Source organism: Gracilibacillus dipsosauri (genome assembly GCF_003176895.1).
Lineage (GTDB): Bacteria > Bacillota > Bacilli > Bacillales > Amphibacillaceae > Gracilibacillus > Gracilibacillus dipsosauri.
The window spans coordinates 1-57671 of record NZ_QGTD01000003.1 but is presented as its reverse complement, the minus strand read 5'-3'; the positions used below and the strand labels follow the sequence as shown (position 1 = coordinate 57671).

General features: G+C 37.9%; 55 protein-coding genes and 2 riboswitches (1 of these 57 running past the window's edge). Of the genes, 32 read left to right on the top strand and 23 right to left on the bottom strand.

Annotation, left to right across the window (positions count from 1 at the left end; translation table 11 throughout):
* The 6 genes from DLJ74_RS01590 to DLJ74_RS01565 all read right to left on the bottom strand — a co-directional run.
* Positions 1 to 54, bottom strand: the 5' end (the start) of a protein-coding gene (locus DLJ74_RS01590; protein WP_109983062.1) for a DUF4064 domain-containing protein. 300 nt of this gene lie to the left of the window's left edge; the window shows 54 of its 354 coding nt (coding positions 1-54); the start codon lies at positions 52 to 54; its stop codon lies beyond the left edge, outside the window.
* 328 nt (positions 55 to 382) lie between these two features.
* The gene (locus tag DLJ74_RS01585) at positions 383 to 1822 is read right to left on the bottom strand and encodes a serine hydrolase domain-containing protein (RefSeq protein WP_109983089.1); all 1440 of its coding nucleotides are present in this window, start codon (positions 1820 to 1822) and stop codon (positions 383 to 385) included.
* Positions 1823 to 1839: 17 nt separating this feature from the next.
* Complete coding sequence (locus tag DLJ74_RS01580; RefSeq protein WP_054861060.1) at positions 1840 to 2748, bottom strand: sensor histidine kinase; 909 nt, start codon at positions 2746 to 2748, stop codon at positions 1840 to 1842.
* Positions 2749 to 2770: 22 nt separating this feature from the next.
* Positions 2771 to 3538: an ABC transporter permease gene (locus tag DLJ74_RS01575; RefSeq protein WP_109983061.1), complete on the bottom strand. Its 768-nt coding sequence runs from the start codon at positions 3536 to 3538 to the stop codon at positions 2771 to 2773.
* Positions 3531 to 4454: an ATP-binding cassette domain-containing protein gene (locus DLJ74_RS01570; protein WP_109983088.1), complete on the bottom strand. Its 924-nt coding sequence runs from the start codon at positions 4452 to 4454 to the stop codon at positions 3531 to 3533. Before DLJ74_RS01570 ends, DLJ74_RS01575 begins: the two co-directional genes overlap by 8 nt.
* An 82-nt stretch (positions 4455 to 4536) precedes the next feature.
* Positions 4537 to 5226 (bottom strand): response regulator transcription factor, encoded by a 690-nt coding sequence (locus DLJ74_RS01565; RefSeq protein WP_109983060.1) that lies wholly within the window; start codon positions 5224 to 5226, stop codon positions 4537 to 4539.
* Positions 5227 to 5478: 252 nt separating this feature from the next.
* Here DLJ74_RS01565 and DLJ74_RS01560 point away from each other — a divergent pair, with 252 nt between their 5' ends.
* Positions 5479 to 5679 carry a hypothetical protein gene (locus DLJ74_RS01560; protein ID WP_054788537.1) on the top strand — a complete coding sequence of 67 codons (201 nt, stop codon included), beginning with the start codon at positions 5479 to 5481 and terminating at the stop codon, positions 5677 to 5679.
* Between the two features lie 954 nt (positions 5680 to 6633).
* Positions 6634 to 6912, top strand: a complete 279-nt coding sequence (locus DLJ74_RS20275; RefSeq protein ID WP_146202418.1) for a hypothetical protein — start codon at positions 6634 to 6636, stop codon at positions 6910 to 6912.
* Positions 6913 to 6931: 19 nt separating this feature from the next.
* On the opposite strand, the gene DLJ74_RS01550 is transcribed toward DLJ74_RS20275, so the two are convergent.
* Positions 6932 to 7360, bottom strand: coding sequence for a DUF2512 family protein (locus tag DLJ74_RS01550; protein WP_054861059.1), 429 nt, complete (start codon positions 7358 to 7360; stop codon positions 6932 to 6934).
* A gap of 285 nt (positions 7361 to 7645) precedes the next feature.
* Between DLJ74_RS01550 and DLJ74_RS01545 the strand changes: the two genes are divergently transcribed.
* From DLJ74_RS01545 to DLJ74_RS01530, 4 genes are all read left to right on the top strand, one after another.
* The gene (locus tag DLJ74_RS01545) at positions 7646 to 10345 is read left to right on the top strand and encodes a choice-of-anchor I family protein (RefSeq protein ID WP_109983059.1); all 2700 of its coding nucleotides are present in this window, start codon (positions 7646 to 7648) and stop codon (positions 10343 to 10345) included.
* 140 nt (positions 10346 to 10485) lie between these two features.
* The gene (locus tag DLJ74_RS01540; protein WP_109983058.1) at positions 10486 to 12036 is read left to right on the top strand and encodes a Na+/H+ antiporter NhaC family protein; all 1551 of its coding nucleotides are present in this window, start codon (positions 10486 to 10488) and stop codon (positions 12034 to 12036) included.
* Positions 12036 to 12136: riboswitch (guanidine-I (ykkC/yxkD leader) on the top strand. Its footprint overlaps the gene before it by 1 nt.
* Before the next feature lie 47 nt (positions 12137 to 12183).
* Positions 12184 to 12525: a DMT family transporter gene (locus tag DLJ74_RS01535; RefSeq protein ID WP_054788542.1), complete on the top strand. Its 342-nt coding sequence runs from the start codon at positions 12184 to 12186 to the stop codon at positions 12523 to 12525.
* On the top strand, positions 12525 to 12839 hold the full coding sequence (locus DLJ74_RS01530; protein WP_054861056.1) for a DMT family transporter: 315 nt from the start codon (positions 12525 to 12527) through the stop codon (positions 12837 to 12839). Before DLJ74_RS01535 ends, DLJ74_RS01530 begins: the two co-directional genes overlap by 1 nt.
* Before the next feature lie 171 nt (positions 12840 to 13010).
* On the opposite strand, the gene trhA is transcribed toward DLJ74_RS01530, so the two are convergent.
* The 3 genes from trhA to DLJ74_RS01515 form a co-directional block, all read right to left on the bottom strand.
* Positions 13011 to 13658 (bottom strand): PAQR family membrane homeostasis protein TrhA, encoded by a 648-nt coding sequence (gene trhA / locus DLJ74_RS01525; RefSeq protein ID WP_109983057.1) that lies wholly within the window; start codon positions 13656 to 13658, stop codon positions 13011 to 13013.
* A 74-nt stretch (positions 13659 to 13732) separates the two neighbouring features.
* On the bottom strand, positions 13733 to 14281 hold the full coding sequence (locus tag DLJ74_RS01520; RefSeq protein ID WP_109983056.1) for a PepSY domain-containing protein: 549 nt from the start codon (positions 14279 to 14281) through the stop codon (positions 13733 to 13735).
* 105 nt (positions 14282 to 14386) lie between these two features.
* On the bottom strand, positions 14387 to 15076 hold the full coding sequence (locus tag DLJ74_RS01515) for a polysaccharide deacetylase family protein (RefSeq protein WP_054861054.1): 690 nt from the start codon (positions 15074 to 15076) through the stop codon (positions 14387 to 14389).
* 205 nt (positions 15077 to 15281) lie between these two features.
* On the opposite strand from DLJ74_RS01515, the gene DLJ74_RS01510 reads away from it, so the two are divergent.
* The 7 genes from DLJ74_RS01510 to DLJ74_RS01480 all read left to right on the top strand — a co-directional run bounded on the left by DLJ74_RS01510 (position 15282) and on the right by DLJ74_RS01480 (position 22977).
* Positions 15282 to 16856 carry a glycoside hydrolase family 43 protein gene (locus DLJ74_RS01510; protein WP_109983055.1) on the top strand — a complete coding sequence of 525 codons (1575 nt, stop codon included), beginning with the start codon at positions 15282 to 15284 and terminating at the stop codon, positions 16854 to 16856.
* A 12-nt stretch (positions 16857 to 16868) separates the two neighbouring features.
* Positions 16869 to 17519, top strand: coding sequence for a ThuA domain-containing protein (locus DLJ74_RS01505; protein WP_109983054.1), 651 nt, complete (start codon positions 16869 to 16871; stop codon positions 17517 to 17519).
* A 10-nt stretch (positions 17520 to 17529) separates the two neighbouring features.
* Positions 17530 to 18630 carry a Gfo/Idh/MocA family protein gene (locus DLJ74_RS01500; protein WP_109983053.1) on the top strand — a complete coding sequence of 367 codons (1101 nt, stop codon included), beginning with the start codon at positions 17530 to 17532 and terminating at the stop codon, positions 18628 to 18630.
* 53 nt (positions 18631 to 18683) lie between these two features.
* Positions 18684 to 19652: a sugar phosphate isomerase/epimerase family protein gene (locus DLJ74_RS01495; protein ID WP_109983052.1), complete on the top strand. Its 969-nt coding sequence runs from the start codon at positions 18684 to 18686 to the stop codon at positions 19650 to 19652.
* Positions 19649 to 20803, top strand: coding sequence for a Gfo/Idh/MocA family protein (locus DLJ74_RS01490; protein ID WP_109983087.1), 1155 nt, complete (start codon positions 19649 to 19651; stop codon positions 20801 to 20803). The genes DLJ74_RS01495 and DLJ74_RS01490 overlap by 4 nt, the downstream gene beginning before the upstream one ends.
* A gap of 52 nt (positions 20804 to 20855) precedes the next feature.
* Positions 20856 to 21908, top strand: a complete 1053-nt coding sequence (locus DLJ74_RS01485; RefSeq protein ID WP_109983086.1) for an NAD(P)-dependent alcohol dehydrogenase — start codon at positions 20856 to 20858, stop codon at positions 21906 to 21908.
* 148 nt (positions 21909 to 22056) lie between these two features.
* On the top strand, positions 22057 to 22977 hold the full coding sequence (locus DLJ74_RS01480; protein WP_109983051.1) for an LCP family glycopolymer transferase: 921 nt from the start codon (positions 22057 to 22059) through the stop codon (positions 22975 to 22977).
* 39 nt (positions 22978 to 23016) lie between these two features.
* Here DLJ74_RS01480 and DLJ74_RS01475 read toward each other — a convergent pair whose 3' ends face one another.
* The 6 genes from DLJ74_RS01475 to DLJ74_RS01450 all read right to left on the bottom strand — a co-directional run bounded on the left by DLJ74_RS01475 (position 23017) and on the right by DLJ74_RS01450 (position 26763).
* Positions 23017 to 23568 carry an NUDIX hydrolase gene (locus tag DLJ74_RS01475; RefSeq protein WP_109983050.1) on the bottom strand — a complete coding sequence of 184 codons (552 nt, stop codon included), beginning with the start codon at positions 23566 to 23568 and terminating at the stop codon, positions 23017 to 23019.
* A 13-nt stretch (positions 23569 to 23581) separates the two neighbouring features.
* The gene (locus DLJ74_RS01470; protein ID WP_109983049.1) at positions 23582 to 24061 is read right to left on the bottom strand and encodes a hypothetical protein; all 480 of its coding nucleotides are present in this window, start codon (positions 24059 to 24061) and stop codon (positions 23582 to 23584) included.
* A gap of 23 nt (positions 24062 to 24084) precedes the next feature.
* Complete coding sequence (locus tag DLJ74_RS01465) at positions 24085 to 24546, bottom strand: flavin reductase family protein (protein WP_054788548.1); 462 nt, start codon at positions 24544 to 24546, stop codon at positions 24085 to 24087.
* A gap of 150 nt (positions 24547 to 24696) precedes the next feature.
* Positions 24697 to 24996: a HesB/YadR/YfhF family protein gene (locus DLJ74_RS01460; protein WP_054788549.1), complete on the bottom strand. Its 300-nt coding sequence runs from the start codon at positions 24994 to 24996 to the stop codon at positions 24697 to 24699.
* Between the two features lie 215 nt (positions 24997 to 25211).
* Positions 25212 to 25571, bottom strand: a complete 360-nt coding sequence (locus tag DLJ74_RS01455; protein ID WP_054861048.1) for a response regulator — start codon at positions 25569 to 25571, stop codon at positions 25212 to 25214.
* Between the two features lie 289 nt (positions 25572 to 25860).
* Positions 25861 to 26763, bottom strand: a complete 903-nt coding sequence (locus tag DLJ74_RS01450) for an ArsR/SmtB family transcription factor (RefSeq protein WP_109983048.1) — start codon at positions 26761 to 26763, stop codon at positions 25861 to 25863.
* Between the two features lie 168 nt (positions 26764 to 26931).
* Here DLJ74_RS01450 and DLJ74_RS01445 point away from each other — a divergent pair, with 168 nt between their 5' ends.
* The 3 genes from DLJ74_RS01445 to DLJ74_RS01435 all read left to right on the top strand — a co-directional run bounded on the left by DLJ74_RS01445 (position 26932) and on the right by DLJ74_RS01435 (position 32048).
* Positions 26932 to 28248 (top strand): hemolysin family protein, encoded by a 1317-nt coding sequence (locus DLJ74_RS01445; protein ID WP_109983047.1) that lies wholly within the window; start codon positions 26932 to 26934, stop codon positions 28246 to 28248.
* A gap of 3 nt (positions 28249 to 28251) precedes the next feature.
* Positions 28252 to 30882 carry a cation-translocating P-type ATPase gene (locus DLJ74_RS01440; protein WP_109983046.1) on the top strand — a complete coding sequence of 877 codons (2631 nt, stop codon included), beginning with the start codon at positions 28252 to 28254 and terminating at the stop codon, positions 30880 to 30882.
* 410 nt (positions 30883 to 31292) lie between these two features.
* On the top strand, positions 31293 to 32048 hold the full coding sequence (locus tag DLJ74_RS01435) for an NAD-dependent epimerase/dehydratase family protein (protein ID WP_109983045.1): 756 nt from the start codon (positions 31293 to 31295) through the stop codon (positions 32046 to 32048).
* 53 nt (positions 32049 to 32101) lie between these two features.
* Here the strand turns inward: DLJ74_RS01435 and DLJ74_RS01430 are convergent, their stop codons facing one another.
* Positions 32102 to 33853: a sensor histidine kinase gene (locus DLJ74_RS01430; protein ID WP_109983044.1), complete on the bottom strand. Its 1752-nt coding sequence runs from the start codon at positions 33851 to 33853 to the stop codon at positions 32102 to 32104.
* Positions 33850 to 34593 carry a response regulator transcription factor gene (locus DLJ74_RS01425; protein WP_054861043.1) on the bottom strand — a complete coding sequence of 248 codons (744 nt, stop codon included), beginning with the start codon at positions 34591 to 34593 and terminating at the stop codon, positions 33850 to 33852. Before DLJ74_RS01425 ends, DLJ74_RS01430 begins: the two co-directional genes overlap by 4 nt.
* 223 nt (positions 34594 to 34816) lie before the next feature.
* Between DLJ74_RS01425 and DLJ74_RS01420 the strand changes: the two genes are divergently transcribed.
* From DLJ74_RS01420 to DLJ74_RS01385, 8 genes are all read left to right on the top strand, one after another.
* On the top strand, positions 34817 to 35434 hold the full coding sequence (locus DLJ74_RS01420; RefSeq protein WP_109983043.1) for a YesL family protein: 618 nt from the start codon (positions 34817 to 34819) through the stop codon (positions 35432 to 35434).
* 27 nt (positions 35435 to 35461) lie between these two features.
* Entirely contained in the window at positions 35462 to 36781 is a 1320-nt protein-coding gene (locus DLJ74_RS01415; RefSeq protein WP_109983042.1) for an ABC transporter substrate-binding protein, read from the top strand.
* A 61-nt stretch (positions 36782 to 36842) separates the two neighbouring features.
* Positions 36843 to 37790 carry a carbohydrate ABC transporter permease gene (locus tag DLJ74_RS01410; protein ID WP_109983041.1) on the top strand — a complete coding sequence of 316 codons (948 nt, stop codon included), beginning with the start codon at positions 36843 to 36845 and terminating at the stop codon, positions 37788 to 37790.
* Complete coding sequence (locus tag DLJ74_RS01405; protein WP_109983040.1) at positions 37777 to 38625, top strand: carbohydrate ABC transporter permease; 849 nt, start codon at positions 37777 to 37779, stop codon at positions 38623 to 38625. The genes DLJ74_RS01410 and DLJ74_RS01405 overlap by 14 nt, the downstream gene beginning before the upstream one ends.
* Positions 38626 to 38761: 136 nt before the next feature.
* Positions 38762 to 39607, top strand: coding sequence for an SAM hydrolase/SAM-dependent halogenase family protein (locus tag DLJ74_RS01400; RefSeq protein WP_109983085.1), 846 nt, complete (start codon positions 38762 to 38764; stop codon positions 39605 to 39607).
* Positions 39608 to 39647: 40 nt separating this feature from the next.
* Entirely contained in the window at positions 39648 to 40514 is an 867-nt protein-coding gene (gene cyoE, locus DLJ74_RS01395) for a heme o synthase (RefSeq protein ID WP_245902238.1), read from the top strand.
* 405 nt (positions 40515 to 40919) lie between these two features.
* Positions 40920 to 41252 carry an ArsR/SmtB family transcription factor gene (locus DLJ74_RS01390; RefSeq protein ID WP_054861039.1) on the top strand — a complete coding sequence of 111 codons (333 nt, stop codon included), beginning with the start codon at positions 40920 to 40922 and terminating at the stop codon, positions 41250 to 41252.
* Positions 41252 to 43783 carry a heavy metal translocating P-type ATPase gene (locus tag DLJ74_RS01385; protein ID WP_245902237.1) on the top strand — a complete coding sequence of 844 codons (2532 nt, stop codon included), beginning with the start codon at positions 41252 to 41254 and terminating at the stop codon, positions 43781 to 43783. The genes DLJ74_RS01390 and DLJ74_RS01385 overlap by 1 nt, the downstream gene beginning before the upstream one ends.
* Positions 43784 to 43837: 54 nt before the next feature.
* Here DLJ74_RS01385 and DLJ74_RS01380 read toward each other — a convergent pair whose 3' ends face one another.
* The 3 genes from DLJ74_RS01380 to DLJ74_RS01370 all read right to left on the bottom strand — a co-directional run bounded on the left by DLJ74_RS01380 (position 43838) and on the right by DLJ74_RS01370 (position 46556).
* Entirely contained in the window at positions 43838 to 44422 is a 585-nt protein-coding gene (locus DLJ74_RS01380; RefSeq protein ID WP_054788558.1) for a PepSY domain-containing protein, read from the bottom strand.
* Positions 44423 to 44523: 101 nt separating this feature from the next.
* Positions 44524 to 45879 (bottom strand): HAMP domain-containing sensor histidine kinase, encoded by a 1356-nt coding sequence (locus DLJ74_RS01375; protein ID WP_054788559.1) that lies wholly within the window; start codon positions 45877 to 45879, stop codon positions 44524 to 44526.
* The gene (locus DLJ74_RS01370; protein ID WP_109983039.1) at positions 45876 to 46556 is read right to left on the bottom strand and encodes a response regulator transcription factor; all 681 of its coding nucleotides are present in this window, start codon (positions 46554 to 46556) and stop codon (positions 45876 to 45878) included. The genes DLJ74_RS01375 and DLJ74_RS01370 overlap by 4 nt, the downstream gene beginning before the upstream one ends.
* Positions 46557 to 46722: 166 nt before the next feature.
* Positions 46723 to 46823, top strand: a riboswitch (SAM riboswitch).
* Positions 46824 to 46932: 109 nt separating this feature from the next.
* On the opposite strand from DLJ74_RS01370, the gene DLJ74_RS01365 reads away from it, so the two are divergent.
* Positions 46933 to 48036 carry a 5-methyltetrahydropteroyltriglutamate--homocysteine S-methyltransferase gene (locus tag DLJ74_RS01365; RefSeq protein ID WP_054788560.1) on the top strand — a complete coding sequence of 368 codons (1104 nt, stop codon included), beginning with the start codon at positions 46933 to 46935 and terminating at the stop codon, positions 48034 to 48036.
* A gap of 187 nt (positions 48037 to 48223) precedes the next feature.
* On the opposite strand, the gene DLJ74_RS01360 is transcribed toward DLJ74_RS01365, so the two are convergent.
* Positions 48224 to 49708, bottom strand: a complete 1485-nt coding sequence (locus tag DLJ74_RS01360) for a methyl-accepting chemotaxis protein (protein WP_109983038.1) — start codon at positions 49706 to 49708, stop codon at positions 48224 to 48226.
* 117 nt (positions 49709 to 49825) lie between these two features.
* Positions 49826 to 50656 carry a MurR/RpiR family transcriptional regulator gene (locus DLJ74_RS01355; RefSeq protein ID WP_109983037.1) on the bottom strand — a complete coding sequence of 277 codons (831 nt, stop codon included), beginning with the start codon at positions 50654 to 50656 and terminating at the stop codon, positions 49826 to 49828.
* 189 nt (positions 50657 to 50845) lie between these two features.
* On the opposite strand from DLJ74_RS01355, the gene DLJ74_RS01350 reads away from it, so the two are divergent.
* From DLJ74_RS01350 to DLJ74_RS01320, 7 genes are all read left to right on the top strand, one after another.
* Positions 50846 to 51718, top strand: coding sequence for a DUF8171 family membrane protein (locus tag DLJ74_RS01350; protein ID WP_109983036.1), 873 nt, complete (start codon positions 50846 to 50848; stop codon positions 51716 to 51718).
* Complete coding sequence (locus DLJ74_RS01345) at positions 51718 to 53406, top strand: ABC transporter ATP-binding protein (protein ID WP_109983035.1); 1689 nt, start codon at positions 51718 to 51720, stop codon at positions 53404 to 53406. The genes DLJ74_RS01350 and DLJ74_RS01345 overlap by 1 nt, the downstream gene beginning before the upstream one ends.
* A complete protein-coding gene (locus tag DLJ74_RS01340) occupies positions 53390 to 54199 on the top strand; it encodes an energy-coupling factor transporter transmembrane component T family protein (RefSeq protein ID WP_109983034.1) in 810 nt (269 codons plus the stop codon). Before DLJ74_RS01345 ends, DLJ74_RS01340 begins: the two co-directional genes overlap by 17 nt.
* A gap of 24 nt (positions 54200 to 54223) precedes the next feature.
* A complete protein-coding gene (locus tag DLJ74_RS01335) occupies positions 54224 to 54994 on the top strand; it encodes a PHP-associated domain-containing protein (RefSeq protein ID WP_109983033.1) in 771 nt (256 codons plus the stop codon).
* A 214-nt stretch (positions 54995 to 55208) separates the two neighbouring features.
* Positions 55209 to 56078, top strand: coding sequence for a nucleotidyltransferase-like protein (locus DLJ74_RS01330; RefSeq protein WP_109983032.1), 870 nt, complete (start codon positions 55209 to 55211; stop codon positions 56076 to 56078).
* Between the two features lie 346 nt (positions 56079 to 56424).
* The gene (locus DLJ74_RS01325; RefSeq protein WP_054861032.1) at positions 56425 to 56622 is read left to right on the top strand and encodes a hypothetical protein; all 198 of its coding nucleotides are present in this window, start codon (positions 56425 to 56427) and stop codon (positions 56620 to 56622) included.
* A 93-nt stretch (positions 56623 to 56715) separates the two neighbouring features.
* Positions 56716 to 57195 (top strand): spore coat protein, encoded by a 480-nt coding sequence (locus DLJ74_RS01320; protein ID WP_109983031.1) that lies wholly within the window; start codon positions 56716 to 56718, stop codon positions 57193 to 57195.
* The last annotated feature ends 476 nt before the right edge of the window (positions 57196 to 57671 follow it).

Here is a 57671-nt window from a genome sequence, read left to right as displayed (position 1 = left end):
AAAGCCAAAAAAGCCACCTATTAATCCTAGAACAAATTCTGTTGTTCTCTTCATATTTAGTCCTCCTTTTTTTATTTTTATCAAAATCACTTTCAAATAAGTAATTATGATTATAACAAATTACTGTTTACCCAGGCTTTCACTCTCTAAGTCATACTAATTGCGTATGCCACCCTTATTATTATAGTTATATAAACCTAAATATTCAAGAGTGTTTCATGATATTATAGACCTATAATGATTAGAAGTGAAAGAAATGGCATATCTTCTATCAAAGAAAGACAGAGAAATAAATATAAAAAATAGAACTACCATAAAATTGGAGTTCTATTCTACCATTCTTTCTTTTTTGACCATTATCTATATTTATCTTGCATGAAAGTTAAAGTCTCCTATTTTGCCTTACCTTATAAAACACTCTCCATATGGTAACAGCCAATCCTGTGATAAAAATGATCGATAATAGAACCATGGCAGCAGGGTAGAGGCCGAATGCGTCGGTTGTGGTTGAACTATTATTTTGTAAAGCTGGAACAATAAAGAACAACCATCCAATCCCGAGAACAGGAACGATTTGAGGGGTGAGTCTTGCATAAAATCTCCAAGCCGGTTGTTCTTGTCGTTTAGCCACCCATTTTCCGCTTCGTAGGACTCCTCTTATCCCCAGAACTAACCAAATCACTGTAAGGAAACCGATTGAAAGGTCAATAATTGTTGGGACAGGGGCTTTTAATTCTGGTTTTTGTTCCTCTGTTAGTTGAATAATTCCTGAACTAATTTCATAAGCGTGCTCAAGTGTAGGGGTAAAGCTATTGAGTAAAACTGCTACAGCGTAACCGCTACTCGGCACGATATCTTGTTGTGCTTGATAAGTCGTTAACGCACCACTATGCGATAGACGGGCAGGCTTTGTATTGGAAGAACTTAAGGACCAGCCAAGTCCATATTTCTCACTCTTAGGTTGTGAGGAATAGGATTCATCTAATAGCTTTTGTGATAATAGCTGTTCTCCTGCTTGGTTTTTCCCCTGGTTCGTATGCATCGATAGCCATTTTCCCATATCTGATGCTGTAGAAACTACGCCTCCTGACCCCATGAACATTTTTTCAAGCTCTTTCCAAGGTATGGCAGTTCCGTAAGCAGTTACATATCCTTTAGGTAATCCTTTTACAAAATCCCCAGAATTTACAGCTGTAAAGGAATCATGCATCCCAAGTGGTTGGAAAACTTGCTGGTTAAGATAATCTACAAAATCCATACCACTTACTTTTTCTACTAAAAAAGCTAGGAGCCAGTAATTAGGATTGCTATAGGCATATTTCGTTCCAGGATCTGACTGAAGCTTCCAGTCCTGTAGCCGTTTTACACCTTCCTTTAACGTATTAGCAGGTGCGACAATCGTTGGATTCGGTAGACCTGAAGTGTGACTTAAAAGCTGTCGTATCGTTACATCTTTCCATCTGGGATCATCGAGTTTAACCGTTGATAGATATTTTACTACTGGCTCATCTAACTGAATTTTACCTTGTTCCACTAGTTGTAATACAGCAAATGCTGTAAATGTTTTCGAAACAGAACCAATTCTCATCAACGACTTTTCTGTGATGGGATTGCCATCAGAATCGTGACCATATCCTTTTTCGTATACTAGCTTACCGTCCTTTACGACTACAATTGAAGCTCCAGGAAGTCCATTTCTTTCAAGGTAATTGGTCACATATTGATCCACTTCTGATGTATTGAAGGACTCAGACGCTAGAACGAGTAAAGGTTGATTCCACAAAATAATTAATATTAAAAGAAAACCTATTTTCTTACACATATCGTCCACTCCCATGGTCATTTATTCTTTGCTAACTCCCATTCACAGATGATTGACAGCTGATCCTGATCTAAACGTCCAGAAATGGTCCCATTCATTTTTTTCATTAAAGCTTTGGCAATCGACAAGCCGAGTCCAGTGCTTTTGCCTGAACGGGACTGATCTGCCATATAAAATCGGTCAAACATTCGCTCGATATCCTTATCCGTTAATGAAGAGGCGTCATTTATAACTAGTAATCTTACTTTTGATTCTTTTTCTTCTAAACTAATCATAATAGTGCCATCTGAGTGGGTTATGGCATTGGAAATTAGATTTTCCATCACTCTCGTAACGGCTATTTCATCAGAGATAATGAATATATCCTGTTTTGGCAAATGAAGGATGGGTTCCATCCCTTTTTCACTAAAACGATCATAAAAGCTCATTAAGATATCAATGGTAAGGTTTCTCAAATTGATTGTTTTTGTTTCTAGTAGATGGTCCTTTGATTCGATAATGCTTAGCTCGAAAAAGTCATTTAACAATGCTTCCAATCTTTTGGCACGATTTTTTGCGGTGGTTAACCATTCTTTTTTTTCAAGATCTGTAGCGTTGTTGGATTCAGCCATCTGAATGTATCCTAAAATAGAAGTTAATGGTGTTCGTAAATCATGCGACATATTCGCAATTGCCTGTTGCTGCTCGTTTTCAAAATGAACTCTTTTTCTATACTCGTTCATGTACAAATCAATAAGCTTATTCATTTCGAATGCGAGGTTTTCGATATCTTGATCGAAAAGGGCTAAATCGATTTTTTTATTAGTTTTTCGATTACGATAGATTTGTAGCTGTTTGGTTAGCTTTTTCACTTCTTTTTTAAAAGCAATGAAGCGACTGAGTAAATAAATAGTTACACATAGTATAATGATGGTTACAACTAACATCTTCCCACCCGCTTACCTTTCATTATTTGATTTCTTTTCGGTTAAAAACAAACATTCCCCCGCTAAGGATGACAATTAGTGATATGATGGCAATGACAATCGATTTTAGAATCTCACCGGTGGTCATAGAATAGTGGAAAACTTCACTAAATTGATAGAAGAAGCTATTCTCGTACAACAGCTGAATAACTGGATAGGTTAGAAATTTTTCGATGATAAACATTATAATGGATAATAACAGTGTAAAAATAATGGTTTGTCCACTATCTCCTGTACCAATAGCTATCCATAACACAACTGCTGTAAAACAAAGAAATTGTAATGTAAATAAACTAAATGCTCTTCCTAGATACGTGAAATTGGAAAGGTTTATAAGGTCCCCGTGGCCAAATAGTAAGACTAAAATAATTGCTGTCAAAAGTGGTATTAGTATGGTCACGATAATAGAGCCAAGTGAAAAAACAAGATATTTCGCCATATAAATGTAGGCTATATGATGACCACTTATTATTTGGTTTTTGATTACACCGCTTTGTGAAAACTCGGTTGAGACATGAAAACCAGCTAATGCACTGACGATGAAGCTAAACAGTAATGGTAAGGTAAAAGCCGATAATGCATTTAGTTCACTTAATTGTGCTCGATCAAACTCTGTTCCCGATAATTGCCACCAGTCTGTTATCACTAGAGAATGTAACAGTGTACTTAATCCTGTTATGATTATAATGAGTAACCAAAGCGTTTTGCTTTGTACTAATTTGAAAATTTCGACCCTGATTAAATTAGTCATGCTCTCCCCCTCCTATAAGCATGGAAAAATAGCCTTCCAGACTGTCCCCATTTTGTGAGAGATGCTGTATTACAAGCCCATTGTTTGTTAATGCACGCGAAACGGTAACGACATCCTCAAGATAAGCGTATAGTTTAATGGACCCATCTGGCATTACCTCAAAATCGTTCGTGGCTAATGTGTTTTCCAATACTGTAGCCCCTAGAGCTGGGCGATCGACTTTAATTCGTAAATGCTGTCTGCATTTTTCGTCCAGTTCTTCTGAGGAGAGTTCTTCTAACCGTTTTCCGTCATGGATGATACAGAAACTCGTTGCTAACTGATGGAGCTCACTTAATATGTGGCTTGAAATTAAAACCGTCAGTCCTTTTTCGCGATTTAATTTCTTTATTAATCTTCTCAGTTCGACAATTCCCATAGGGTCCAATCCATTAGTTGGTTCATCAAGAATTAAGAATTCTGGATCACTTAATAATGCCATTCCAAGCCCAAGCCTCTGCTTCATTCCAAGGGAAAAGTCCTTCACCTTTTTCTTACCAGTCTCCTTAAGATCCACAAGCTCTAATGTTTGATAAATACACTCTTTTCCAGGAACACCTTTTTGAAGTCTTTGGACCTCCAAGTTTTCAGTAGCAGTCATATTTGAGAACAGGGCTGGATTTTCGATAATCGCACCAATTCTTTTTTGTGCACTTCTTAAATATTTTGGATTATCGTTTCCAAATAACTCGATAGATCCACTTGTTGGAAAGGTGAGTCCAGTTACTAACCGTAACATCGTTGATTTTCCTGCACCATTCAAACCAATGAATCCATAAATTTCTCCTTTTCTGATCGTAATATCAATATCCTTCAGTGCGAAATGATTTTTGTACTTTTTGGAGAGTTTGTTGGTTCTTAAAATGTATTCATTCATCATGATTAGCCTCCCTGTCTCTACTAAAAATAGTATAAACATTAAACCATAAGAAAGGCTTAAGATAAACCTTAAGAAAACCTTAAGATTTCAGTCGATATCCCATTCCCCAAATAGTTTCTATATATTCTTCTTCTGGATTCGCCTTACTGAGCTTATGCCGTAAATTACTCATATGGACATTTATTGTATTATCATCCCCATGATAAGGTTCGTTCCATACACTTTCGAATAAATTCGATTTTGAAAAGACCTTTTGGGGAGATGACAAAAGAAGGGTTAATATCGCATATTCACGGACTGTCAAAGGTAGAGTAATATCATTCACTATTACTGATTTGGCATCTAAATCAATCTGGATATCTTTATACATCAACTTGCTTCTTCTATTTGTTTTATGACTATATCTATATCTTCGTAATAGTGAATCAATACGGGCAGATACTTCTTCTACATCAAATGGCTTTGAAATAAAATCATCTGCACCAGCTCGAAGACTATTAATTTTTGTCTTTTGTTCATTTTTTGCTGAAATGATGATGACAGGAATAGATCTCTTAAACATGATTTCTAGGATTTCTTCTCCATTCATGCCTGGAAGCATTAAATCTAGCAGTACCAAATCCCATTTTTGCTTATCTAAATAGATCATTGCCTCTGTACCAGAATAAGCAGGTTGTGGGAAATAGCTGCTTTTTTTAATAATTTTGCATAAAAGCTGGTTAATATCATTATCATCCTCTACTACTAATATGTTAATGTGCTGGTCCACTTATGTTCCCCTTTCTTTTTACTAAGAAAATCATTTATATTTCAGCTTCAGTTTACCATGATAAAATAGAGAAATCTCTAGAAAAGTAATGATGCCATCAACTGGATTTTGGAAGCTGAGTATTGTTAAGCAAGCCCTTACTTTTCTTTTAATGAAAGGAATCATACTCTGGTGAACATTTTTTGTTTTCAGATATGTTTATAATACCTTTGCAGTTATAATAACATTGTCACTATAAAGATGGAGGATTTAATGGGGGATATTGGAAGTGAGTTATTGTTTATTTGGGACCGAGTAAATGACTGGTTAAAATTTGGAGAGACTAAAAACACTGGTATTTTAATATTTTCTGGTGCTACTATTGCAGCATTGATGAGTGTGTTAGGATCTTCTTTAAAAATTACTATAGAACGGAAAATAGGAATTTATACAGATATAGGCTTTCTTATATAGCCTGTCTGTTTACAATTTACTCGTTTATTCCAAATACGGAAGAAAAATTTTAAAAGTTGGAGGTAATGATATGAATTCAGATCGAAATATTACTTTCTCATCTGTATTGTTCGTAGTGGGATATTGTTTAGGTATTTTGGTATTTTTATATCAGGTATTTATATCATCTGACATCCCTATTTCATTTACAACAACAGAAGCTCTGCAAGTTCAAATTCTTCATTTTATTTCTACCTTTTTTATCTTTGTTGCATATTTTTCATCTAACAATAAAATCTTACATTATATAATGCTAGGTTTTATTACAATAGCCCTAGTGATTCAGATTATAATTAATAGGAATATGATGCTTCACGAACAAACAGCGGTAGTAATTTTAAGTTTAGCACCATTACTACACTTATCACTTCTTTTACTAACTTTGATTTATAAGTTCTGTCTAAGGAGTTTCTCTCAAAAAAGGGATTAAAAGAGTTACATATTTACTATTAGATACTAAACCTAATTTCAATCTTAAAGAAATGAAATTAGGTTTTTATTTGCTAAATAATATCTGAAATCCCTTTTTTGTCTATCGATTCCTCTGATAGTAGCACCTTTTTTACATTTGCTCATATAAATTAATTGCTGCATAGTAAAACCTAAACTTTACCAGAAAAAATAACTCATATGGTTGTTTTTTTCGAATTGTAACTTCCTTTAAGTGTAAGTAAGAATAAAAGAGAGGAGTTAAATGGGAATAGTGTATTTCGAAAGAGAACGCACAGAATTTGACGGCAGCTTAAGTAAAAGGTTTACAAGCTACTTTTGGTACATGGAGTATTAGTGGTATTTCCTAATGATTTACAGCAATTGAAATTGTTGGACATGCTGATCTTGATGTTTTGGTAGCTGCAACTAAAACATTTAATCTTCCGGACAGTGTCCAAAACACTCTAGATAAAATAGATAAGCATGCAAATTGGGCTGACATTGGCACCGACAGTGAAGACAAGACTGCTGGCTTTGAGATTACCTAGCTACAGTGATGCCTGCATTTGCCATTTCTCATTATTAAGTTATTATTCTGTCTTTGTTTTGAAAAGTCATGGTCTGGACTTTATTTTTAAATCGCTAGAAGTGTTAAGCAGATATTTGGCCGGAGTTCAGCCAATAGCAAAGATGATTGCTACAAATGGATTCCCAGAAGGCTGGAGAGTGAGGGCCGAGCAAATTGCCAACTGGATACCATAAGAAAAAAAGATGAGGACCTCTAGTCATTTTCCTCATCTTTTTCTATAATTTCCTGACTAGACTCCGTTAGGTAAGCTTGGCTGGAAAAGTTAGGTTTAGATTTTCTTGCTGCATAACGTAATCTTATATGAACAAATGGCTCAAGTATTGTCAAAAAAGTGGCCCCCATTAGTGGAATGCCGTATGTTTCTAATATATCAGCAAATAAGAAAAAGTCACAAGAGATCCATAATAGCAATAAATAGAGAGGAAAATCGATAATGGTAGCCGTGATACTACTTACTTTTCGTAGAATAACTAAATCACCAATTAAAAAGGAAACAGCAAAAACAAATAGGGTGATTCCTATCATACTACGTAGATTTGCTTCACTAAAAATAGCAAGCAATGACAATATGGTAATAACTGTAAATAACAATTTTAATCCGATTGCTCTCCAAAACTCCATTTCTTCACCTCTTCTTCCCAATCTGTCTCACACATTATAATGTGTTTTAAAGAAAGGAAATATACATCCTCTTCTAAATAAACTACGTATTGTGACAATATTCCCCAGGAAATAATTCCATCATTTAATTTTGTCGAGAATGAAATGAATATCTTGAATAATCTTTCGCGTAGATGAATGAGGAATTTCCTTGTTCTTTACAAATATTTTACTTTTTCTACATAATAGCTTCATTTTCGAGCGTTAAAATTGTAGAGATATATGAAATAGAGGAGTGGAGCTTTTATGTTGAAATTCTTTCGTGCTCTCATCGTTAGTTGTCTGTTTTTTACTATCTTTACTTTCAAGCCACTCATGATAAATGCAGCAGAGAATGAATTAAGTTATTATTCGGATAAGGAACAGTCGCTAGCGGTTAATTTTATCGGAAGGTATAACAGTGGTGCCCCGATCGATGATGGTGGAACAGAAATAGTGGCATATGATCCTACAACTAAACATGCTTTTTCGGTTAATGGTTCTGAGAAATCATTAGACATCATGGATTTGTCTGTACTCGGTGAAGGTAAGAAGGAAATCCCTTTGCTAAAGAGGATTACCTTAAGTGATTTAGGGATTGAAGCCGGTGATGTTACAAGCGTGGTAAACGATCCAGCTGGTCGCTTTATTGCGATAAGCGTTCCTGCAGTGAATAAAGTAAATCCAGGCCATGTTGTTTTTTTGACTACATCCGGTGATGTCCTAACAACAGTAGAAGTTGGAGCTTTACCAGATATGGTCACAATTACCCCTGATGGAAAAAAGGTTTTAGTTGCTAATGAAGGAGAGCCGAGTGATGATTATTCAGTAAACCCTGAAGGCTCTGTAAGCATTATTGATGTGTCAGGTGGAGTGAAAAAGGGTGTGGAGCTAAAAGTCACTACTGCAAGATTTTCTGACCAAATAGTGGAAGAGGATGTTCGAAAGGTACACCCTGAAAGTACATATGCGGAGGATCTTGAACCAGAATACATTGTCGTAGAGCCAACAAGTGATTATGCTTATATTGTTTTACAGGAAGCAAATGCCATGGCCAAGCTAAATCTAATAACAGGAAAATTTACTACAGTGAAAAGCCTTGGGTATAAGGATTATTCTATTTCATCCAATCAATTAGATGGTTCCGATAAAGATGATCAGGTCAATATCCGTAATTGGCCGGTTCTATCCCTTTATCAGCCGGATGGAATGGATTTGATCGAAATAAACGGAAAATCCTATATCCTAACAGCAAATGAAGGGGATGCCCAGGATTGGGATGCTTTTTCAGAGGAAGCTCGTGTGAAGGATTTACAGGATAAATATGAGCTTCGTGGAGACCTATATCAAGGTTATACACAAAAGGAATTAGATAGCTTAGTCGAAAATGGATTGTTTGAAGAAGAGCAGCTTGGTCGTTTAAAAACCTCTATTTCTCATCCAATGAATGAAACTGGTAAGTACGAAGCGATCTATGGCTTTGGCGGACGCTCTTTTTCCTTATGGAGTGCAGATACGCTGGAACTCGTATATGATAGTGGATCTGAGTTTGAACGATATATAGCCGAATTTAACCCAACCTATTTTCATTCGAATAATGATGACGATAGCTTTGAATCGAGGAGTGATGATAAAGGCGTAGAACCAGAAAGTGTCATCACTGGGCGTGTTAATGGAACAGATTATGCCTTCATCGGTTTAGAGCGTCAAGGTGGCATCATGGTGTATGATTTAACAAATCCAAATGCGCCAACTTTTGATTCCTATTTTACAACAAGAAATTTTCAGTCATTAGATATGGAGGTAACAAGGGATAGTGGAGATATTGCACCAGAGGGATTGACCTTTATTCCTGGAGAGAAAAGTCCAACAGGGAATCCAGTTTTATTAGTTGCACATGAAGTTAGTGGAACGATAGCAGCTTATGAACTGGGAAAGAGCTCAGATGCCAGCCTAGAAGATTTGAAGCTAGATAATGGAAAGCTTACGCCAAGCTTTTCTCCTGATGTAAAAAAATATGAGGTAGAAGTAGCAGAGACAATCGAAGAACTGACCCTTTCTCCAATTGCTCATTCCAGTTCCGCAACGGTTACGATAAATGGAGAAAAAGATCTCACAAAAGTTCAGAAGCTAGCACCGGGCGATAATTTTTTCCAGATCGAGGTAACGGCAGAAGACGGCACAAAAGAGCTATATGAGTTACATGTAACGAGATTAGCAAGCTTCATTACGACAGATCTTGTATCAGAAAAGGATGGGTTTTTTCTACAAGAGGAAGCCACCAATAATTTAGCTGACAATGGAGTGCTAGAGTTACATGTACCAGTGGAAAAGGACCAGACAAAAGTTGTCTTTTCACCAGAACAGTTGAAGAGGTTAAAGGATAGAAATAGTCAAGTTCATATTATAAAACCGGATGTTCGTTTGAAATTTGATTTGAAATCGTTCCAGACAGATAAGTCGCTAACCTTGTATATGAACAAAGTTAAAGCATCCGAGCTTGAAAAAGCAGAGCAAGCGGAGACAAATGTGTATGAGGTAATATTTGAACAAGAAGGTCAAGCTGTTACATCGCTATTTCAACTATCCTTTTTACTAGAAGACCCAGATCAAGATCATCAAATATACCATTGGGATCAAAACTCCTCTTCCTGGAAGGAAATGGGCGGTGTGATAGACCAGAGCTGGCTTACAGTAGATAGTACCCGATTAGCGAAGTTTGCTGTTTTTTTACCAGAAAATCTTATGGAATCGACCAATCAGGTAGCACAAGAAAAAAAGGAAGAACCGATAGTGAAGAATGAAGAAAACAAAACGGATAAAGTGACGTCAGAGGAGCATTACCTTCCTAATACTGCTACATTTACGTATAACTGGTTGTTAATTGGTGGATTGATACTTGTGATCGGGATTAGTCTTGTTATTCTAACAGCTGCTAGAAGAAAAAGAATCGAGCAAGAAAAGTAAAAAACAGATGACATATGGATAAGAAATTGGTACACTATAAAAAGTAAAATTATATGATAGATAAAACAGTGATAGAATAAATACTATTGCTGTTTTTTTTTCTGTATCAATTGGAATGAAAGAACGTGGAGGTTATCAATTTGGAAGGAACACTTTATTCATTAATTCCTGCAGTATTAATGCTTGTATTAGTCCTGTGGACAAGGAAATTATTATTATCATTAGGAACAGGCATCATCGTTGGTGCATTACTCATACATGATTTCGATATTCTTCTTGCGATACAACAAATATGGCTTGTGTTTCGTGATATTTTTTATACTACAGATGGATGGAATGTTGGGAATTTTTATTTATTAGTTTTTCTCATCCTGCTTGGTATCATGACCGTTTTTATGACGGCATCTGGTGGAAGCAAGGCCTTCGGGGATTGGGCAATAAATAAAATCAAAACACGAAAAAATGCACAAATTATGCCATTTGCATTAGGGATCCTTATTTTCATTGATGATTATTTCAATAGCTTGGCAGTAGGGCAAATAGCTAGACCTGTCACCGATCGTCATAAAATATCCCGCGCGAAGCTTGCTTATTTTATTGATTCGACCTCCGCACCTGTAACGGTTATTACACCGATATCCAGCTGGGGCGCTTATATTATTGGCACACTAGGCTCTATTTTTGTCGCAAACGAAATCGTCGAATATCAGCCATTAGAGGCATTTGTGAAAATGATTCCTTATAATATTTATGCACTAGTAGCGATCGTGTTCGTTCTTCTTGTAGCCTTATTGAATATTAATATAGGGGCAATGAAAAAACATGAGAAGCGCGCTCTTCGTACTGGAGAAGTGTTAGATCCTGCAAAGAATATAGCCGCAGTACAAGCAAAGGAAGTTCATATTTTCAATAAGCATGGAAAAATAATCGATCTTGTTATTCCTATTGCCGTTCTTATTGTTGCAACGGTTGCAGCTATGTTAGTAACGGGCAAAATGGCATTAGATGAAGAGGCAACGGTGCTCAAGCTTTTTGAAAATACGAACGTGAATCTCTCGTTATTTGTTGGAGGATTATTTTCTGTAATAACAGCATTGTTGCTCTATTTACGATTACCAAACCGCCAGCTTTCTATTGCGAAAATTAGCTGGAAGGGCACACTGTCCATGATGCCAGCAATTTATATTTTAGTATTAGCATGGATGATTGGTGCCATCATTGAAATTATTGATACTGGTGGTTTCTTGGCGCAATTAATCGATAAGGTTGCCTTTAATCCTGACTATTTAGCTTTATTATTATTTATTCTAGCCGGATTTATGGCATTAGCCACTGGGACATCATGGGGAACTTTTGGAATTATGCTTCCGATCGCCGCACAAATAGCTGTTTTATATGATGTATCTTATGTGATCCCTGCAATGGCAGCAGTGCTTGCAGGCTCTGTCTTTGGAGATCATTGTTCACCAATCTCTGATACGTCGATCTTATCCTCAACCGGTGCTGGTTCGGATCACATGGATCATGTAATCACCCAACTACCATATGCCTTTATCAGTGCATTAGCGGCTGGAATCGGCTATTTATTCTTAGGAATAACCGATCAAATTGGCATTGCTTTACTTATGGCTTTTGTTACGATACTATTATTTGTAGTTTGGTTTATTTGGAATAAAAGACAAAGTGAATAAATAAGGTCTTCTAGGGTTCCGCAATAAAAATTGGTCAGGTCCGAGAGAAGACACACAGCTGCTGCTAGCTGTGACACGGAGGGATAAAAGCCTGGGAGATGAATCAATCTCTTAGGCTTTTTTATTTTAAGAAGAGGGGGTTTTTTTATGTATAAGGAATGGTTAAAGGTTTTTATTGCAGCAATTTTCGAGGTAATATGGGTGATCGGTTTAAAACATGCGGATAGTGTTCTGGAGTGGTCAGGCACATTTGTTGCTATTGTTATCAGCTTTTATTTTCTGATAATGAGTGGACAAAAGCTTCCTGCAGGTACGAGCTATGCAGTGTTTGTTGGGCTCGGGACAGCAGGAACTGTTTCCATGGAGATGCTCGTTTTTGGCGGAGAATTCCATCTCGGAAAGATTTTGCTTATTGTGCTTCTTTTAGTGGGAGTAATTGGTTTGAAAATAACGACAGATCAGCATGCGGATAAAGGAGGAGAAGCGTAATGGACTGGATTATACTTGTTCTTTCAGGTTTATTCGAAACAGCGGGTGTGATGATGATTAGCAGATGGCATATGACGAAAAAGGGATTCGATTTATTGGGGATGATCGTAAGCTTTATGATTAGCTTTGTTGGCTTAACCTATGCTCTAGAAACGATCTCCATGGGTACCGCTTATGCAATTTGGACAGGAATAGGTGCAGCAGGTGGAGTACTAGTTGGTATGTTGTTCTTTCATGAACCGAAGGATAGAAAACGAATCTTCTTCCTTTTATTAATCATCGGATCGGTTGTTGGCTTGAAATTGATTTCTTGATTAAAGGCGTTTAAGGGGGAGCAGGGGGTTGGTCTATTAGGGCGAGATAACCAAGATAATAATGGTTGTATCAAACGATCAAACGAGATAACCAAAATAAAAATAACAAACGATGCTCTGAGTAAAAAAATACTCCCTTCAGCTATCTAAAGGGAGTGTAACAGCAGCATTTTAATAAAGTGGTAAAACATATAATAGTACACTAAAGAAGTGTGTAATGCTACCACCTAATACAAATAAATGCCAAATTGCATGATGGTATTTGAAGCCTCGCCAAACATAGAAGACAGCCCCAACTGTGTACAGCACACCGCCGATAATTAAAAGCATTAACCCATTGGGATGTAGGTTGTCGACAAGTGGTGGCCATACAAATACAATTAGCCAGCCCATCAGAACATAAAGAAGGGTAGAAATCATTAAAAATTTCTTGACGAAAAACACCTTGAAAACAGTCCCGCCAATGGCTAGCCCCCAAATGACGCCAAAAAGTGTCCAGCCTTCCCAGCCTTTAACAATGATGAATAAGAATGGGGTGTAAGATCCGGCAATAAAAAAATAAATCGAAGAATGATCCAGTATTTCAAAAATATTTTTCGCTCTTCCCTTTGGTAAGCTATGTACAAGAGTCGAGGATGTATAAAGTAATACCATCGTCACACCAAATAAAGTAAAGCTAACAATATGCCATGGTGTTCCGAATAGTGAGGCATTTACGATCAAAATGACTAATCCCGCAATACTTAATACCATTCCAATGCCATGGGTAATAGCATTGGCGATTTCTTCTCCTAGCGTAAATTCATGTGTAGATCCCATTATTTGCTTCCTTTCTCTACTTTCTCTATCCTATTATCTTCCTATCTAGAGTGGAATGCAAATAGATCGCTATCCTAAGAAATAAATCCACTGTATACTTGGTCATTTTCCATTAGATCAATAATTTTTAGAAAATGCTCCTCTTTTTTGTAGATGATTTTATACTGTTTCTCTTTATCCCCATTGACAAGAAACATAATTCGACTCCCGGGATTATCTTTTTCCAAATGGAATGTTAATCCGTTTGTGTCGACTTGTTCGACGACTGTACTATACTCAGTAAAGGATGTTAGATTGGCTGGCTTATTTGGATAATGCGTATCATCATACTCTTCTGCATCTTCCTTGGTACGATCCTGTGATTTCAGTAGTTTTCCAGTAGAGGCATCGACTTGAAATTCATATTCACCGGTTCTGCTTTCGATTTCTACTTCGTAATAATGATCATCCTCTTCGAAGGAAAGATCAACTTCCTCGATAAATCCGTCAGCCTGCGCAAATGCTGTTTTCAAAGCTTGTTCGGCCGTTATCGCTTCCTGATTATCAGTGGAAGCCCATGCAATCGTGACTCCACCAAAAATAACGGTTGTGACAGCTGCTCCTACTAATAGTACTTTTTTCATGTTTTCTTCCTCCTTCATTTCTATTCATCTTCACTATACCTTTTAGAAATGAGAGAAGAATAAGAGAAAAATGAGAATTTGATTAGAATTCACAATAAGTCTATCTTATAAATTCTGCAATTCATCCACTGTAATAAAGGAGTAGCCTTGACTCGTTAATAATTGAAGGATTTCTTCCAATAGCTGAAGCTCTTCACCTGATTGATCATACATCGGGTGTAAAAGGATAATGGAGCCTGGTTCTATTTTTTCTTGCACATACGCTAACTTATCCTCTGCTGTATCTGGTTCTATGTTCCATGTAATCGTTTCTCGATCGTGCTTCGATAAATAATAGGGTAGACCGAAAAGCTTTTTGCCAAAAGGAGGACGGAAATCAATTTCTTCTTGATAGCCTGCCTCGCGAATTAATTGATCTGTCTTCGTTATTTCCTGCTTAATAAATTGTTGTGATTGGAATATCATTCTTTCATGAGAAAAGGTGTGATTTCCAATTTGATGGCCAGCCTCTACAATTTTTCTAGTTTGTTGTGGGTTGTTCTTCATATCCTTCCCTATTAAAAAGAACGTAGCTTTTGCTTGATAATCATCCAATAATGCGAGAATAGCATCTACCTTTTCAGTCGGCCCATCATCAAAGGTTAGAGCCACCACCAACTCATCTGTTTCTACTTGATTGGTTAGTCCTCCAAAAATCTGAAAACTTCTTGCATTCATAAGGTAATAGGCTGAAGCAAACAGAAGGCATACTATTCCAATAAAACAACAGACTATCAGCGTGATTTTTCGTTTCATCCTATCGCTTCCTTTTTATTTTTATTATATTATAAGTTCTAGTTTGGTAGGATAGTACATAAAATAAAAAAAATTCGTCATAAATATGGCAAAATAGTTTGTTGTTTGGATAAACTTAGTTATAATAGAATATAGAAAAACAGAAAGAACCATGATAAAATATGATAACGCTATCAATTAGAGGCGGAAGGAAGGAGAGTCAACCATGAAAATGATTCAAAATCCTGTATTACTTGGGTTTAATCCGGATCCATCGATACTTCGAGTAGAGGATAATTATTACATAGCTGTATCTACTTTTGAATGGTTTCCAGGTGTACAAATCTATCATTCTAGGGACTTAGTGAACTGGGAACTGATAGGTTATCCTCTTACACGTTCCTCCCAGCTTAACATGCTAGGAAATTTGAACTCAGGCGGTGTTTGGGCACCATGTCTTTCCTATTCAGATGGAACTTATTATCTTATTTTTACGGATGTGAAGAGTAGAAAGGGAGCATTTAAGGATACCCATAACTATTTAGTGACAGCAGAAAGTATTACAGGGCCATGGTCAGACCCAATTTATCTAAATAGTAGTGGCTTTGATCCATCCTTATTCCATGATGAGGATGGGAAGAAGTGGTTAGTCAATATGATTTGGGATCATCGCAAGGGCACGAACTCTTTTGCGGGTATCGCTCTACAGGAATATTCCGTTAAAGAGCAAAAATTAGTCGGACCAATACGAAATATCTTTAAAGGGACAGAGTTAAGAAAAACGGAAGCACCACACGTATACAAAAGAAATGGCTACTACTATTTATTAACAGCCGAAGGTGGCACAGAATATGATCATGCAGCAACAATGGCTCGCTCTCGATCGCTTTTTGGTCCATATGAGGTGGATCCAATGAACCCGATCTTAACCTCTGATAAGTCTGATGAAGATCAGTTGCAAAAAGCGGGACATGGTTGCTTGGTCGAAACACAAAATGGAGAATGGTATATGGCACATTTATGTGGGCGACCTGTGATCGATAAAAAAAGTATTTTAGGTAGAGAAACGGCTATACAAAAATGCTACTGGACAGACGATGATTGGCTTCGTATCGAAAATGGTCCAAACCCAAGCAAGGAAGTACCGGCACCTGATCTGCCAGTGTCAGAAGCAGTAACCATTCCGCTTCACGATGATTTTAATGAAGAGACACTAGCTTTACATTGGAATGCATTAAGAAGGACCTTTGAAGAAAAATGGTATTCGCTTAAAGACCGTCCTGGTTATCTCCGTCTATATGGGGAAGAATCGATGAATTCGTTTCATCGTCAGAGTATGGTAATGAGGCGACTTGAGCATTTCCAAGTAGAATTAGAGACCTCTGTAGAATTTGAACCAGAAAATTTCCAGCAAATGGCAGGATTGATGATTTATTATGATACAGAGGATCATGTGTATTTACGCATAACAGAACACGAAACCTTAGGAAAATGTATTGGAATCATCGAAACAAAATATGGAAGCTATGAAGAATTGCTAGAAAAGGATATCGCACTTCCTAACGATCAACCAATCTATTTAAAAGCAGTCATTCATGATCATTTATTACAATTTTACTACCGATTAGATACAGATGAATGGCAGCAGATTGGCGAAAAAATAGACATTGGTCACTTATCAGACGACGATTCTGATTATGTACGATTTACAGGAACGTTTGTCGGTATGGCCGCACAGGATCTGAGTGGACAGCATAAAAAAGCTGATTTTGATTATTTTAACTATAATATTTTAACATAGGAGGTAATTTTCTTGAAAAAAGCATTAATCTTTCAAGGTGGTTGGGAAGGACATGAACCAAAACAAGTAGCAGATATACTAGCAGGTTTATTAGAAGAAAAGGATTTTCAGGTTAAAATCACGGATACGTTAGAGACACTGAAAGAAGATGATCTGACAGAATATGATTTGATTGTACCAAACTGGACACAAGGTACAATCGAACAGGATCAGCTACAGCCGTTATTGAAAGCAGTTGAACAGGGCACAGGATTGGCAGGACTTCATGGTGGAATGGGTGATTCCTTTCGGATGGAGGTAGACTATCAATTTATGGTTGGTGGCCAATGGGTCGCACACCCTGGTAATGATGGAGTAGAATACAAGGTGCATATCAAGGATCCAGATCATCCGTTAACAGAAGGAATGGAGGATTTTACAGTAGTATCTGAGCAATATTATATGCATGTTGATCCGGCCATTCATGTTCATGCAACGACTCGCTTCCCTGTTGCAGAAGGACCATATCAAACAAACGGAGAAGTGGATATGCCAGTTGTATGGACGAAAAAATGGGGAGAGGGAAAGGTTTATTACTGTGGGTTAGGTCATGTCGCGGAAATTGTCAAAATGCCAGAGGTACTTCAATTAATGCAAAGAGGTATGACTTGGGCAAGCAGATAGGAGTGGAAGCATGAATCAATTAAATGTAGGTATTATTGGTTGTGGAAATATTAGTCGAATCTATTTGGAAAATGCAAAACGCTTTAAGAATTACACGATTCAAGCCGTGGCAGATTTGGTGCTTGATCGTGCCAAAAGTCATGCAGCGGAATATGGCGTTCCAAAGGCCTATACGACAGAGGAGCTTTTGTTAGATCCTGAAATTGATTTCGTTATTAATTTGACGATACCAGCTGTTCATGCGGAGATAGCGATAAAGGCATTGGAAAATGGCAAGCATGTATATGGCGAAAAGCCTCTAGCAGTTACAAGAGAAGAAGCGAATAAAATGCTAGAGTTAGCCAAAGAAAAAGGATTATATATCGGAAATGCACCTGATACCTTCTTAGGGGGAGGGATTCAAACATGTAAGAAGCTTTTGGATGATGGTGTGATTGGCAAGCCTATTTCAGCTACGGCGTTTATGATGATCCCAGGACACGAGCGTTGGCATCCGGATCCTGCCTTTTATTATCAGGTAGGTGGTGGTCCTTTATTCGATATGGGTCCTTATTATTTAACAGCCCTTATTGCATTAATTGGGCCAATCAGTCGCGTAACAGGGTCTGCCCAAATGACCTATAAGGAACGTACGATTACTAGTAAACAAAAGTATGGCGAGAAGATTAAGGTCGAAACTCCAACACAGATTAATAGTGTTTTAGATTTTGAAAATGGTGCCGTCGCTTCCATGGTCATGAGCTTTGATACATGGCATCATGGATTACCACATATCGAGATATATGGGACAGAAGGAAGCATGATCGTTCCAGATCCGAATACATTCGGTGGCCCTGTTATGATTCGAAGAAAAGACGACAGTGATTGGACTGAGGTTCCTTTAACACATGGGTTTACCGATAATAGTCGGGGCTTAGGGGTTGCTGAGATGGTCGATGCTATTTTAGCCAAACGAACTGCAAGAACAGATGGAACGCTCGCCTACCATGTGTTAGATATTATGCATGGGATACATGATGCCTCATCAGATGGGAAGCATTATATTGTTCCAAGCCATTGCAAACAGCCAGAGCCGTTACCAGAAGGAATAGCTGAGGACTATTTTGCATAAAAACGATGAGTGAGTTTTACCAATCATTTTGCAGAAAGGATTAGGTGATGGAAATGAAGTTAGGTGTATTTGCTGTACTATTTGGTGATAAGTCATTGGAGGAAGCTTTGGATAAGGTAGCAGAAGCAGGTCTTGAGACGGTGGAGATTGGCACAGGGGGCTATCCAGGTAATGCCCATTGTAATCCCGATGAATTATTAGCAGATGAAGGAAAGCTATCTGCCTTTAAAGAAGCATTTGAGCAAAGAAACTTAGAAATTAGTGCCCTTAGCTGTCATGGAAACCCCCTTCACCCGAACAAAGCAATAAGCGAACAGCATCATAAGCAATTTGAAAAAACCGTCCTACTTGCTGAAAAGATCGGGGTAAATACGGTGATCACCTTCTCAGGATGCCCAGGAGAATCAGAGCATTCGAAGTATCCAGTATGGGTAACTGCTGCATGGCCAGATGATCACCCTGAAGTACTCGAATGGCAATGGCAAGAGCGCGTCATTCCGTATTGGAAGAAGCAAAATGACTTCTTGGCGGAACACGGTGTACGAGTAGCGATTGAGCCACATCCTGGCTTTGTTGTCTACAATAATGAAACCGCCCTAAAATTAAGAGAAGTCTGTGGAAACCAAATTGGTGTTAACTTTGACCCAAGCCATTTATATTGGCAGCAGATGGATCCTGTTGTCAGCATTAAAGAGTTAGGGAAGCATAAGGCACTGTACCATTTTCATGCAAAGGATACAGGAATGGATGAGCAAAATACAAAAGCAAACGGTGTACTTGATACGAAACCATACAGTGATGAATTAAATAGGGCATGGATATTCCGAACCGTTGGCTATGGTCATGGAGAGGAAGAGTGGAAGCGAATCATCAGTGCATTACAGCTGATCGGTTATGAAGGAGCTATCTCGATCGAGCATGAGGATAGTTTAATGTCTGTTGAGGAAGGGTTTCATAAAGCCGTAGAAGTATTGAAAAATGCATTAATCAAAGAAAAGGTTGGTGAAATGTGGTGGGCATAACAAGTAAACCTGTAAGAATTGGAATGATAGGATATCAATTTATGGGAAAAGCACATAGTCATGCTTATCGTGATTTACCATTTTATTTTGACAATCCATTAAAGCCTGAGCTAAAAGTCATTGCTGGAAGAAATGAAGAGGCCGTGAAGGAAGCACAAGAAAAAATGGGCTGGGAAAGCTATGAAACCGATTGGCGAAAAGTAGTGGAGCGAGACGATATTGATGTGATTGATATTGTGACACCGAACCATACACATGCCGAAATTGCGATTGCGGCAGCAGAAGCGGGTAAGCATATCATTACAGAAAAGCCTCTTGCGCTAACTGTGGAAGAAGCAGAGCAAATGCTAGCAGCAGTGAAGAAGAACGGGGTAAAGCACATGATTTGTCATAATTATCGCTTTGCCCCTGCTGTACAGTTTGCCAAAAAGCTGATCGAACAAGGCAAGCTTGGACGTATTTTCCATTATCGTGCTCATTATTTACAGGATTTCATCATTGATCCTAGCTTTCCACTAGTCTGGCGCTTGAAAAAGGAAGTGTCTGGATCTGGTGCCTTAGGGGATATCGGTGCACATAGTATTGACCTTGCTCGTTTTTTGATTGGAGAATTCACCGAAATTGTTGCGACAATGGAAACCTTTATTAAAGAACGTCCAATTGGTGAAATGACGGGTGGTTTAAGTGCGAAAGGCGATTCAACGAAAATGGGTGAGGTCACGGTGGATGATGCTGTAGCGTTTCTCGCTCGATTTGAGAATGGAGCACTAGGGACATTTGAAGCAACTCGTTTTGCTAATGGTAATCGCAATAAGAATAAATTTGAAATCAATGGGGAGAAAGGCTCTGTTCGTTGGGATATGGAAAATATGAATAACCTAGAACTCTACTTAGCGAGTGATGAGGAAGGAGAGCAAGGCTTCCGTTTAATCAATTGTACCGAGGAAGTGCATCCATATGTTGGAGCGTACTGGCCTGCTGGGCATATCATTGGCTATGAGCATACGTTTATTCATTTAATTGACGAATTTTTCCGAGGGATTGCAGAGGATTACCAACCAGCACCGAATTTTGAGGATGGTGTCCAAAATCAAAAATTGCTTGATGCGATTGAACAATCTGCGGAGGAAAGACGTTGGATTAAGCTCTGATGAAAAAGAATCCTGTTTTAGCATACAAGGAGTGACAGATGTGAGCAATAGGATGAAGGCTGCCGTATTAAATAAACCCTTGGATATAGAAGTGAAAGAAGTACCGATTCCAGAAATCCAAGCAGATCAGGTCCTAATCAAAGTACACTGTATAGGAATTTGTGGTTCGGATGTTCATTACTATGAGCATGGAAAAATTGGTCGATATGAGGTGAAGGAGCCAATCATTTTAGGTCATGAAATGGCTGGCGATATAGTGGCAGTTGGTGACAGTGTCAGAAATCTAACAGTTGGAGAAAGGGTTGCGGTAGAGCCAGGTGTGACCTGTGGTAGATGTGATTATTGCAAGGAAGGTCGCTACAATTTATGTCCAGATGTGGTTTTTATGGCAACACCACCAGTTGATGGTGCATGGGCGGAATATGTCGCTGTCCGTAGTGATTTTGTCTTTCCATTACCTGATGGGATGAGCTATGAAACGGGGGCATTACTCGAACCGTTTTCCGTTGGGATGCATGCCATGAACCGGGGAAAGGTAAAGCCTAGTGATCGTATGCTCATTACAGGACTAGGCCCAATAGGACTGTTGACAATACAAGCGGCTCGGCTATATGGGGTAAAAGAGATTTATGCAACAGATGTTGTACCATTTCGCTTAGAATTAGCCAAGAAATTAGGAGTAACTGCTGTGATTGACCCATCTAAGGAATCATTAGCTGAGAGATTAGAGCAATTGACAGCTGGAAAAGGTATGGATGTATCAATAGAAACGTCTGGAAATCCGCGGGCAGTACAGGACGTCTTGACCGTGACAAGAAGAGGTGGAAGGATAGTTCTTGTCGGTCTGCCGGCAGCAGAGGAAATTGGCATCGATATTACGCATTTAGTTGACTCAGAGTATGATGTTCATGGACTTTTTCGCTATGTCAACACCTATCCCGCGGCAATCCAAGGCTTGAGTGATCAGGAAATGAATATAGAACAGATCGTTACCCATCAATATTCTCTGGATCAAATAGAAGAAGCCGTTGAAAAAGCTAGAATTGAAAAGGATACGAGTATTAAAATTATGATCTATCCTGATCGTAGTCTTTTAAACTCTTAATTTGTTGAACATGAGAACAGCTTATTTTGGGATTCGCAAAATAAGCTGTTTTTTGACAACTTTAGAAAAATACTTACTTTTTCTGGGCGATGTGCTATAATTTATGTGAGAATAATGACTAAAGTTAAGAGAATAGGATGAAGACCAGGTGGAAACGAGAGCTAATCGAAAAAAGTCTAAAAAAAAGTGGTGGCTTTTGACACCATTAATCATTATCTTTCTTATTATTGTTGGGGTAGGCATATATGCTTGGACTATTATTAACAATGTAGAGAAAACGGTTGATACGAAAATGCATGAGCCAGTTGATTCGATTGATTTGCAAGAGGTTAAGAAAAAGCTAAATGCGACAGAGCCTCTTAATATTCTACTTCTAGGAGTAGACCAAAGAGGAAATGATAAAGGAAGATCGGATGCATTAATGGTGCTAACCTTAAAGCCAGAGAAGGATGAAATGCAGATTGTTAGTATTCCTCGTGATACACGTACGTTAATTGTAGGTGAAGGTTATGAGGATAAGATTAATCATGCCTATGCCTTTGGTGGAGCAGATATGTCTGTTCAGACGGTAGAAAACTTCCTAGGGATAGAGCTTGATTATTTTGTTCGAATTAATATGGAAGGTTTAAAGGAGTTAGTAGATGTTGTCGGTACGATTACGGTAAATAACGAAATTGAGTGGTCTGACGGAAAATATAATTTTACAAAAGGTCCTATTGAGATGGATGGCGAAAAAACTTTGGCCTATGTTCGAATGAGAAAACAAGATCCAGCAGGTGATTTTGGCCGAACAGAAAGACAACGTAAGGTGATTGCTGGCATTATCGATAGTGGAGCAAACATTGCCAATGTCACTAAAATTCATGAAGTCATCGAGGTGATGGGAAATAACATGACGACAAGTCTCCAGTTCGATGATATGAAAGCATTACTTGATGGCTATAGTGATACAAGGAAAAAAATAACCAACTATCAGGTACAAGGATCTGGTACAAAAATTGATGGTATCTATTATTACATTGTGCCACAAGAAGAAGTAGAAAAGGTTCGAAATATGATTCAGGAATAGATAAAAAACAGTCTAGCGTATTTGCTAGACTGTTTTTACTTATAATAGGAATGAATGCTGATATTTTGATATATATTTTGCCCAGCATGCTAAGCCTGCTCCATGCTTAAATCTGCCATCTGTAATCATCCCGCTCATTTCCTCTGGAGTAATCAAGGAAACAGAGATATCCTCTGTAGGGTCTAATGCTTGGTCTCTCACCTTAAACGCATTTTTAGCAAAAAACAAATGAATTTTCTCCGTTGTAGACCCAGGGGATGGGAAGAAGTAGTCGAAGGATTCCCATTCCAGTGATTGATAACCCGTTTCTTCTAACAGTTCGCGTTTGGCAGCATAAAGAGCCTCTTCCTCGTCCTCTATCATGCCAGCAGGGAGTTCAAATTCCCATGACTGAACAGCATGCCTGTATTGCTTCAACAGAATAATTTCTTGATCTTCTGTTATGGCCAGAATACATACACCATCACGAAACTGTATATAAGAGAAATTTTTTGCCTCTTCATTTGTGAGCATGATCTCATCGATGGTTATCTTGAACCGATCAATTTGGGTTGTTTGCGTTGATGTGATCTTCCAAGGGTTAGCTGTCACTGATTTTCACTCCTCACTTTTTTGTCGGATAAATGATTATCATTTGATAGATAAGTACATATAACCAGATAGCACATAGCGTAATTGATGCCATATTTGGCAATGGGGTAAAATATAAGACAACATAGGCTAATAGCGGTAGAAAAGAAGCAAACCCTGTCATTTTCCATAGCTGCTGGTATTTAAGCTTTCTCCTTAGCATAAAACAAATAAGCCATGCGCCTAATGCTAATATCGAAATACCCGAAATTACGAGAAACATCATCAAAAATGGATAAAAAACGATTACCTGTAGCAAATATTGAGAATACGAGAGTTGTGACACACTCGGATCAAATTGGATGATAATAAGAATGGCATTCGGTAAAAAGGAAAAAAAGAATAATAAAAACAAAAACACTAGTGTATCTCGCATACTTACACGATTCAATTGAAAAAGAGATTTCTTCCTTGGTAATGTTGCACATAATTTAATGATTGAGAGAATTGTCATGATTTTTCATTTCCTTATCCTGCTTAAGGATTTTCTAGTTTGTGATAATTACTATTATAATAGAGTATAGGTTTTCCTTCATCTAGTTTTATCTCATCCACTTTGGCGATTAATAGTAAATGATCGCCAGCTTCCACTGTATTAATCACCGTACATGCCAGTGTGGTTAAGGCGTCATTTATAACAGGGATCTGATCAAGCATTGTAAAATCATGAAACGCTTTATCGATTTGTTTGGCAAAAATCATAGAAATTTCCTGTTGCTCCTCACGAAGAATACTTACACCAAATCGCTTTATTTTATCTGCATTTTCATAAAAATTAGTTCGATGATCTAATGAAATAGTAATTAATTGAGGGTCCAAGGAAACAGACATAAATGCATTCACTGTCATTCCTTGAACACTACCGTCAAATTCCGTTGTCACAACCGTTATTCCGGTAGCAAATTTACTCATCGCCTTGCGGAATTCTTGTGCCCCCATAGATACGCCTCCTTAAGATGTTTTAAACAATGTTAACCATCGGGAAAATTGGAAGTCTCACTTTAACATAATCATAACACAATATTTTTCTAATCACGATAAATGTTAGTTTGTCCCACTTTAAAAAAAAGCGGGACAATGGTGCCAAAATTAGTGGATCTCTTCATAATCATAAACGACTTCATCTAATTCTGCGTCATAATTGACTAATAAATGATATCCCTCGAAATACCACGCATCTGTTGTATCTATAAAGAAGGTGATGCCGTCCTTCTCTACTTGAGAGATAGGTTCCACCGGTTCCTCCTTCACTTGAAATGCTAGGGAGAAACCTTCGTGAATAGGGCTTGATCCCCCGTATTTTGCTTGAAACTTTACGGTATCACCTTCCGTTAACTCGACTTCCTCTTTAAACCAATTTAATGCATCATCTGATATTTTTATTTCCATTTATGTTCACTCCTCACCAAAGCCTATAATATTACAATAACGTGAAAAACGTCTAAAGTGTAATGATTTGTTCGAACATCTTAAGGGCTATATAGGTAGGATTCCCATAATTTGCTTGCTTCACACTTCTTCATGATAATTTTAACTAAATAGGAGATAACTAGTTTTAGAGAGATGAATAGAAGCATTTTCTTTGTAGCTTCGGAAAATGCTTGCTAGGGCTTGGAGATTTTTTCTAAGGTAGGGATTAGGTTATGAAAATATGGCTTGATAATAAAATCCTTTGCTCCGTGCTGAAGGGCGACCATCACATTTTCTTTTGTAGCGAGGGAGGATACGATAATGATATTCGCACACTGGTCCAGCTGTTTAATCTTTTTTAATGCCGTTAAGCCATCCGTAACCGGCATGATGATGTCTAGTAATACCATGTCTGGGTGGTGTTTTTGGTAAAGCCTCACCGCATCAATTCCATTCGCAGCTTCTGCGATGACGACATAGGCGTGCTTTTCTAAGATATTTCGTAGCCATTTGCGCATAAAGGCGGAATCATCAGCGATAAGGATCGTTTTCATCGGTTTTCTACCCCTCCCTTCATTATCCTACTGATCTTTTTACATTTTACCTTATGAATGAACTATTTTGAAGAAAATTCGACTAATTTCTAGCTTATTTTTTAGGGAAACCCGCATTCGCTGGGTTCTTTAGCGGATGCGTTAGCTTTTCTTATACTTTGGACTTCAAAATTTTCGTATCGTTGCATTATTTCCGGCAAGAATGTTATGGTTTCCTAACGTATAAAAAAAGAACCTGATAGGCCCTACCAGGTTCTCCATACTAAATATTGAGCGTTTACATTGTTGATTAAATATAATAAAGCTTAAAATTAATATCTTGATTATGATTACCAAATTCTCGGCCAAACAAGGTTACCCCGCCTACATTTTCTGCCTCTTTTTTTACTTCGATTCTAAGCTTCCAGCCTTCTGTTCTTGTATCTAAGTCAGAGATAGTTACATCTGACATAGGCTCTCCATCCATATACGTACCGTGCGGGGTAATACGAATCGTTTTTAGTAGCCCATATTGATTAATATTGTGTGGCCACCATTCTGGGGTATACTTCCCACGTGTATCAGCAAAGTCTCCAGGGCTTACCCATGTTCCGAGCTCGACATTGTTTAAGGTAAACGTAATATCAGATGGCCAAACTTCATTGGAAAACGGGAACTCAGATGAAATCTCCATACTGATGTCTAACTGTTGTAGCTCGTCCTCTTCCTTTAAAAAATTCGGGGTTTTATATTCTATAAATCCTTGAGTGAACCATAAAATCCGTGCATCCATACGTTTTGGGTCCATAAAATATTTTGTTTCATCTACTGGTCCTATGAAATCCTTTATTGTTGCCAGTCCACAGGTTGGCAACACATGATAATCTGTATAATGACCGACAGGAACCGAAGTTTCATAGGTAGCAAAGGAATGATAGATTTTTTTCGGAAAATTAATTTCGATATGGTCAACCTTAAGGATCGAAATTCTTTGTAAGCCTGATTTTCCTGGAATTTTTTCTGTCCGAATAATCCCTGCTTTTTCTAACTTTTCAATGTGTTTGGTGACGATGGGACTGCTGATGCCTAATGCCTTCGATAAATCTTTTATGTTCATTTTGTTTTTCGATAATATTTGGATAATTTCTAATCTAACATCACTTGCTAATGCTTCATATACCGGTAAAGAAGATTTATCTATCTCTAACTGCATCTGATACCAACTTCTTTCTATATTATTTCTGCTTTAATTATCACATATATTGGCTTTTTTTGCTATGTAAAACTAATGGAATCAGGTGTCATCATAAACATTCTATGGTTGTATTTTAAACAATTTAGGGTATACCAATAATAACAGTTTTATTTGGAGGTTGAGGATATGGTATTAGCGATTACCGTACTAGTTATTCTTATTCTTATCAATGCATTCTTCGCTGCATCCGAGATTGCGCTAGTCGCATTAAATGATAATAAAATTCAAAAAAGAGCAAAAGAAAAGGATAAAAAATCGATGAAGCTTCAGACTTTACTAGCGGAGCCTGGTCGTTTTCTTGCTACGATTCAAATTGGTATTACGCTTGCTGGCTTCTTAGCAAGTGCCTTTGCCGCAGATAGCTTTGCAGACCCTTTAGCAAAATGGCTAGTATCGGTTGGAATCCCCCTTTCTGAGGCCTTATTAAGAACGATATCAGTTGTAGGAATTACGATTTTACTATCTTATTTTACGCTAGTGATTGGCGAGCTTGTCCCAAAGCAATTGGCATTGCAAAAGGCCGAAAAAATTGCTTATCTCGTTGTCTCTCCATTAATGATACTATTTAAAATAAGTTCACCATTTGTGAAGATCCTTAATTTCTCTACAAATGTTGTCGTGAAATTGTTTGGAGTTGACCCAAATGCCAAAGAAGAAGAGGCGAATGAAGAGGAAATTCGCATGCTAGTAGATATTGGTGGTGAACGAGGTACGATCGAAGTAGATGAAAAACAGATGATTCATAACATATTTGAATTAAATGATAAAGAAGTATCAGATATTATGACACACCGTACGGAAATAAGTGCAATTGATATCACCATGTCGATACAAGAAATCTATCAGCTCATGAACGATAAGCGTTTCACGCGATTTCCTGTATATGAAGGAGATATCGACCATATCATCGGTGTCCTACATACAAAAGATATGATTTCTCTCATGACTAGTAGTGACTCTCCATCGATTAAGCCTATCTTGAGAAAGCCACTGTTTGTTCTCGAATCACAGTCAATCGACGAAGCATTTCGTGAGATGAAAAGGAATAATGTTCATATTGCTATGGTTGTCGATGAATATGGGGGAATTGATGGTATGGTAACAATTGAAGATATCATCGAGGAAATCGTTGGGGAAATTAGTAGTGAGCATCATCTCCCAGGAGAGCAGGAGAACTTTGGCTGGAAAAAAATAAATTCGCATCAGTTTGAGGTAGATGGTACAACACATCTCTATTTACTAGAGGAGATGTTCGGGGTGGAGCTTCCTACAGAAGAATTTGAAACATTAAATGGTTTTCTTTTGAGCCAATTAGGGTATATACCGCAAAAGGAAGAGTTACCGACTATTACCTATAAAAATTTAGTCTTTGAGATTGTGGAAATCACGGATTATCGAATTGAAAGAGTATGTGTAACATTAGAAAACGACAAGGGGGATTAACTATTGAAACACCATTACCAGACTACAAAGGAAGATGTTTTAAAACAATTAGAGGTTGATAAGAAAGGACTCCAGGAGGATCAAGTCAAAAAACGATTAGAAGAAGAGGGATATAATGAAATAGCAGATAGAGAGAAGGTCCCCACATGGAAATTGTTTTTAGAAACCTTCAAGGATGCAATGGTTGTAGTTCTTCTCATTGCAGCGATCGTCCAGCTCGTGTTAGGTGAAGTGATCGAATCGATCATTATTTTCCTCGTTATTTTGTTAAATTCCATTATCAGTGTTGTTCAGACAAAAAAAGCAGAGAGCTCATTGGATGCATTAAGGGATATGTCCGCACCTGAAGCAAAGGTCGTACGCAATGGCTCGACGAAAACCATTATGGCACGAGAGCTAGTACCAGGAGACATTGTAAAGCTCGAGGCTGGTGATTACATTCCGGCAGATGGTCGTTTATTAGAAGCAGAGTCTCTTAAAGTAAACGAAGGGATGCTAACAGGTGAATCAGATGCAGTTGAAAAGACAACAGCCCCGTTAGAGGAAGAAGTGACGATTGGGGATCAAGTGAACATGGTTTTTAGTAGTTCTCTCGTCGTCAATGGCAGGGGGACATTTGTTGTCACTGCTACAGGAGAAAAAGCGGAAATTGGTAAAATTGCCGAAATGATCGAAACAGCAGAAGCGAAACAAACCCCATTACAACGTAAATTGGATTCCTTTAGTAAGAAGCTAGGGATTGCCATACTGTTGATTTGTATCATTATTTTTGCAGTTCAAGTTGGAAGACTGTGGTTTAGTGATGCAGATGTAGATATGACAAAGGCCATTCTAGATGCACTGATGTTCTCTGTTGCCATTGCGGTTGCAGCGATTCCAGAGGCATTGCAATCGATTGTAACGATTGTGTTATCTGTTGGGACGAATAAAATGGCTAAGCAGCATGCGATAATTCGCCGTTTACCTGCTGTCGAAACATTAGGCTCGACTCGTGTCATTTGTACAGATAAAACAGGTACGTTAACAGAAAATAAAATGACCGTGACCGATTTTTATTTACCTGAAGTGGATAAGCCTTTTTCCGATAATAAATGGGATAAAAGTGAACAATTATTAATGCAAACAGCCGTCTTATGTAATGACTCCTATATTAATGAAGATAAAAAGGAAATAGGAGACCCTACAGAGATTGCCTTGATTCATTTGGCAGAGAATAAAAAGCAATCCTATAAGGAGATGAGGGACAAGTACCCTCGAAAAGCAGAGCTACCGTTTGATTCAGATCGAAAAATGATGTCAACCGTACACGAAATCGATAAAGAAACCCTTATGCTCATCAAGGGTGGTCCTGATGTTATGCTTGAGCGTGCTCAGTATGTATTAGTAAATGGAGAAAAGCGAGAGCTGTCAACAGAATGGTTGCAAAAATTACAAGAGCAAAATGAATCTTATTCGAAGCAAGCGCTAAGAGTATTAGCATTTGGGTATAAAAAAATAGACGAAGAAAATCCAAGCTTATCGGTAGAAGATGAAAAAGATTTTGTTTTAATCGGACTAATGGCGATGATGGATCCACCTCGTGAAGCAGTGTATGGGTCGATTGAAGAAGCAAAAAAGGCAGGTATACAGCCTGTTATGATCACAGGGGACCACAAGACAACAGCGGAAGCGATTGGTCGCGAAATTGGTTTGATGGAGGAAGGCGACATTGCTGTTACTGGTAAAGAGTTAGATAAAATGTCAGAGCAAGAGCTTGATGAAAAGCTTGAGAGGATTACCGTTTATGCCCGCGTATCCCCAGAGAACAAAATTCGTATCGTGAAGGCATGGCAGGAAAAAGGACAAATTACGGCAATGACCGGGGATGGTGTTAACGACGCCCCTGCTCTGAAGCAAGCGGATATAGGCATTGGTATGGGAAGCGGAACGGATGTGGCGAAGGATTCTGCTGCGATGATTTTAACCGATGATAATTTTGTCTCCATTGTGAAGGCAGTCGGTGTCGGTAGAACGGTATTTGATAATATTAAAAAAGCCATTGCCTATTTGTTTGCCGGAAATTTAGGGGCGATCATTGCTATCTTATTCGCGGTGATTATGAATTGGGCAAATCCATTTACCGCCTTACAGTTACTTTTTATAAATCTAGTCAATGATTCACTTCCTGCTATTGCATTAGGGGTAGAAAAACCAGAACCGAATGTGATGAAGCGAAAGCCTCGCGATATTAAGGAAGGAATATTTGCTGGTGGCACCTTACGATCTGTGACGATAAGAGGGATATTAATCGGCGTTGCGGTCATAATCTCTCATTATATCGGTTTACAGCACTCGGATGAGATGGGAGTCGCTATGGCCTTTACGACACTCATCTTATCGCGTACGTTACAAACATTCCCAGCAAGGTCCAATGTTCAAACAGCCATTGGTGCAGGCATTTTTCAAAATAAGTATGTGATTGGTGCTGTACTCGTTGGGTTTTTACTTTATACTATTACGATTCTACCGTTTGCCCGTGATATCTTCCATATACCTGCTGAATTTGGCTTGAGCAAATTCGCCATTGCTTTTGGCCTAGCATTAGCGAGTATGATTTTAATGGAAGTAGTGAAACTGATCCGAAATAAGAAATGATATGGAATAGAGAGGCGGTTGTGCTTCTTATGTAACTGGTATGAAAGGCAATTTGAAAAAGAGGGGAAGCTTGGAGATAAATCGCATTTTGACTTAGGAAGAAGTTCAAATTGATGATTATTTCGAATTTATTGAACATCTCGAAGCGATCGGAAACGAAAATTTCCAATATATTGGACAGTATCACGGAGTTTGGCGCTCGAGTTGTCCAATATCTGAATTTATTGACCATTTTGAAGCGATCGGAAGCACAAAATGTCTAATATATGGAGATTTTGAAGCAAGAAAAAGTTCGAAACTGTCCAATGTAGCGAGGCACAGTGAAGAGGAAGCTTAACTAGTTAAATCTGTCAGCCATTTGTTGCAGTTTCCTCGCTACCATTACTACCTATTGGAAGGGAATCGATATTGTGAAAAAATTGGTAATTTTAGGTGGGGCGGGTGTAGTTGGCGAAGCATTATTTCATGGCTTGAAAAGCAGCTACAATATCCTGAACCTTGACAGAGCGATTGGCCAAGCTGATGCATCCCACCAATATGTGGATGCTACCAAATATCAAGAGCTTTTGGAAAAAATTCCTGAAGATACTGATGTGATCATTAATTTATTACGGATGGAGACAAGTCAGGCAATTGAGGAAGTGGACACTTTTGATCAAATGACCGACGTGTTTTTTAAAGCGACCTATTATACGATGCATGTTGCTAACACAAAGAAAATACCGAAAGTGATTTTTGCTAGTAGTAATCATGTCACAGATTATATGGAAGAGAATGGATTATCTAAATTGGGAAGAGAAATTACAACAGAGGATTATCCATATGCAAAGGGCTTATACGGGGTACTGAAGCTTGCCTCTGAGCAGGCTGGCTTTATCTTTTCCTTAAACACAGAGCTTTCTGTTATTAATATACGAATTGGATCTGTACCGAAGGAGGAGGAGCTGAAGGCAGTAGAAGGAAATGAACGGTTAAAAAGGACGTTATTGTCAAAAGTAGATTTAATTAATCTTTTTACTGCAGCAATCGAATCAGATAGAAGGTTTGGTACCTACTATGGGGTTTCTGATAATCCCGATAAACCATGGGATCTCACCAATGCAATAAAGGAATTGGGGTACCGACCAAAGCAAAATACGAGTGAACTAAAGAGTAGTGGACTCTAGTCGTGATAGGAGAGCACAGCCTGCATTTTTTATAAAAGGCTGTGCTTTTCACCTTATTTCAATGGATGAACAATCGTAATCGAGGTTCCCCATCCTTCCTTACTGAGAATACGTAATGTATAGCGACTATTGAAGATGAGATCGAGGCGCTTATTAATATTTGCTAAGCCGATGTGCTTGGATGACAATGCCTCAGTGTTGATAGCACGTCTTAATTGATGCAGATTTTCCCTTTGTATCCCTTTTCCATTATCCAAAACGGTAACATGGACATGATTGTTGATAGCTTGGATTTTTATTTTAATTATTAGTTTTTGATTGGCTTGATGATCGATTCCATGAGACAAGCTATTTTCTATTATCGGTTGCAGCATAAATTTTAGCACCTGTTTATCCAACAGCTTTTCTTCGATATCCCAAATAATTGAAAAAGGATGATCCGAACGTATTTTGATAATTTCAATATAATTTTGCGTGTGATGTATTTCCTCCTTTAAGGTGACGGTATGTTGCTTCATTCGTATCGAGAAATGGAGTATATCTGTTAGGGTTTCTACCATTTTGGTTACTTTGTTCGGTTGTCCTGTTAATGCCATCGCTCTCCAATAGATGATCGTAAGTGTATTCGATAAAAAATGAGGATTAATTTGATTTTGAAGGGCTAACAATTCAGCAGCTTGGAGCTGATACTTCTTCTCCTTCAATTCCTTTTCTAAATTGCTTTGGTTCACATAATTTTTTAAAATTCTTTCGACAATAAGCTGATATTCGTTATCCTTAAACGATAGCTTCTTCGTCCAATTTCCATTTTGACTCGTCGTATTTAAGATAGAGATGATTTTTTGAACATGCTTGGCGTTTTTTTGGGATAAATAATAAATGGTTGTAGCTCCTAAGATCAAGGACAATAGAACTAATAGTATCGTAAACCATGTTAATTGATTCGGGATATAGTAGATAATACGGTCTTCGATGACAGAAATATAGCGAAGCTCGTATTCTTCAGAGAATAATTGATGGACAATATATCTGCGTCCATCTAGCGTGATGGAATAGTGTTCATCCTGATTCTCTAAATCTAATTCAGATGGATCGATTCGATTACTCGTCTTATTCTCATATAGTTTCTGCTGATGTTTATCTAAGACGAAAATATTCTGATCCTCATAATGATTTAGTTCATTCATTAAATCTTCGAAATAGCTTTGGTAAATATTTAATACAATAATGCCTTCCGCTTGCTTCGCATTTGTTTTAAAGATATTTTTATAAATCGAAATAACAGGCTCAGGTGTTTCAAATGAAAACTCTGAAATGCTTCGGGTCTTCATCCATAGCTCCTCCTGATTAGAGGAAGGATCAAACTCCTTCAACCAGTCCGTGTCATGCATGGAGCTGATAGAGATAACCCCATTGGTAGAGGTGAGCACACGATTCTTTTCATTCTTATAATAAATATAGATGGAATGAATATAAGGTGTGGCGATTTCCTTTCGTCGTAATGTCCCTTCACCATATTCGAGATTCCGCTTCTGTTGAAGGGATAAATATTCTGAGTCTAGTATATTTTGAAGGGATAAAATGATCTCAGGATTCCAATTATAGTCCAAGTGTAATAGGTGCATGTCGTTTAGAACAAGGCTTGTCTGTTGGTCTAGCTGCTGAAGTAGGTTCAGGTTATTGGTTGTAATCGATTCTTTCATATATTTGTCGGTAATAAAAATAGCAAATGATCCGAGTAAGAATACCGGTATTAACACAGGAAACAAAAAAAGAACGATATTTTTGATTAATATTTTTTTCATTGTAAGCTAGCGTGATGATCGCTTGATTGGCGGTATTCTCTCGGAGTTATTCCATAAAATTTCTTAAACGTTCTCGTGAAGTTTTTGGGATTGCTATATCCGACAAGCTGGCTGATTTCATACGTTTTATAGTCATAATCATTTAACATTTGTGATGCTTTTTTCATTCTAATTTCGGTTAAATAGGTGGAAAAATTAGTCCCTGTCTTTTCCTTAAAGAAGGTACTCAAATAATTTGGAGACATTTTGCATAGACTAGCTAGATCGTCGAGTGAGATGCTAGCATAATGCTCCTCCACATATTTCTTTATCGTATGAATGATATTATCGGTATAATTTCCTTTCATAGATTGAACTGTTAACGTCGAATCTAGTTTCTTCTTTAGGGTGGAAAATACCTCGTGAATCTCCTCATATTTACCTGGTTTAACGATATAGTCTACCACGCCAAATTTTAACGCTTCCTTCGCATATTGAAAATCACGATACCCACTCAAAATAACAGTATAAACTGGTTGGTGTTGCTGATAGATCTGTTTCGCAAGTTCAAGCCCGTCTATAACAGGCATTCTAATATCAGTAAGAACAACATCAATCGGATTTTGCGATAGATATTCGAGTGCTTTTTCACCGTTCTCACAATCATGGACCATTTCAAAGCCGAGGTGATTCCAAGGGAAATAGTTCTTCAGACCATAACGGATTTCTTTCTCATCATCTACAAGTAATATGTTGTACACTTCTTTTTTCTCCTTTCATGGACCGAAAAGTATCTTATTTTACGAAATCATAAGGAAGGATACTTAATTATGTAAACGCTTAACTTTTTAGTGAAAATATTAATTGTAACCCCTTTTTTAAACAAATGGTCACTATATACTTAATGTAATGATTAATTTATTCATTCATTTTAAAAGATAACAGAAAAAATAACAACCATAGAAGGGAGGGGTGCCAAGGCGTATGGAAAAGTTAACAGACATCATAAGGGTCTTCTGCATTTATCTTTTACAATTAGTTTATTTGAATCTGTTATGGTTCCTTTTTACGATTTTTGGATTGATTGTATTCGGAATCGTCCCCGCGACTTTGGCGGTTTGTAAAGTGCAGCAGCATCTATTAACAGAAAAACATGTACCATCGATATGGAGGCTATTTTGGAGAAGCTATCGCTCCCATTTCGTTAAGGTTAATCAACTCGCCATTGTACTCGGATTAATCGGTTTTGTTATTTATTTTGATATGCAGTTTTTTATGAATCAAGATAGTCTTTTCGGTTATATCATTAGTGTTGGTATGTACATTATGTCGGTGTGGTTCATGATTACCCTTTTGTACATTATTCCAACTTATTTGCGTTATCAACTAAGTCTGTTCGGATATATGAAATATGCTTTTATAGTAGGTATGTTAAATCCTATCAAAACGATTGGCTTTGCCATAGCACTTATCGGTGTGATCTATGTATCCTTAGCATTTCCACAGCTGTTATTCTCTATTGGGGTAAGCTTGACATTTTTTATCGTAATGATCATCGGAAATCATGCCATTGATCATATTCATGGCTTGAAACAAGCATAATTATTTTATGAAAAGGGGAGAATGCACATGATCAAAAAGAGGTATTTTTTATTTCTAGCTTTAGCATTCATTAGTTTATTAGTTGCCTGCTCGAATGATGAAGCATCAAACGGCTCGGAGGAAGCAGGTGGAGATAGCGAGAAAGTAGAATTGCGGATGCTGTGGTGGGGCTCACAGGACAGGCATGACCGCACATTAGAAGTGATTGATTTATATATGAAGGAAAATCCCAATGTAACGATTTCTGCGGAATTTACTGGCTGGGATGGATATTGGGAGAAGATGGCTACACAAGCTGCAGGTGGCAACTTACCTGATATTGTTCAAATGGATTATAAATATTTAGCAGAATATGTGGCGAAGGACTTGTTAGCCGATTTAAACCCTTTCGTCGATAGTAATGCGCTTGATTTAAGTGATGTTGAGGATACCTATATTGATGGTGGAATTATCGATGACAAGCTGTATGCCGTAAATATTGGCGCAAATGCACATGCCATAGTAGTGGATAATGCCATGTTTGAAAAAGCAGGGGTAGCTCCATTAGAGCCTGGTTATACGTGGGAGGAGTTAAAGGAAAAGGCAAAACAGCTCTCTGATAAATTAGGTGATGGTGTGTATGGGGTTCATCCTAATGCAGGAGTCATGGGATTTAAACATTATTTGAGACAGCATGGCAAGTGGTTATATAGTGAGGACGGGACAGAGCTTGGGTATGAGGATGATCAATTATTAGTGGATTACCTACAGATTACTGTAGATATGCTGGAATCTGGAGGTGCAGCCCCACCAGATGTATTTGAGACAGCGGGTACGAATGTCGAGCAATTCCCGATAGTGAATGAAGAAACAGCGATCGTGATGGATATGCACAGCAATCAAATTATCGCCATCGAATCTGCGGCTGGGAGACCATTGGATTTAATGCTCCAACCTACTTTAGAGGGTGGTGAACTTGGTCATTATATTAAGCCAGGCCAATTTTTATCGGTATCGGAGAGCTCAGAACATAAGGAGGAAGCAGCAAAATTTATTAGCTTTTTTACGAATAGTATCGAAGCAAATGAAATTTTAAATGCAGAGCGGGGAGTACCTATTGCCGGAGAAGTACGTAAGCACTTAAAGGAAAATGCAACAGATGCAGGAAGGAAAATGTTTGAGTATGTAGAATTAGCACAGGAATATAGTCGTGAAATTGATCCACCAGATCCACAAGGTTCAACAGAGATTGAATCATTATTTGAAAATGAAGTACAGGATCCGATTCATTACGGTGAAATCACGCCTGAAGAGGCAGCAGAGAACTTTCGAACAAAAGCATCAGAAATATTAGCCAAAAATAAATAATCAACATATGAAGTCATCTTATGAGGAGGTGGCTTCTACCTTAATGGTTGGAGGTGTCTAAATGAAAGAGCAAGCAGATGTCGTTAAATATCATCAGAATAGTCGCAAGCTACATAAGCAATGGAAGGTTGATTTGGTTGGTTTCACCTTTATTGCACCATGGTTAATAGGTTTTTTAGGCTTTATTGTAGGACCTATGCTTGCATCCTTGTACTTTTCGTTTACGGATTATGATTTATTATCCTCCCCAACGTGGATTGGATTGGATAATTACCTAAACATGTTCACAAATGACAGTCGATTTTGGCAAGCGATAAAGGTAACGTTTATTTTTGTCTTTGGTAGTGTACCACTTAAATTAGCCTTTGCCTTATTTGTTGCCATGTTGTTCCATACGAAGCGTCGTGGTGTAGGGTTATATCGAACCTTATACTATGTGCCGTCCATCCTCGGTGGAAGTGTAGCAATAGCAGTAGTGTGGAAACAGCTATTTGGTCGTGATGGTGCGATTAATGATATTTTATCATTGTTCGGGATTCCGTCGATTAGCTGGGTAACGAGCCCTGATTTTGCCCTTTCCACCTTAATCCTTTTAGTAGTGTGGCAATTCGGCTCCCCCATGCTTATTTTTCTTGCAGGTTTGAAGGCAATACCAAGAGAATTGTATGAAGCAGCAGCGGTTGATGGCGCTAGTCCGTTTCGCCAATTTCTCAAAATAACGATTCCTATGCTATCACCTGTTATCTTCTTTAATTTAGTGATGCAGACAATTCAAGGGTTCATGGCATTTACCCAAAGCTTCTTGATCACTCAGGGTGGGCCAATGGATCGAACATTATTTTATGCAGTTTATTTGTATGAAAAAGCCTTCGCTCATTTCGATATGGGATATGCATCGGCATTAGCGTGGATATTATTGCTGATTTGTGCCATTTTTACGGCATTTATCTTCCGGACAGCGAAAAGCTGGGTATATTATGAATCGGAAGGAGGTAATGAAGGTGAATAGTAGTAAACGGAAAACAGTCATTTATCATGGATCGATCTGGGGATTAGGTCTATTGATGATATATCCCATTTTGTGGACCATTGCAAGCTCCTTAAAGCCTGAGAGTGAAATTTTCCGGAATGCAGCATCGTTAATCCCTTCAGAAATCAGGTGGGATAATTATTTAAAGGGCTGGGAAGGCTTCGGTGATTTAAGCTTTGCTACCTTTTTCGTTAACTCGACATTTGTCACTACATTAGTGGTGATTGGAACCTTATTTTCGTCCACTCTTGTTGCTTTTGGATTTGCTAGGGTGAACTTCCGTTTTAGAACACCATTATTTGTTTGTATGATTATTACCTTAATGCTACCTCAACAAATAACGCTAATCCCACAATATATTTTATTCCATAATATTGGTTGGGTAAATACTTACTTACCGTTAATTGTCCCGGCGTTTATTGGAGGGGTACCATTTTTTATCTTTTTAATGATTCAGTTTATCCGTGGTATTCCTCGGGAATTGGACGAAGCGGCATATATGGATGGGTGTAGCACATTCGGGATCTTTTGGCGTGTCGTCTTACCTTTAACCATCCCAGCATTAGCGACTGTAGCAATCTTCTCCTTCTATTGGACTTGGGATGACTTTATGACACCCTTAGTTTATTTGAATGATACGAAGCTTTATACGGTTGCGTTAGGCTTACAGATGTTTTCCGATCCTTCCTCTGTATCTGCTTGGGGACCAATGTTTGCCATGTCTGTCGCATCGATTATTCCGCAATTATTAGTGTTTTTATTCTTTCAAAAATATCTAGTAGAAGGAATTACAGCAGGTGGTGTCAAAGGATAACCCTTTTGCTAACCCCTAGTGACTTCAAAAAAGCTTTTTGAGGTGACTGGGGGTTTGTTTTGTTTGAATAATTGTATGAATAGTATTCCCTTCATGAAAATAGTATAATTAGTTTAAAATAATGGAGGGGGTAATCATCATGATGAATGCATTAGTGTTACAATCTGACTTCGGATTAGAGGATGGGGCAGTGAGTGCAATGAAGGGTGTTGCACACAATGTCAGTAAAGTAATTCCGATTTTTGACAATACCCATGATATTCCACCATTTGATATTTGGGCTGGATCCTATCGCCTTTGGCAAACGGTGAACTATTGGCCAGCTGGGACGGTATTCGTATCCGTAGTGGACCCTGGGGTCGGATCTGACCGTAAAAGCGTTGTCGTTAAAACAAAGGCTAACCAATATATTGTGACACCTGATAACGGAACATTGACACATATCGCTGAAAATATCGGGATCGAGGCGATTCGTGAAATTGATGAAAAGGTCAATCGCCTACCAACGTCTGGTGCATCACATACCTTTCATGGAAGGGATATTTATGCCTATACAGGGGCAAGGCTTGCTGCTGGAGTCATCACGTTCACCGAGGTAGGACAGGAACTCGCTGTAGACAATATCGTTCACTTACCTTATTTTTCACCAAAGGTTGTCGAGCAATCGATTCATGGTACGATCGATATTCTAGACGTACGATTTGGTAATCTCTGGACAAATATAAGCCGTGAGCTTTTTTTGAGCCTAGATATTCAATATGGTGATAAAATAGAAGTGAAGATTCTCCACGAGAGTCGTAAGGTATATAGTAATATTATCGCTTTTGAAAGGTCATTTGCTGCTATTCATGTAGGAGAACCGCTGTTATATGTGAATTCGTTAGATAATATGGCAATTGCAATTAACCAAGGATCCTTTGCGAAAGCTTATAATATTGGGACAGGCACAAGCTGGCAAATTATGATTCGAAAAGTGGAATAAGAAAAATTAATGGTTTGGTAAATATCAAGGGGTAGAGAAAATGATTTTGCGTTACTTGTTAGATTTAAAGCATCTTTTTAAGCGTTTTGTATTGATTGCAAATGTGATGCCAGCATTGTTTGGTTTCTTTATTGCATTAAAATATTATGAGCTCTCTTTTATGGAGTATATCGGGGATTTTGTCTTATTAACGGTTGGCAGTAATTTGTTAGTAGCCGGTTCGCTAGCATTAAATAATTGGCTTGAAGCAGATGTCGATCGATTAATGGAAAGGACAAAGGACCGACCGACTGTAACAGGATCGATGTCACTACGATCGATTCTAACAATAGGGATTGTTCTTAGTATTATTGGGGAAATATTACTTTTCACGATTAATATAGAGGTAGGGTTGTTAGGCTTTATTGGTTGGTATACGTATGTGGTCGTTTATACCGTTTGGACCAAAAGGCGTTTTACATGGAATACGCATGTTGGAAGCTTTTCTGGTGCGGTAACACCAGTGATGGGATGGGCAGTGGTTGAAACAAGTACACTGCATGTGATCCCTTTTTCGTTGTTTTTGATTATGTTCCTCTGGCAAATGCCACATACTTATGCGATTGCCATTAGAAAGTCGGAAGATTATGCACGGTCAGGATTGCAGATGCTTCCTGTCATAAAGGGCTATCAGACCACGATTCGCCGAACGGCTATTTATATCGGGTTATTAGTGATCTTACCATTTATGCTAGATTCCTTTAGCATGTTCTTTTATCTTGTTATTTCTGTTTTGAATATCGGCTGGTTTATTGTGGCATTAATAGGATTTAAGGCAAGTGATAAGAAAAAATGGGCTAGAGTGTTGTTCGTCAGCTCACTAATTTATTTACTTAGTGTTTTTATTATTTATTTAATTTTTGTCTGATAAGAAGCCATCCATATACATTCGGCTCTTCGATATATTTTGTCACTAAATGACCCCCAGATTAGATTATTCGTCTAATTCTGGGGGTATTCGATCTCTTTCGCGACACTAATTGTAGCTATACTGTCATTTCATTCAAGCAACCACTCTTGCCTGAGTAGCATTTAGGATGGTATTTTCTAGTCGCTCCCTTAGGCTGTGCACTTACCGTTGTTGTTCCCGCACCAGACGGTTTGATGCTCTATTCTTAATCATATACCCGATTTTCAGCATTTAAACAATAACAGAGTCAGCTATTTGATTATCTCTTAATTTATTTTAGTGATCTATTTTTTGACACACATATTAGAAAATGCTAATATGATATCACATATTAGTCAAAACTAATATATAAGGAGGGAGCATATGAGAACGATTGATGTGGATACGAAAGTGAAATTTTTACATGGATTTTCTCATAAAACACGAATTCAAATACTTGATTGCATAAAAAATAAAGAAAAAACGGTATCACAAATTGTAGATGATATTGCCACAAGTCAATCGAATATTTCACAACACCTTGCATGTTTAAAAGGTTGCGGCATAATTGTTGGAAGACAGCAAGGAAAATATATCTATTACAGCTTGCGTAACCAGCAGGTCCGTGACTTGCTGTCGATGTTTGATGAAGTCTTGTTGGATGTTCAAAATGAAGTTGCTTCTTGTGAAAATCATATAAAAGGAGGCCATTGCTAATGGCCGAAAAATGTTGTAGCAGTTCACAAACAAAGAATTTAGCAAAGCCTTGTTGTCATACACAGTTTGAAGAAATGACGACACAAGTGAGTGAAATAGATTCATGTTGTAGTAGTGAAGAGAAAGCTATAGATGAAGAAGATGAATGTTGTGGTCACACAAAAGATCGAGAAACGACTGCATGTTGCAGCAGTGAAATTGAAGAAGCTCCAAGCATGATAACAAACGTCCATGCTGAAAGGAAGGAATTTCGTATTTACGGCATGGACTGCCCGTCTTGTGCGTTAACGATAGAAAAAGGACTGAGTGGCCTAAAAGAAGTCCAAGAGGCAAAGGTAAATTACAGTACAGCAAAATTACAAGTGCTTGGTTCTTTTAATCAAGTAGAAGAAACCGTCCAAAAGCTAGGTTTTACGGTTGAGCCATTACATCAAAACGAAAAATTAAGAACATATCTTGTGGAAGGCATGGATTGTGGAAGCTGTGCTCAAAGTATAGAAAATCACTTAAATAACATTCCTGCAGTGAATAGTGCAAGTGTCAGTTTTTCTACAGGAAAAATGAAAGTCGAGCATGAAAACAGTGTAGCGGATATCGTTTCAGAGATTTCAAAGATTGGTTACCATGCATCATTACTAGAAAACAATACCGATTCCAAACAAGCAATGAAATCAAAAGGGGAATTTGGCTCTATTACCATTTCTGGTATATTCATTGTAATGGGATTTATTGGCACTCATACTGTATTACCTCCATTTCTAACAACGATTTTTTATGCTTTGGCAATCGTAATCAGTGGATATAAACCTGTAAAAAGTGCTTATTTTGCTGTGAAAAGTCGTTCACTAGATATGAATGTATTGATGTCCACTGCTGTGATAGGAGCAGCAATGATTGGGGAATGGTTTGAAGGGGCCACCGTTGTCTGGTTATTCGCATTAGGGACTGCCTTACAGAATCTATCTATGGAACGCACGAGAAAATCAATTCGAGGCTTGATGGATCTTTCTCCATCAGAAGCTTGGATTAAGGTTGGATCAGAGCTTGTTAAAAAACCTGTCGATCAAGTGTCTATTGGGGAGATTATCGTCGTCAAGCCTGGTGATAGAATTCCATTAGATGGGGAAATGCGCCAAGGTGAAACAAGCGTCAACCAAGCACCTATTACAGGGGAGTCTATCCCTATTGATAAAACAGTTGGTGATACGGTTTATGCTGGTACGATTAATGAGAGTGGTTCCATTGAAGTAAAAGTGACGAAGCTGATAGAGGATACGACGATATCTAAAATTATTCATTTAGTAGAAGAAGCACAGGAACAACGAGCACCTACCCAGGCATTTATCGATAAATTTGCAAGCATCTACACTCCGGTCGTATTTGCTGTTGCACTAGCTGTTATTGTTCTACCACCATTAGCTGGCATGGGTAGCTGGAGTGAGTGGGTGTATAAAGGTCTTGCTTTATTAGTGGTGGCATGTCCATGTGCGTTAGTTATCTCTACACCGGTCGCGATCGTTTCGGCTATCGGTAATGCGGCGAAGCACGGTGTATTAATTAAGGGAGGAACGTTTTTAGAAAAAGCAGGGGCTTTAAAAGCAATTGCCTTTGACAAAACTGGGACATTAACGGAAGGTAAACCACAAGTTGGAGGGATATCGGCTTACACGGCTACAAGAGAAGAACTATTATCTATTGCCTATACCTTAGAAGATTACTCTACACATCCAATTGGAAGAGCGATTGTGCATTATGCTAAAGAGAACGGAATTCAAACTAAAAAAGGAGAACAATTTAAAAATATTGTAGGAAAAGGTGTTCAAGCAACAATAGATGGCAAAGTGTATTACGCTGGAAATACGAAGCTATTTGAAGAGCGGAATATATCTCTGGATTCGGTCAAAAATGAATTGGAAGAGATACAGATTCAAGGGAAAACGGTTGTCATTATCGGCACAGAAACAGAAATAGTAGGGGTAATCTCTGTTGCTGATACTATTCGAAAAGCAACGATTAATGCCTTGAATGGTTTAAAAAATGTAGGCATAAACCATGTCGTTATGCTGACAGGAGATAATGAAGGTACAGCAAAAAGGATCTCGAAAGAAGCCAATGTAAGTCGTTATTTTGCGGAATTAATGCCAGAGGATAAGGTGGATGCTATCAAACAATTGCAAGAAGAAGGCTACAAGGTAGCAATGGTAGGCGATGGTATTAATGATGCCCCTGCATTAGCCACATCCGATTTAGGAATTGCTATGGGTGGTGCAGGAACAGATACCGCTATGGAAACAGCAGATATCGTGTTAATGGCGGATAATTTAGAAAAATTACCACACACGATTAAACTAAGTAGAAAAGCTTTAGCCATTATTAAACAAAATATTTGGTTTTCCTTAATAGTAAAATTCATCGCATTAGTTTTTATCTTTCCAGGATGGCTTACACTGTGGATGGCAGTACTAAGTGATACAGGCGCAGCGGTCCTTGTCATCTTGAATGCTTTACGACTATTAAGAGTGGAAGAATAATAGAAGAAGGCTCCCCATTATAGGGAAAGCCTTCTTTTTCATCTAACTTAGTATTTAATCATCCAGCTCGTCTTTTGAAATAGAGATTATATCACCAGTATAGGCATCGATTTCTAGATCGACCTCTTCGGATTTTGTTTGTACCTCAATTTCGTATACACTTTTGCCATCATCTTCATCTAGTTCAAAATCGGTAATCGTGCCATTGTATTCTTCGAGTGCTATCTTTTTCGCCTCATCATAAGAGATGAGAGTGGTTTGCTTAGTGGAATTAGTCTCCTCTTTGTTATCGGAGGAGGTATTATTTTGTTGCTCCTCCTTTGATTTTGATGAATTAGTATTTGATGAGTTAGCAAGTTTCTTTTCTTCTAGCTTTAAAATTTCGCCAGTCTCTGCATCTAAATGTAACTCATAGTACTTATCCTGACCTTCTATTTCAATTTCATAGACCTTTTTGTTTCCATCTTCCTCTAACTCTAATTCCTTAATCTCACCCGCGTATTGTTCTTGGACCTTTGCTTTTGCTTCTTCTTCTGATAAGTAGGCACTGGCAGGGCTTGACGTGAATTGTAGAATAGCAAAGATACCGCCTATTAAAATGACCCCAGATAGAATAAGATAAAATGTTTTGTTTTTCATATAACCACTCCTCTAGTTGATATACTTCGATTATATTCGTTCAAACTGAGTAGCTAATGAGAGAAAAATGAGAATTTGATGAGAAAATGCAGTGTGTTATCTCATTTAGGCAAATGAATCGTAAAGGTGGAGCCTTCGTTTAGTTCACTTTCAATCGTAATCGTACCACCATGTGCTTGAATAATCGAATGACAAATGGCAAGTCCAAGCCCTGTTCCACCTGACTTTCTGCTTCTTGCTTTGTCAACCCGATAAAACCTGTCAAAGATATGTTGTTGGTCCTCTTTACTTAGACCTTCCCCGAAATCCTTGACGGAAATCGTAAGCTCAGTTGGCCCTTCCTTTACTTGAAGGTGGATATCGCTATCACTATACTTACACGCATTGTCCACTAAAATATAGATTGCCTGATAAATCTTCTGTTTATCCGCACTAATTTCTGTATTCACTTGATCCGTATATAAAATAATCTCTCGATCGTAAGCGACAGACAAGGAGCGAATAATGCTTCGGATAATGGATGATATATCCACAAGCTCAAAACGAATGTTTTCCTGCTCTTGATTTTTAGCTAGAAGAAGCATTTGCTCGGTTAATTGCTTCATTCGCTCTGCCTCTGAAAGAATAGCATTTGTTGCCTCCTCCCAAAGTTCTGGGCGATCCTTTCCTCGTCTTTGTAATAACTCGGTATAGCTTGTGATCACAGAGAGTGGTGTTTTTAATTCATGAGAAGCATCTGAAACAAATCGCTCTTGTTTTTCGATATTTTCGTAAATGCGATCAATCATCTTATTATAGGAGAGTTGCATTTCTCCGAGTTCATCCTTTGTGGAATGGAGATTCGTAAGCTTTTCCCATCTTCCGTTTTTCGGATTGTTTTTCATTTCATTCGTTAACTTTTTAATAGGAATCGTGATATATCGAGCGAGCACAATGCCTGCAATAATCGCAGGAATCAGCATGAAAAAGGATGCAACAAATAAAACGAATTGAAGTGTGCTTAAGGTATCATCCATCGAATACAATGCTTCACTTACTTGAAGTGTTACGACAGAGCCATCATTCCAAATAATCGGTGTGGCGACTTGCACATAACTGTTGCCATTTTTATCTTTACTTAACGTGATCTCTTCTTTGGTTGTATAGTGATAGGGCCAGTCAAAGAATTTACCGTCTGCTGTTGTTCGGTTGAGAAATTCCCCATCTTCTCTAAAAATCCGAATCAATCCATTGGCTGGAAGAAACGCCTGCAGTAGTTCCTTTGTATTCGTGTCGGCTGCAATCTTATCCTGCTTGGCAAGTGCCTCCATAATTTGAATGGCATCGCTTTTGACACGATCGATTTCATTCTCACTCATCCTATTCTGGTAAAGAAAATAGACAGATCCATTTAACAGCAAAATAAATACAATCATTAAAGCAGATAAGAAAATTTGTATTTTCGTTCGTAATGTCATAGCGCAGAATCCTTTACCGTATAGCCTACGCCTCGGACTGTATGAATCGTGTTTTTATCGAAAGGCTTATCGATTTTATTTCGTAAATATCGAATATAAACATCTACGACATTCGTGTCGCCAACATAATCAAATCCCCATACCTTGTCTAACAACTGATCACGGCTAAATACTTGGTTTTTATTTTCGACTAAAAAACAGAGAAGGTCGAATTCTCTTCGAGTTAACTCGATCAAGGAATCCCCGCGTTTTACATCTCTCGAATTTTTATCAACTGTTAAATCATCGATACTGACGAAGGAAGTGGATCGAGGCTTTTGATTTCGTAATTGTGCACGGATTCTTGCTAAAAGTTCCTCTAATTGAAATGGTTTGGTAATATAATCATTTGCTCCAAGGTCAAGTCCTGATACCTTGTCATGCACTTCATCCTTTGCGGTTAAAAGAATAACAGGGGTAGATGGGTCTATTTTTCGGAATCGTCGAAGTACTTCCAATCCACTCATACTTGGAAGCATAATGTCTAGTAGTACTAGTGCATATTTATTTTGTTGCAATAGTTCTAATGCTATTCTTCCGTCAGGAGCAATCGTTGTTTGATAATCCTCATATTGTAATTCGAGCTCTAACACTCGTGCTAATTTTTCTTCATCTTCTACAATTAAGATCTCCGTCATGTGTTCACCACCTTATTCTTTAATATAGCATATGGAAAAATATCTGCCCATCCTTTTTCGTAACCTTAGTATTTTCATCGGTTTAATCAAAAATAGAAATTTCCATAAAAAATGTTGACTTTTTCCAAAGGGTAAGTTAGCATTGATAATATCAATTAAATAACGATTCTTATCCAGAGAGGTGGAGGGACTGGCCCTTTGAAGCCTCAGCAACAGACTATTCCAAGTACTGTGCTAATTCCAGTAGCGATCGCTAGAAGATAAGAAGAGCAGTGAGTAAAAGTATAAACCTCTTCTTATTTTTAAGAAGAGGTTTTTTGCGCGTTGGAAGGATAAGATTCGGGATTCTAAAATACATATGGAGAGAGGTAGAAAAATGACAACTATTACAAAAACAGCACCATTTCGCGCCGACCATGTTGGTAGTTTATTAAGACCAGCATCCTTACATGAGGCAATCGCCAAATACCGAAAAGGAAATCTTCCCTATGACGAGTTAAAAGAGATTCAAAGATCTGAAGTGAAAAGAATCGTCGATAAGCAGATTGAAGTAGGTTTAACAGCTGTAACTGATGGGGAATTCCAGAGACTATGGTGGCATACGGATTTTATGGAATACATCAATGGGGTAGAGGGCTATGTGCCAGAGCAAGGCTATCAATTTGCTAACCAAGTAACCGATGCGTATAATGTGCGTTTAACAGGCAAGGTTTCTTGGAATGAAAACCACCCATTTATTGAGGATGCTAAATTCCTAATCAAACAAATCGACGGAAGAGCCGTACCGAAGTTCACCATTCCAAGTCCTAACCAGTTCTTCAATACTGGAATTATTGGAGAAGAGTACTATGCAAGCTGGGACGAGTTTGCAGAAGATATTATTAAGGTATACCAGGATGCTGTGAAAGCATTTTATGATGTAGGTATCAGATATTTACAATTTGACGATGTTTATATTGCTGGTTTATCGTCTCCGAATCTACCATTTGCTGAATCAGATCAAGATAGACAATCCCTGATTGATCTTGCATTAAAGGTAGTAAATGGTGTGCTTGAGGTGAAGCCTGAAGATATGCAAATTACGACACATCTATGTCGTGGGAATTACCGATCTGATTGGGCATTTTCGGGAAGCTATGATTTGATCGCTCCTACTTTATTTGCCAAGGAAAAGGTTGATGGATTTTTCCTTGAATATGATGATGAGCGTTCCGGAGATTTCCAAGCATTAAAGCATATTCCGAGAAATGGGGCAAAGGTTGTTATAGGGGTATTTACTTCTAAAAATGGAGAGCTTGAGGATAAAGAAGAGATTAAAAGAAGAATTCAAGAGGCATCCGAATTTGTACCACTTGACCAAATTTGCCTTAGCCCACAATGTGGCTTTGCCTCCACTCACCATGGAAATGAGCTGTCTGAAGAACAACAATGGAATAAATTAAAATATATTGTAGATATCTCCAAAGAAATCTGGGGATAAAGAAAAAACATCGCTCCAGCCAAAGGGGCGATGTTTTTTAAATACGTTAGGAAAGCTTAAAATTTATAGCAACGAAGCGAAAATTTTGAAGTCCAACGTATAAGAAAAGCTAACGCATTCGCTAAAAGACGAGCGAATGCGAGTTTTACTAATATTTAAACTAGGTAGGAAGTAATTTTATGGTTTATTACAAGGTTCCGATATTTGTACGTAATGAGTTAGTGTCCTCTACGGTTTCGCTTAATAGTTTGGCAATTTCTTGATTACTTTCTGTCAGGATCGTAATCGTTGCACTCATTTCTTCTAAGCTAGCAGATGATTGTTGAATAATCGCTGCTAGATCATTGGTGGATGATTCTACGCCATTAGATTGCTGCTGAACATCCTCGGCAAGCATGGTGAAGTTTTGTAAGGCACTGTTTAATGTTTCAATCGTTGATGTGAGATCCTCGAAATAACCAGTAACCTCGTTCGATATTTCCATTCCATTAACAAAATTAAGCATGCTTTCATCCATTTGGTTTACGGCTGAATTATTCGACTGGTTCAAGGAAGCGAGGTTCCCGGTAATTTTCTCCGTTGTTTCTCCCGTTAAATCAGCAAGCTTACGAATCTCATCCGCTACGACAGCAAAGCCTTTTCCAGCTTCTCCAGCACGTGCTGCTTCAATAGAGGCATTTAATGCTAGTAGGTTCGTTTGTTCGGTAATTTCTTTAATGTTGTCTGCAAATTGATTCGTTTCTTTAATCTTTTCGGTTAGTTCGGCAAAGGTGCGACTTAGCTGACCAATCGTTTTCTCTAATGTTTCGTTATGGTGATTTAATGTATCCATCTTTTCTTTTCCGGTAGCGGCTAAACTACTTGCTTTGTTCGAATCCTCATATAAGCTCTGGGATGTTTGATGTACGATATCAATATTTTGACGTGTGTCATTGGTAGCGTCTGATATGTTCGAAATCTGTTCCGCCTGTGTTTGACTGCCTTGCGATATTTCTTGAATGGTCGTATTTAGTTCATTTTGTGCGTACACATTTTCTTGTAATTGTGTGTTAATGGTGGTAATTTTTTCTAAGATAGTCGAAATGGAGCTTTCAATGAGTTGATTCTGCTCTTGCTTGGAGTTGTTGTGTTGCTGAGAAGTTTGCAATAACTCGGTAAGCTGCTCCATTTGTCCATTAGCCATCTTGATCACAAAATGAAAAATAAGAAGACTTAACAATTGGATAAGGACCGTATATTGAAAAATCTGCATCATTTCTGTATTAGAAGGGTCCATTCTAATAAAGTTGTAAGCAATCACAACGATCCCTAACGAGTATCCAGTATAAAAAATCTTCTTGTTCATATGGATCGCAGAGAAGATATTTAAAAAGATAACAATCAGAAATAGGGCAGAGGTAGCACCATTTAATGCAATATAAACTAGGTCTGAAAGATAGAAAATTACGATAAAAATATAAGGCAAAAGAAATGCCTTCTGATCGAATTTTTTAAAGCTGAAATAGATTAGGATAATAAGAGCTAATTGCACCCCATAAAAAATAACTGATAACGTGACGTTTTGTAGGATGGATAGTATCAGCCCAGCTATCAACGAGATCCCCATCGTAAGGAACATTAGCGTGTTCTTGTGCTTGAGGTCATTTTGTTTCATCGATTGTATGATTTCCATGATTGTGATTCCTTCCTTTGCTATTATGTTACTAATTGTCTATCTATAGTATAAGTTCATAGGTTAAAAGTATCAATATATTTTTATGAAAATTGTCTTATTTTTTAAAAATATGGTCTATCGTGGTAATTCCTTCTCATACTTTTTCCTCAAATCAGACAAATGCTCTAGCTTTTTGATATTATCCTGTTTATTTTCCATTCCGAGTGCAAGGACAAGGTTTTCGACTAGTAGTGTCGGGGCAATCATGGAATGAAATTCATTAGCATCGCCTCTGCTTGCAAACAATGTCATGGTGGCAAGAGAGGTGAAATCCGCGATCAGCTGATCTGTGATTAATAGACTGTGATAATGAATTTCTCTTTGGTAGGATAGTAAGACCTTTGCCTCTGGTAAGAGTCTCGTAAAGGCAAAAATAATAAGGAGATCCTCTCTTTTTAAATGGATCATATCTTCAAAAAGCTCATTGCCTTGATTTCGAATGAGTTGAATGTCCATGCCGAACCTCGTCATTCGATAGACTAGTAATTCTCCTAATCCCTTGGAAGGACCTAGAGCGAGCACTCTAATTCTTCTCGCACGTCTTAGTAGAGAAATAGCTTGCTTAAATTGATCGGATTCTAGGTGGTCGATGGTTTCCTGCAATAGCCCGATACTTTTTTCCATCGTTAAATATAGATTCGATGCACTGTCGGTTATTTTTACCTTTTTGATTTTTCCTGCTGGCGAGACCTCTAATTCATGTCTTATCGCTGTTTTAAAGCTTTTTAGATTTTGGAAGCCGATCACACGCCAGAATCTTGAAACGGTGGCAATACTGACACCTACCTCCCTTGCAATTTCTTGCTCTGTTGAAATTAGAACATGCTGGATATGCTTTTGAATATAATTCGCTATTTTTACTTGGCTTTCGGTGAATGTGTGCTCATTCCAATCAAAATCTATCATTAAATGCTCCCCACTCTCTATCCTTTTTTCTCATCGTATCAAATAAAGAATGACTTTCTGCTTATGTGAAAGAAAATTTACATAATGATAAAAAAAGTTAACAAATTTACATGTAATTAACCTTGGCGAAAGATTAGATTAACAATGTTTCTTTACAATGAAGGTATCCATTAAGAGGAGGTTAGAAAAATGAGTACTATAGAAGAGCGTTACACTTTAACGCAATCCCAAAAAATGATGGTGTTTATTTTGTCGATGTCCTTGTACGGGCTATCCAATATGATTACAGAGCTAGTACCAAGTGCCTATTTAGGACCGATCGAGTTTTCGATTGAATATTTCGCTTTTATTCCATTAACATTATGTATTTTGTTCCATCCTTTATATGCGGCGATTGGTGCATCGTTAGGGGAAGTGATTTTTGGGGAAATTATGCTCGGTCAATTCGGAGGATTTGGTGAACTGGAGAAGTTTATTGCTTTCTCGTTGGCGATGTATATCGCAGGTACCTTTGTCCGTGATCCTAAGAACAAGGTTCAGGTTGGTATCGCAGCAATGCTAGGTGTTGCCATTCATCAGGCCATAAGTGTAACAGTAGATATATTAAAGGTCTGGATTGGTGTCGAGGAATTAGAGGCAGTGCCAGGCTTAGCAGAGAGTGTGGTTATCGTAGAGGGCTTTGCTTTCTTCAATGACCTATTATTCTCGGGTATTTTATTTGCCCTTATCCCTACCGTTTATTTAGTACCAAGATTGTATGGGAAAATAGAACCATTACTAGGAATGAAGCCTCGTGATCGGAATGACAAGTATTCCTTAAAGGAAATTATCGGTCTACGACTTGTCGTCCTTGCCGTTTTCTTAGCGATATCTGCCTTCTTCTTCGAATATTTATCTGAATCTGACTTCAATATGGAATGGGAAGCAGACTTTTTAGAAATGTTTGGTGAATGGTATATATGGGTGAGTATGGCAGTAGCGGCAATGGTTGCAATCATCACTATCGTCGTAATGCTACGTAAGAAAACAAATTGGAATGATAAAGAAAAGAAGGTATCTTAATGATCGAAATAAATGATGTAACCTTTCAGTATCCAGGTGCGGACAAGCCTGTACTTCGTAATGTGTCTTTACAGATTGATAAGGGGGAGTTTGTTGCCATTCTAGGTGGAAATGGGAGTGGAAAGTCTACCCTATGTAAATTGATCAATGGGTTGATTCCACATTATTATGTTGGAGATTATTCTGGTGAGGTAGTTGTCCATGGATTAAAAACGTCAGAGCACAAGGTAGCAGCCCTATCTCAGCATGTTGGCTATGTTTATCAAGATTTTGAAAATCAAATCGTCAGCCCAAGGGTGATAGAGGATACCTGCTTTGCGCCATTGCATTATGGGTTTGCCGATTATAAAGAACGAGCATACAAGGCGCTCGAATTAGTAGGTTTATTAGAAAATGAGAATGACTTTATTTGGCAGTTAAGTGGTGGGCAAAAGCATTTGTTAGCATTAGCTAGTGTTTTATCACTAAACCCAGAAATAATTATTATCGATGAGCCCATTGCCCAGCTCGATCCCCAGCATGCAAAAGAGATCTATGAAATTTTAAAGTATTTAAATGAAGAATTAGGCAAAACGATTATTGTGATTGAACACCATACCGAATTTGTAGCCACCTATGCGAAGGAAGTGGTGTTAATGAATCAAGGCTCGATTCATTTTAAGAAACCAGTAAAGAACGCATTAAATGAGGTGGATTTATTACTACAGCATCATATTTATCCTCCACAAGTAACACAAGCGGCACATACACTGGATGTTCGTCAGCCGCTACCAATTACACTAGAGGAGGCCTATCCATTGTTTGAAAAAGTGAACAAGGAGGAGAGCTCTCTCCCCACAAAACCGTGGGATCCTCAGCCATTAGTCACTTTTAATGAGGTGTGTTTTTCTTATAAAACGATTAAGCGGGAGAAAAAGCGTGTGTTACATGAGATTGATTTTACGATAAACGAAGGAGATTATGTCGCTTTAGTCGGAAATAATGGGGCAGGAAAATCCTCCCTGATGCGTTTAATGACAGGGCTTGTCAAACAAGAATCTGGAGAGGTGCTAGTTGCTGGGAATGATACTAAGCGTACATCACCAGAGTTCTTGGCAGAGCTCGTTACTTATATCCATCAAAACCCTGAGCAAATGTTTATTGATGATTCTGTACAGAAGGATATCGGATTTTATATGAAGGCAAGAAAAATACCTCACTATGAAGCAAGAGTACAGGAATTAATGGAGCAATTCGAATTAGTTGAACTACGACAGAGAGATAGCAGGTTGTTAAGTGGTGGACAACAGCGAAGAGCCTCACTCGCCATTGGTGTTGGGATGAATCCAGAAATCATGCTATTGGATGAGCCGACTGCCAATCTTGATATTGCAACAAGAAAGCATATTTCGAGGTTTCTTGATCAATTAAAGCATCAATTAAAGGCCGTTGTCATTGCCACACACGATATGCAGCTTGCTTGTGAGTTTGCTAATCGAATCGTCGTCATGCATGAAGGACGGATCATTCATGATGGTGATCGGGAATCTGTTTTTGAGAATTATAGATTGTTAGAAAAGGCGGGATTATCTGCCCCACAAATTTATGAGCTCTCCCGTGGATTAGGATGGGAACAGCCAGTCTATACAGTAGATGATTTTGTACAACATTATCAAAAGAAGGATGTAAAAGATGGACTATACGCGTAAATTTACAGAAAAGCTGTCGGTAGAGCAAGCCAAAATTGAATTATTAAACATTGCTTATGGGAATGGCGACACTTTTTTTGCGAGATTGGATCCCCGTACGTTATTCCTATGGTATAGTTATTTTGGCATTGCTCCATGGTTTATTCATCAGGAATATATTTTGATAGGCATGCTTGTCTTTATGGTCATTACAACATATATAGCAAAAGTTAGTCCATTGATTATCGTGATATTATGTCTCGGGCTACTTGGGCAAGGTGGTTATTTGTTAATTATTGCTTTATTTTTTGGCGGGAACTTAACCACGATGCTACCACTCTTGATTTTAACGACAAAACTTTCTGTCATTACATTAGCAAGTGTGACCGTATTTTGTTCCATGAATCCCGATAAGCTGAGCAATGGTTTATTAAAGATTGGTGTGCCTGGCCAGGTATCATTTAGTATTGCTTATGGCTATCGAATGCTTCCATCGTTATTGGAGGAATACCACCACGTATTTCAATCCTTCCGATTACGCGGGAGAGCACCAGATAAAAAAGGCTTTCTCTTTATTCGGTCCATCGCCTATTTTGTTAAGCTCGCTGTTCTTTCTTTTTATCCATTGCTCCTATCCACAGCGAAAAGGGCGAGAACGACGGTAGAAGCCTTAGAAACGAAAGGAAGTATGTATGGCTTTAATCACCCCGAGGTAAAACGATTAAAGCTAGAAGAATTACAAATGACTCGGAAGGACTATCTTTTTTTAATCGGTTCATTTCTATACGTCGTTTGTTTATTTATATTTTTGTAAAAATCTCATACAGGAGTTGTCTAGATGATCATTGATTTTCACAGTCATGTTAAAATATCCAAAAAATCGAGCTTCATGCCAGAATATTTCCAAGAAATGATGTGTGAGGCAAAGAGTAATGGCTTGACGGCACTTGCCATGACAGAGCATTTTAATACAAGTCGCTTCTATGAAATTTATGATTATTTAAATCATCATTTTTCTTATCAGCATGGTTATTATGATATAGAAGGGTTGAAGCTTTTTCCTGGAATCGAGGTCGACGTCAAAGAAAATGGACATATTTTGCTGATCGGCGATCGAGAAGAAATTCATTATATAAGAAGGGAGTTAAACAATCATTTAGCAGAGGATAAGTTTATTTCCTTTCAAGCCTTAATGGATCTAGCGGATTCTAAAAAAGTTCTTAAGATTGGTGCACATCCTTTTCGTGACAGTACACCACTTGCTAGAAATGTGGGATATGAGGAGTTAACGCGCTTAGATGCCCTTGATTTGAATGGGAAGGACTTGTTTGCAAAAGGAGTTGAAGCATGTAGCACTGAGCTAAAGGCACTTGCAGATCAAATTCATCTACCTATAGTAGGTGGAAGTGATACTCATCAGTTTTTACAGTATGGCTGTATCGCAAATGTTTTTGATAAAGAGTGTCATTCCGCAGCAGATTTAAAAGAAGCGATTCAGGAAGGGAATTTTCACTATTCGATTTCTGAGCAATTACCTTTAAAGGTAAAGGCAGCTACACTTGTGAAAAAATATATGAAGAAAACAATCAAAGAATCCTTAACGGTTTAAAGGCTTACCTCGTTGTAAGTCTTTTTTTATACGTTTTTGCAGGAAGTAAAGCGATGTAGCAAATACCGAGTTTGTCTAATTGGAAAAGGATGATTGAGGTAAGAAGAAGAAGGGTAAATAAAAAGCAATTTTTAAAATATTTTGAAAATGGAAAAGGGATTCGCTGTCTTTATATCGAAATAAAATAGTACAAAAGACTGAAGGAGGAGTATGCTTGGAGGACATTTTACGACCGATTTATCAGGAAAGAGCCAGCAATGACAACACATTAGGCATTCTGATAATGGAAAGGAATGAGGAAGTTAGCCCAGAAACAGATAATTTTGATTCGATTCTGTTAGTGATTGTAGAAGATTTAGCAGAGAACTGGTTAGTAAAGCATTATGAACATGAGCAGAAATCTGCAGCCTTACATATTATCGATCGCAAGCTTTTGGAGGAATGGATCGATACGAGCTCCTATCGTCGAGCGATAGAGTGGATTATTGATGGACGAGTTATATATGATAGAAACTTATATGTAAAAAATTTAAAGGAGAGTCTAAATGCTTTTCCTGAAGACAAACGTAAGTTAAGGCTCACGATAGAATTTTCCAAACTAACAAGAAGCTATAGTGAGGCCAAAAATTTGCATGGTACTGGTGATAATTTAGATGCATATAGCCGATTGTTACGATCTTTACACTATTTAGGCAGAATCGCAATTATCGAAAGGGGCTACTATCCTGAGGTAATGGTCTGGAGTCAGGTGAAGAGAATAGATCCGGAAGTGTATAAGTTATATGAAGAATTAATTCGAAGCACAGAAGAAACCGAAAAACGAGTGGCCCTTATGTTAATTGCCATTGAATTTTCAATAAACAGTAGGCTGGATAGCTGTGCGGAGCATTTAATGGAATTGTTATCGACTAGAGAAGAGCCTTGGGGGTTTGGTGAAATAAAAACCTTGCCGGAAGTGGAGCCATATACTTATAACTTAGTTAGCTTGATCGAATATTTAGTAGGGAAAGATAAGATTTCCGTTGTATTAGAGAAAACGAAAGGGAATCAAATTTATCATCGTAAATATCAAGTGAAGAAATAAAGGCTTGTAGAGGGAGTAGCTGCTTTCTCTACAAGCTTTTTTGTACGTTAGGAAAGCATTAAATTTTTGCAGGAAGTAAAGCGACGAAATGAAGTCCAAATAATAAGAAAAGCTAATGTATCCGAGTTTTTCTAATTTGGGAAAAGAACCATAGAGAAATAATGACCCATTGCTTTGAAATCTCTGTTACTCGCCCTTACTAAAAAGCGAAGGTGTACATACTGTACTATGGAAGAAATGAAAGCAATGTAGGAAGCAATAGCAAATGAAATAGGCTATCTGCAGGCATCATACTCACTTATAATCCTAGAAAAACTACCACGGGTTCATTAGAGGAGGTGATAGTGTGAGTAACGATGATTTTAAAAATGTTTCTTCTCAAATCATCGATATGTTAGTAGGCGCAACGCTTAAACGTCATAAAGTTCAACTAGATGGTAGTAGCCTATCAGAAGAAGAGAAAGTACAGCTAAAAGAGCTTGTAGAAGAATTAAAACACAATGTTCAAACACTTCAAAAAAATGCAAAAAAAGATGAAGAGTAACCATTTTTGATGAAGATGTATCAATAGATTCGCCTTCTCCAATTGTTGAACTGCGTCATATGTTAGTAGTATATCAAGGAAGGGATTGATCATATGAGAGATGTACAATATTTGAATAGTAGACCTGTTTATAATACAGGTAGAAAACCAGCTGCAAAAAAATGGAATGCACTAGACCCTAAGTCTTGTCACCCGTTTGATGATTCTGATACGCAAGATGGAAACCAAGAAATTAAATCTGTTCAACATTCCTTTGAAACCATTGTGGTAAAGGATTCTTGTGATGTAGAAGTTAAAACAACCGACACGCAAGCTGCAATTAATGTTCAGGTTGGTTTGCAAGCAGCGATTGCTTTGATTCTTAGTATCTCTATCTTGGATGGGGATAAGGCTGACAAAGTTTCTCAGGACTTATTTGAAAAAATTAAGTCTAGTCAAGTAAATAAACAACACACTTATATTGAGAATTCTCGAGGTGTAAAAGTTTCTACAAATGACACGGATATTGCGGTTAATGCTCAAGTTCTATTACAAGTATTAATTGCATTGATTGCTCGTTTAGACATTCTATAGTAGGAGAGCAGTCTATTTTCTATCATGTCTATTTCTATTATGTAGAAAAATAAGGGGATCAACCAATCATTAATTGTAGGGCATTGAATAGAGGGGGTTAGGAAGGGCAGAAGATATCTTTCTTCTGTTCTTTTTTTTGGATGTACAAGCAATTTAAAATTATTGGTGAAAAGAATGAACATATTGCCTAAAGCTGCATATGATGTGGAAGTGTCCTCTTTCTTGTATAATTTTAAATTTAATGTTGACATGGATTTTGAACCATGTTACATTTATATCTGTCGCTTAAACGGCGTCACCCATTTTATTGGGAAATCACATAAAAAAACATTCAGAAAATGTATTGACAATATTATGTGATGATGATATTATATAAAAGCTGTCGCAAAAAGACGGCGAACATTGATCATTGAAAACTGAACAAAACAACCAGTACAAAAAAGTAAGAACATGCTAGCTTTAAGCGAGCTTGATCA

Bases quoted from the DNA above. Each gene is read 5' to 3' on its own strand.
- DLJ74_RS01380 (WP_054788558.1), bottom strand. From the start codon at position 44,422: ATGAAAAACAAAACATTTTATCTTATTCTATCTGGGGTCATTTTAATA.
- DLJ74_RS01405 (WP_109983040.1), top strand. From the start codon at position 37,777: ATGAAGGTGAATAGTAGTAAACGGAAAACAGTCATTTATCATGGATCG.
- DLJ74_RS01585 (WP_109983089.1), bottom strand. From the start codon at position 1,822: ATGTGTAAGAAAATAGGTTTTCTTTTAATATTAATTATTTTGTGGAAT.
- DLJ74_RS01560 (WP_054788537.1), top strand. From the start codon at position 5,479: ATGGGGGATATTGGAAGTGAGTTATTGTTTATTTGGGACCGAGTAAAT.
- DLJ74_RS01570 (WP_109983088.1), bottom strand. From the start codon at position 4,454: ATGAATGAATACATTTTAAGAACCAACAAACTCTCCAAAAAGTACAAA.
- DLJ74_RS01515 (WP_054861054.1), bottom strand. From the start codon at position 15,076: ATGAAACGAAAAATCACGCTGATAGTCTGTTGTTTTATTGGAATAGTA.
- DLJ74_RS01550 (WP_054861059.1), bottom strand. From the start codon at position 7,360: ATGGAGTTTTGGAGAGCAATCGGATTAAAATTGTTATTTACAGTTATT.
- DLJ74_RS01385 (WP_245902237.1), top strand. From the start codon at position 41,252: ATGGCCGAAAAATGTTGTAGCAGTTCACAAACAAAGAATTTAGCAAAG.
- DLJ74_RS01460 (WP_054788549.1), bottom strand. From the start codon at position 24,996: ATGGAAATAAAAATATCAGATGATGCATTAAATTGGTTTAAAGAGGAA.
- DLJ74_RS01470 (WP_109983049.1), bottom strand. From the start codon at position 24,061: ATGACAATTCTCTCAATCATTAAATTATGTGCAACATTACCAAGGAAG.
- DLJ74_RS01450 (WP_109983048.1), bottom strand. From the start codon at position 26,763: ATGCAGTTAGAGATAGATAAATCTTCTTTACCGGTATATGAAGCATTA.
- DLJ74_RS01465 (WP_054788548.1), bottom strand. From the start codon at position 24,546: ATGGGGGCACAAGAATTCCGCAAGGCGATGAGTAAATTTGCTACCGGA.
- DLJ74_RS01420 (WP_109983043.1), top strand. From the start codon at position 34,817: ATGGAAAAGTTAACAGACATCATAAGGGTCTTCTGCATTTATCTTTTA.
- DLJ74_RS01535 (WP_054788542.1), top strand. From the start codon at position 12,184: ATGTATAAGGAATGGTTAAAGGTTTTTATTGCAGCAATTTTCGAGGTA.
- DLJ74_RS01375 (WP_054788559.1), bottom strand. From the start codon at position 45,879: ATGACATTACGAACGAAAATACAAATTTTCTTATCTGCTTTAATGATT.
- DLJ74_RS01575 (WP_109983061.1), bottom strand. From the start codon at position 3,538: ATGACTAATTTAATCAGGGTCGAAATTTTCAAATTAGTACAAAGCAAA.
- DLJ74_RS01520 (WP_109983056.1), bottom strand. From the start codon at position 14,281: ATGAAAAAAGTACTATTAGTAGGAGCAGCTGTCACAACCGTTATTTTT.
- DLJ74_RS01360 (WP_109983038.1), bottom strand. From the start codon at position 49,708: ATGGAAATCATACAATCGATGAAACAAAATGACCTCAAGCACAAGAAC.
- DLJ74_RS01500 (WP_109983053.1), top strand. From the start codon at position 17,530: ATGAATCAATTAAATGTAGGTATTATTGGTTGTGGAAATATTAGTCGA.
- DLJ74_RS01390 (WP_054861039.1), top strand. From the start codon at position 40,920: ATGAGAACGATTGATGTGGATACGAAAGTGAAATTTTTACATGGATTT.
- DLJ74_RS20275 (WP_146202418.1), top strand. From the start codon at position 6,634: ATGCAAATTGGGCTGACATTGGCACCGACAGTGAAGACAAGACTGCTG.
- DLJ74_RS01485 (WP_109983086.1), top strand. From the start codon at position 20,856: ATGAAGGCTGCCGTATTAAATAAACCCTTGGATATAGAAGTGAAAGAA.
- DLJ74_RS01365 (WP_054788560.1), top strand. From the start codon at position 46,933: ATGACAACTATTACAAAAACAGCACCATTTCGCGCCGACCATGTTGGT.
- DLJ74_RS01510 (WP_109983055.1), top strand. From the start codon at position 15,282: ATGAAAATGATTCAAAATCCTGTATTACTTGGGTTTAATCCGGATCCA.
- DLJ74_RS01430 (WP_109983044.1), bottom strand. From the start codon at position 33,853: ATGAAAAAAATATTAATCAAAAATATCGTTCTTTTTTTGTTTCCTGTG.
- DLJ74_RS01355 (WP_109983037.1), bottom strand. From the start codon at position 50,656: ATGATAGATTTTGATTGGAATGAGCACACATTCACCGAAAGCCAAGTA.
- DLJ74_RS01495 (WP_109983052.1), top strand. From the start codon at position 18,684: ATGAAGTTAGGTGTATTTGCTGTACTATTTGGTGATAAGTCATTGGAG.
- DLJ74_RS01345 (WP_109983035.1), top strand. From the start codon at position 51,718: ATGATCGAAATAAATGATGTAACCTTTCAGTATCCAGGTGCGGACAAG.
- DLJ74_RS01370 (WP_109983039.1), bottom strand. From the start codon at position 46,556: ATGACGGAGATCTTAATTGTAGAAGATGAAGAAAAATTAGCACGAGTG.
- DLJ74_RS01410 (WP_109983041.1), top strand. From the start codon at position 36,843: ATGAAAGAGCAAGCAGATGTCGTTAAATATCATCAGAATAGTCGCAAG.
- DLJ74_RS01340 (WP_109983034.1), top strand. From the start codon at position 53,390: ATGGACTATACGCGTAAATTTACAGAAAAGCTGTCGGTAGAGCAAGCC.
- DLJ74_RS01545 (WP_109983059.1), top strand. From the start codon at position 7,646: ATGTTGAAATTCTTTCGTGCTCTCATCGTTAGTTGTCTGTTTTTTACT.
- DLJ74_RS01530 (WP_054861056.1), top strand. From the start codon at position 12,525: ATGGACTGGATTATACTTGTTCTTTCAGGTTTATTCGAAACAGCGGGT.
- DLJ74_RS01455 (WP_054861048.1), bottom strand. From the start codon at position 25,571: ATGAAAACGATCCTTATCGCTGATGATTCCGCCTTTATGCGCAAATGG.
- DLJ74_RS01445 (WP_109983047.1), top strand. From the start codon at position 26,932: ATGGTATTAGCGATTACCGTACTAGTTATTCTTATTCTTATCAATGCA.
- trhA (WP_109983057.1), bottom strand. From the start codon at position 13,658: ATGGGATCTACACATGAATTTACGCTAGGAGAAGAAATCGCCAATGCT.
- DLJ74_RS01320 (WP_109983031.1), top strand. From the start codon at position 56,716: ATGAGAGATGTACAATATTTGAATAGTAGACCTGTTTATAATACAGGT.
- DLJ74_RS01335 (WP_109983033.1), top strand. From the start codon at position 54,224: ATGATCATTGATTTTCACAGTCATGTTAAAATATCCAAAAAATCGAGC.
- DLJ74_RS01415 (WP_109983042.1), top strand. From the start codon at position 35,462: ATGATCAAAAAGAGGTATTTTTTATTTCTAGCTTTAGCATTCATTAGT.
- cyoE (WP_245902238.1), top strand. From the start codon at position 39,648: ATGATTTTGCGTTACTTGTTAGATTTAAAGCATCTTTTTAAGCGTTTT.
- DLJ74_RS01580 (WP_054861060.1), bottom strand. From the start codon at position 2,748: ATGTTAGTTGTAACCATCATTATACTATGTGTAACTATTTATTTACTC.
- DLJ74_RS01350 (WP_109983036.1), top strand. From the start codon at position 50,846: ATGAGTACTATAGAAGAGCGTTACACTTTAACGCAATCCCAAAAAATG.